The 42,034-nt window shown below is 63.2% G+C and carries 34 protein-coding genes and 1 pseudogene; 16 read left to right on the forward strand and 19 right to left on the reverse strand.

Translation table 11 applies throughout. The features are described 5' to 3' along the window. Positions 1–148: 148 nt before the first annotated feature. The 6 genes from EU811_RS07345 to EU811_RS07370 form a co-directional block, all read right to left on the reverse strand. Complete coding sequence (locus EU811_RS07345; protein WP_142937841.1) at positions 149–1,900, reverse strand: glycoside hydrolase family 35 protein; 1,752 nt, start codon at positions 1,898–1,900, stop codon at positions 149–151. A gap of 16 nt (positions 1,901–1,916) precedes the next feature. Next, on the reverse strand, positions 1,917–2,624 hold the full coding sequence (locus tag EU811_RS07350; RefSeq protein ID WP_223941007.1) for a hypothetical protein: 708 nt from the start codon (positions 2,622–2,624) through the stop codon (positions 1,917–1,919). Positions 2,625–2,629: 5 nt separating this feature from the next. Beyond that, a complete protein-coding gene (locus EU811_RS07355) occupies positions 2,630–3,571 on the reverse strand; it encodes a carbohydrate ABC transporter permease (protein WP_142937843.1) in 942 nt (313 codons plus the stop codon). Further along, entirely contained in the window at positions 3,571–4,497 is a 927-nt protein-coding gene (locus tag EU811_RS07360; RefSeq protein ID WP_142937844.1) for a carbohydrate ABC transporter permease, read from the reverse strand. Before EU811_RS07360 ends, EU811_RS07355 begins: the two co-directional genes overlap by 1 nt. 117 nt (positions 4,498–4,614) lie before the next feature. After that, on the reverse strand, positions 4,615–5,895 hold the full coding sequence (locus EU811_RS07365; protein WP_142937845.1) for an ABC transporter substrate-binding protein: 1,281 nt from the start codon (positions 5,893–5,895) through the stop codon (positions 4,615–4,617). 78 nt (positions 5,896–5,973) lie between these two features. Continuing rightward, positions 5,974–6,987 carry a hydroxyacid dehydrogenase gene (locus tag EU811_RS07370; protein ID WP_142937846.1) on the reverse strand — a complete coding sequence of 338 codons (1,014 nt, stop codon included), beginning with the start codon at positions 6,985–6,987 and terminating at the stop codon, positions 5,974–5,976. 163 nt (positions 6,988–7,150) lie between these two features. Here EU811_RS07370 and EU811_RS07375 point away from each other — a divergent pair, with 163 nt between their 5' ends. The 4 genes from EU811_RS07375 to EU811_RS07390 all read left to right on the forward strand — a co-directional run bounded on the left by EU811_RS07375 (position 7,151) and on the right by EU811_RS07390 (position 13,011). Next, positions 7,151–9,097 carry a heparinase II/III family protein gene (locus tag EU811_RS07375; protein ID WP_238703331.1) on the forward strand — a complete coding sequence of 649 codons (1,947 nt, stop codon included), beginning with the start codon at positions 7,151–7,153 and terminating at the stop codon, positions 9,095–9,097. Beyond that, complete coding sequence (locus tag EU811_RS07380; protein WP_142937847.1) at positions 9,094–10,245, forward strand: LacI family DNA-binding transcriptional regulator; 1,152 nt, start codon at positions 9,094–9,096, stop codon at positions 10,243–10,245. The genes EU811_RS07375 and EU811_RS07380 overlap by 4 nt, the downstream gene beginning before the upstream one ends. Then, the gene (locus EU811_RS07385; RefSeq protein ID WP_142937848.1) at positions 10,245–12,128 is read left to right on the forward strand and encodes a DUF2264 domain-containing protein; all 1,884 of its coding nucleotides are present in this window, start codon (positions 10,245–10,247) and stop codon (positions 12,126–12,128) included. The genes EU811_RS07380 and EU811_RS07385 overlap by 1 nt, the downstream gene beginning before the upstream one ends. An 82-nt stretch (positions 12,129–12,210) precedes the next feature. Continuing rightward, complete coding sequence (locus tag EU811_RS07390; RefSeq protein WP_142937849.1) at positions 12,211–13,011, forward strand: GNAT family N-acetyltransferase; 801 nt, start codon at positions 12,211–12,213, stop codon at positions 13,009–13,011. 4 nt (positions 13,012–13,015) lie between these two features. Here the strand turns inward: EU811_RS07390 and EU811_RS07395 are convergent, their stop codons facing one another. Then, positions 13,016–14,050: a Fic family protein gene (locus EU811_RS07395; RefSeq protein ID WP_238703332.1), complete on the reverse strand. Its 1,035-nt coding sequence runs from the start codon at positions 14,048–14,050 to the stop codon at positions 13,016–13,018. A 318-nt stretch (positions 14,051–14,368) separates the two neighbouring features. Continuing rightward, positions 14,369–17,884: an Ig-like domain-containing protein gene (locus EU811_RS07400; protein WP_142937851.1), complete on the reverse strand. Its 3,516-nt coding sequence runs from the start codon at positions 17,882–17,884 to the stop codon at positions 14,369–14,371. Positions 17,885–18,100: 216 nt separating this feature from the next. Between EU811_RS07400 and EU811_RS07405 the strand changes: the two genes are divergently transcribed. Continuing rightward, positions 18,101–18,766, forward strand: a complete 666-nt coding sequence (locus EU811_RS07405) for a GntR family transcriptional regulator (protein ID WP_142937852.1) — start codon at positions 18,101–18,103, stop codon at positions 18,764–18,766. 10 nt (positions 18,767–18,776) lie between these two features. After that, a complete protein-coding gene (locus tag EU811_RS07410) occupies positions 18,777–19,949 on the forward strand; it encodes an MFS transporter (protein WP_142937853.1) in 1,173 nt (390 codons plus the stop codon). Positions 19,950–20,022: 73 nt separating this feature from the next. Here the strand turns inward: EU811_RS07410 and EU811_RS07415 are convergent, their stop codons facing one another. Next, positions 20,023–23,478 carry a DEAD/DEAH box helicase gene (locus EU811_RS07415; protein WP_142937854.1) on the reverse strand — a complete coding sequence of 1,152 codons (3,456 nt, stop codon included), beginning with the start codon at positions 23,476–23,478 and terminating at the stop codon, positions 20,023–20,025. Between the two features lie 165 nt (positions 23,479–23,643). On the opposite strand from EU811_RS07415, the gene EU811_RS07420 reads away from it, so the two are divergent. Next, positions 23,644–24,492, forward strand: a complete 849-nt coding sequence (locus tag EU811_RS07420; protein WP_142937855.1) for a DMP19 family protein — start codon at positions 23,644–23,646, stop codon at positions 24,490–24,492. An 85-nt stretch (positions 24,493–24,577) separates the two neighbouring features. On the opposite strand, the gene EU811_RS07425 is transcribed toward EU811_RS07420, so the two are convergent. Further along, the gene (locus EU811_RS07425; protein ID WP_142937856.1) at positions 24,578–24,781 is read right to left on the reverse strand and encodes a hypothetical protein; all 204 of its coding nucleotides are present in this window, start codon (positions 24,779–24,781) and stop codon (positions 24,578–24,580) included. A gap of 195 nt (positions 24,782–24,976) precedes the next feature. On the opposite strand from EU811_RS07425, the pseudogene EU811_RS07430 reads away from it, so the two are divergent. The 3 genes and pseudogenes from EU811_RS07430 (at position 24,977) to EU811_RS07440 (ending at position 27,299) form a co-directional block, all read left to right on the forward strand. Next, positions 24,977–25,927, forward strand: a pseudogene (locus EU811_RS07430) (type IV toxin-antitoxin system AbiEi family antitoxin domain-containing protein). Between the two features lie 203 nt (positions 25,928–26,130). Next, entirely contained in the window at positions 26,131–26,628 is a 498-nt protein-coding gene (locus EU811_RS07435; protein ID WP_142937857.1) for a sigma-70 family RNA polymerase sigma factor, read from the forward strand. Beyond that, complete coding sequence (locus tag EU811_RS07440) at positions 26,625–27,299, forward strand: anti-sigma factor family protein (protein WP_142937858.1); 675 nt, start codon at positions 26,625–26,627, stop codon at positions 27,297–27,299. Before EU811_RS07435 ends, EU811_RS07440 begins: the two co-directional genes overlap by 4 nt. 3 nt (positions 27,300–27,302) lie before the next feature. Here the strand turns inward: EU811_RS07440 and EU811_RS07445 are convergent, their stop codons facing one another. Genes EU811_RS07445 through trmB form a run of 3 tightly spaced genes read right to left on the reverse strand, consistent with a single transcriptional unit; the run spans position 27,303 to position 29,117 of the window. Beyond that, the gene (locus EU811_RS07445; protein ID WP_142937859.1) at positions 27,303–27,797 is read right to left on the reverse strand and encodes a type II toxin-antitoxin system RatA family toxin; all 495 of its coding nucleotides are present in this window, start codon (positions 27,795–27,797) and stop codon (positions 27,303–27,305) included. After that, positions 27,798–28,190: a hypothetical protein gene (locus EU811_RS07450; RefSeq protein WP_142937860.1), complete on the reverse strand. Its 393-nt coding sequence runs from the start codon at positions 28,188–28,190 to the stop codon at positions 27,798–27,800. 21 nt (positions 28,191–28,211) lie between these two features. Further along, entirely contained in the window at positions 28,212–29,117 is a 906-nt protein-coding gene (trmB, locus tag EU811_RS07455) for a tRNA (guanosine(46)-N7)-methyltransferase TrmB (RefSeq protein ID WP_142937861.1), read from the reverse strand. 116 nt (positions 29,118–29,233) lie between these two features. On the opposite strand from trmB, the gene EU811_RS07460 reads away from it, so the two are divergent. The 3 genes from EU811_RS07460 to EU811_RS07470 all read left to right on the forward strand — a co-directional run bounded on the left by EU811_RS07460 (position 29,234) and on the right by EU811_RS07470 (position 31,379). Continuing rightward, a complete protein-coding gene (locus EU811_RS07460; RefSeq protein WP_142937862.1) occupies positions 29,234–29,473 on the forward strand; it encodes a DUF1272 domain-containing protein in 240 nt (79 codons plus the stop codon). Next, positions 29,470–30,030 (forward strand): pyridoxamine 5'-phosphate oxidase family protein, encoded by a 561-nt coding sequence (locus EU811_RS07465; protein WP_142937863.1) that lies wholly within the window; start codon positions 29,470–29,472, stop codon positions 30,028–30,030. Before EU811_RS07460 ends, EU811_RS07465 begins: the two co-directional genes overlap by 4 nt. Before the next feature lie 71 nt (positions 30,031–30,101). Continuing rightward, a complete protein-coding gene (locus tag EU811_RS07470; protein ID WP_142937864.1) occupies positions 30,102–31,379 on the forward strand; it encodes a CynX/NimT family MFS transporter in 1,278 nt (425 codons plus the stop codon). A gap of 76 nt (positions 31,380–31,455) precedes the next feature. On the opposite strand, the gene EU811_RS07475 is transcribed toward EU811_RS07470, so the two are convergent. Both EU811_RS07475 and EU811_RS07480 read right to left on the reverse strand, forming a co-directional pair. Next, on the reverse strand, positions 31,456–32,748 hold the full coding sequence (locus EU811_RS07475; RefSeq protein ID WP_142937865.1) for an MFS transporter: 1,293 nt from the start codon (positions 32,746–32,748) through the stop codon (positions 31,456–31,458). A 30-nt stretch (positions 32,749–32,778) separates the two neighbouring features. Next, positions 32,779–33,996: a M20 metallopeptidase family protein gene (locus EU811_RS07480; protein ID WP_142937866.1), complete on the reverse strand. Its 1,218-nt coding sequence runs from the start codon at positions 33,994–33,996 to the stop codon at positions 32,779–32,781. Between the two features lie 141 nt (positions 33,997–34,137). Between EU811_RS07480 and EU811_RS07485 the strand changes: the two genes are divergently transcribed. Beyond that, positions 34,138–35,169, forward strand: a complete 1,032-nt coding sequence (locus EU811_RS07485) for an Lrp/AsnC family transcriptional regulator (protein WP_142937867.1) — start codon at positions 34,138–34,140, stop codon at positions 35,167–35,169. A gap of 12 nt (positions 35,170–35,181) precedes the next feature. On the opposite strand, the gene EU811_RS07490 is transcribed toward EU811_RS07485, so the two are convergent. After that, positions 35,182–35,916 (reverse strand): SAM-dependent methyltransferase, encoded by a 735-nt coding sequence (locus tag EU811_RS07490; protein WP_446698043.1) that lies wholly within the window; start codon positions 35,914–35,916, stop codon positions 35,182–35,184. Positions 35,917–35,961: 45 nt separating this feature from the next. Continuing rightward, positions 35,962–36,417: a redox-sensitive transcriptional activator SoxR gene (gene soxR / locus EU811_RS07495; RefSeq protein WP_142937869.1), complete on the reverse strand. Its 456-nt coding sequence runs from the start codon at positions 36,415–36,417 to the stop codon at positions 35,962–35,964. Between the two features lie 66 nt (positions 36,418–36,483). Here soxR and EU811_RS07500 point away from each other — a divergent pair, with 66 nt between their 5' ends. Both EU811_RS07500 and EU811_RS07505 read left to right on the forward strand, forming a co-directional pair. Further along, positions 36,484–37,875, forward strand: coding sequence for an MFS transporter (locus EU811_RS07500; protein WP_142937870.1), 1,392 nt, complete (start codon positions 36,484–36,486; stop codon positions 37,873–37,875). Between the two features lie 497 nt (positions 37,876–38,372). Continuing rightward, positions 38,373–40,094: a DEAD/DEAH box helicase gene (locus EU811_RS07505; RefSeq protein WP_187697096.1), complete on the forward strand. Its 1,722-nt coding sequence runs from the start codon at positions 38,373–38,375 to the stop codon at positions 40,092–40,094. A 68-nt stretch (positions 40,095–40,162) separates the two neighbouring features. Here EU811_RS07505 and EU811_RS07510 read toward each other — a convergent pair whose 3' ends face one another. Together EU811_RS07510 and EU811_RS07515 are read right to left on the reverse strand one after the other, a co-directional pair. Further along, positions 40,163–40,813 (reverse strand): MBL fold metallo-hydrolase, encoded by a 651-nt coding sequence (locus tag EU811_RS07510; protein WP_142937872.1) that lies wholly within the window; start codon positions 40,811–40,813, stop codon positions 40,163–40,165. Positions 40,814–40,817: 4 nt separating this feature from the next. After that, positions 40,818–41,822, reverse strand: coding sequence for an aldo/keto reductase (locus EU811_RS07515; protein ID WP_142937873.1), 1,005 nt, complete (start codon positions 41,820–41,822; stop codon positions 40,818–40,820). Between the last annotated feature and the right edge of the window lie 212 nt (positions 41,823–42,034).

The raw sequence follows: 42,034 nt of genomic DNA on the forward strand, positions 1-42,034 counted from the left end.
AACTTGACGACCGCAAACCGTCTCTCACTTCGTAGCCGTTATGGCGCGACGCTCTATCACTCCTCTGAGAAGAGCGAGAGAGGGTTGCCGGGAAGGGCGTGGGATGTGAGAGACGGTTGGGTTCAAGCAGGTGGGATGTGAGAGAGGGTTACTTTTCGTCGGGGCCCAGGTCAGGCCCGACGGCGAAACTCACCTGGCGTGTGGCGCTTCCGTGGAGTTCCAGGATGGCGAGCTCGTTGGCACCTTCGCGGATCAGCGGACCGGGAACATAGAGCGTGCGCTGGGGCCCGCGGCTCCAGTACCGTCCGAGGTTGAAGCCATTGATGAAGGCGTTGCCCTTGGTCCAGCCGTCCAGGCGGAGGAAACGGTCGCCGGGGCCGTCGGCGTCGAAGGTCGCGAACGAAACAGATGGCCCAGCCACCCCGGCAGATGCGGAACCGCGGGGAAGAGTAACCGCTGCGGACCGGTAGGCCTCCAGCGAGTTCACATCAACAGCGCCCACTTCCCAGTCGATAATCTCCACACCGTTCAGCATCGCGGGACCGATCAAGCCCTTGGCCTCGCCGATCCGTTGGCCGTAGTTCACCCGGCCCTGGTCCTCCAGAAGAACCTGCAGACGGCCGCCGCCCGGGATGACAACAGCGCGTTCGCCCAAATCCCGGCTCAGGACGCCCACGGGCACGCCATCCAGGAAGAACTGTGCCCGGTCCCGTATTTCCGAGAAGGACAGCACTCCGCCGGAAGGCAGCGTGGCCTGGTAGAGGTAGAAGCCCCGGTAGGACCCGGTCACTTCCACCGGCGGTACCGGCCCGGGAACCGGCTGCGCGGCCACCGGAACGTCGAGCAAGGACACTGTGTGAGAGACCTTGAGCGAAGACTCCGGAACAGGCGTCCGGCGATGCGGCACCTCGGAAGGAACCGGGAAGTGCTTGGCAATGACGTCCCGGAACGCGAAGTACTTGGCCGTGGGTTGTCCGTCCTCGGAGAGCGGAGCGTCGTAATCGTACGAGGTGATGGTGGGCTCGTAAATACCCTTGTCGTTTGCCCCGTTGCTGAACCCGAAGTTGGTTCCGCCGTGGAACATGTAGATGTTCACCGAAGCCCCGGCGGTCAGCAGTGCATCCAGGTCGGCGGCGGAAGCAGCGGCGTCGGTGGTGTGGTGGTGGGTGCCCCAGTTGTCGAACCAGCCGTTCCAGAACTCTGCGCACATCAGAGGGCCGGTAGGCTGACGCTCCCGCAGGAACGCCAGCCGCTCATCCGCGCGTGATCCAAACGTTCCTGTCTTGTGGAGTTCGGGCAGTGAGCCGTCCTCGATCATGGTCCCGAATGGTTGGTCGCAGGTGAACAGCGGAACATCAACACCCAACCGTTTGGACAGGTCAACCAAGTGCTGCAGGTAGGCCTTGTCGCTGCCGTAAGCGCCGTACTCGTTCTCGATCTGGAACATGATCACGGGCCCGCCTTGGGTGATTTGCCGCGGCACCACAATCTCCAGCACGGACTCCATGTAGGAGGAGACGGCGGCGAGGTAGCCAGCTTCGCTGCTGCGCACTCCCACGCTGGGATCGGTGAAGAGCCAGGCAGGGAGTCCGCCGTTGTCCCATTCGGCGCAGATATACGGCCCGGGCCGCACGATGGCCTGCATCCCGGCGTCAGCCACCAGGTCCAGGAACCGGCTAAGATCCAGGCCGCCGTCGCACACAAAAGCGCCGGGAACGGGGGAATGCTCATTCCAGGGCACATAGGTTTCGATGGTGTTCAGACCCATCAGCCGGGCCTTCTCAATCCGGTCCGCCCACTGGTCCGGATGGACCCGGAAGTAGTGGATGGCTCCGGAGAGGATGCGGAAGGGCTGATCGTTCAGGAGGAAATCCTGGCGGCCGATTGCGAAGGTCTGCAACTAAAAATCCTAAAAATCAGGCCGAACGGAGAACGGCATGGAAAGCGAACGACGCATTGCTCCAGATCACGAACAGCAGCGGCGCCGGTGCCAGGGCAACGCCGAGAACGGGCTGCAGCACGGCAGCGGACACGATGATTCCCAGCAGGATCAGCATGGCGGCGCTGAGGTACCAGCGCTGCACCACCAGATACAGCGAGGCCTTCAGCACGCTCTTGAGCTTCGCATCGGGCAACAGCACGACGCCGGCAATCGCCGTGACGGTGAGGCTCACCGTCACGGCGGCTGCTACGACGATCAGAGGCACCAAAACTGCGGCGCCGGGGATGGCCTGGTTCTGGACGACGGCCAGGTCCACGCCGAGGAACATCAGGAGGCCCACCGCCCCGACGCCCAACAGCGCGGCCTTGCCGAAACTGCGTTTGTATCCCCGAAGGAAAGCGGCAACCGGCTTGACCGCACCGCCGTCGTCGTTCAAGGCCTTGAAGGCGGCGAAGATGCCGGCGAGCGACGGTGCGACGGTGACGGAGAGAGCCAGGAAGAAGGGCCAGGCCGCCGCCGGATCTGCAACCAGTGACAAGGAAAGTACCAACGGGGCATTGGCCACCGCCATCAGCACATTCCCGGCAAGGAAGGTGTAGATGAAACCGAAGATGCTGCCAAAAGCCTCGAACCCCGGGCTGGGGATTCGTCCTGCCAGGCCGCGCCGTTTTGTTCCACCCACAACACTCATCCTTTCATCCCGCTGGTGGCGATGCCCTGGATGAAGTAGCGCTGCCCGATCAGGAAGATGATGAGGATGGGGATTACGGAGATCACCGAGCCGGTCATGATCATGGCGTATTCGGCGTCGAACTGGCCCACGAAGGACCGCAGGCCCAACTGGACGGTCCAGAGACGGTTGGACGTGAGGTAGATGAACGGACCCATGTAATCGTTCCATGTGTTCACGAACGTCAGCAGCGCCAGGCTGGCCAGGGCCGGCTTGGACAGGGGCAGGATCACCCGCGCCCAGATGCCATACTCGCTCAGGCCATCGATCCGGGCGGCCTCGCAGAGCTCATCCGGGATGGTCATGTAGTACTGGCGCATCAGGAACACGCCGAACGCACCGAACGCCTGCAGGAGGATCAAGGCGTTGAAGCTGTTGGTGAGGCCCAGGTTCTGCATCATGATGTACTGCGGCACCATGTAGGCCTGCCACGGAACGGCAATGGTGCCGATGTAGGCGAGGAACAGGACATCACGGCCCGGGAATCGGACCTTGGAGAAACCATAGGCAGCCAACGAGCCCGTCAGGACCTGCAGACAGGTGATGATCACTGCCAGGTAGAGCGAGTTCTGCAGGTAGCCCATCATGGGGATACGGGTCCAGATGTCCGTGTAGTTGCTCCACACGAACTCCTGCGGAATCCATTGGATGGGAACGGTCAGGACCTGGTTGTTTTCCTTCAGCGAGGAGGACAGCATCCAGATGAACGGCACCATGAGTGCCACCACCAGGACCACCAGGACACCGTAAATAATGACGTTCGCGGTGCGCTTCTTTTGCTCCCGCGGGGACCGCTTGCGGTCAGTACGACGGCGGTCTTCCGCAGTGGGTGCGCCGTTCGGCAGCGGCGATGCGTCTGTCACATGAGTGGCTTTGAGGTCTTCGGCCATGTTGGTCATCAGCGTTCCCTCCGCTGTTGGATCTTGAACTGCAGGACGGTAACCGTCAGCACGATGATGAACAGGACCAGTGAAATGGCCGAGGAGTAGCCGAACTTACCTTCGCCGATGCCCTCCTGGTAGATCAGCTGGGACAGCACCGTGGTGGAGCGGCCCGGGCCACCGTTGGTCATGACCACAATGAGGTCGAACACCTTGAAGCTGGAGACCGTCAGCATGACCACCACAAAGAACGTGGTGGGACGCAGGGACGGAATGGTGACGTTCCAGAAACGCTGCCAAGCGCTGGCACCGTCAACCTCGGCAGCTTCGTACAGTTCGGTGGGGATCGCCTGCAGGCCGGCCAAGTACAGCACCATGTAGTAGCCCATATCCCGCCACACACTGGTGATGATCACAGCCGGCATGGCCCAGTCCGAACTGGAGGTCCATCCGGGAGGGTTGGCGATTCCTATGGCACCGAGGAACTGGTTGATGGGGCCGCTGTCCGGGCTGAACAACATGTTCCAGACCACGGCCACTGCCACCAGCGAGGTGATGTACGGGAAGAAGATGGCAACCCGGAAGAAGCCGATGCCCTTGAGCTTACGGTTCAGCAGCATGGCCAGTAGCAGTGCCAGGGCCATGGTCAGCGGGACGTGCCCCAAGGCGTAAACAACAGTGTTTCGCAGCGCGATCCAGAAGGAGTCGGAAGCGAACATGCGCTCAAAGTTGGCCAGGCCAATCCATTTTGGAGCGCTGAACGAGGTCCATTCCATGAAGGAGAGCGCGAATGCGGCCACGACTGGAATGAGGGTGAAGGCCAGGAAGCCAAGGAAGTTCGGAAGGATGAACGTCCAGCCGATCAGCGTGTTACGCCGGGCTTGCTTCCTGTTGCCGCGGCTCTGCACGGGGGCAGGTGCCTGGGTGATTGTTTCTGTAGTCATGATGACCGCTCCCGGGGCGGGGGCGTTCCTCCATTTCAGGATCCGGAGAGTTCAGATCCGGTGCCGGTGCTGCGCCTGACGGACGCAGCACCAGGACCGGGGGAGTGTTACTGGGAGCTACTTGCCCAGAACTTCGCTCGTGACGCGCTTGCCCATCTCGGCGATGCCATCAGTGACGGAGCGCTCGCCCACCATGATCAGATCATGTTCCTGGTTGAGGATCTTGTCCGTGGCGGCCGACTTGTCGCTGACAGGCATTTCCAGCTCGGTGGTGTCCGGCGTGAAGGCCTTCTTGGACAGCTCATCCGTGGGCATGCCATCGAGCTTGAAGTACTCAGCGGTGATGGAGTCGTTCTGCAGCGCCGGAACTACGCCGATCTTTGAGATCGCCTTGGCGCCTTCTTCGCCTGCTGCCCACTCGATGAACTTCTTGGCTTCATCGGAGTGCGTGGCGTTCTTGTTCACGGCGAAGGCCGTGGGCGAACCGAACGTGGTGACCTTGCCGTCGTCGTTCTTCTGCGGCATGGGAGCCAAGCCCCAGTTGACGTTGGTCTTGCCGTCCTTCTTGGCCTGCAGGATGCCGGCGATGTACCAGGTACCCATGGGCATCATGGCTGCCTGGCCTGACTCGAACATGGTGCGGTAGCTGGTCTTCTGGCTCTTGGCGGTGCCGAAGTCCAAGGTGGCGCCGGACTTCTGCAGGTCCAGAGCGGTGTTGTACTGGTCCTGCATGAAGCCGTAGTCGCCGCTGTTCTGGTCAGCGCCGTTCTGTGCTGCCGCGATGGCCTGGACCACCGAACGCCAGATGTGGTGGTAGGTGCCGTAGGTCTTCTTGCCGCCAGCCTCGGTGGAGAGCTTCTTGGCGATCTCCGTGTACTTCTCCCATGTCAGATCCTTGGGATCTTCAATTCCGGCAGCCTTGAACAGATCCTTGTTGTAGTACAGGAGCCAGAAGTCCTGGCGGTAGGGAGCTGCGTAGTACTTTCCGTCAATGTTGAAGGCATCCGTGCCGGCCAGGTTGTCCTTGCCCAGCTTGTCCACCACGCTGTTGATCTCCTGAAGCTGGCCGTTGTTGGCGTAGCGGGAGTAGTCAATGACGTTCTTCATGGTGAGGACGTCAGTGGTGTCGCCGCCGGCAAGCATGGTGGTGACTTTCTGGGGGTAGTCATCGGCCAGGATGTCCACGGGTTCAATGTCAACGTTGGGGTTGGCGGCCTCGTAGCTGTCAAAGAGGGCCTTGAACTCCGGGGTGCCCTCGTAGTTCCACACCGAGACGGTCAGCCGGGTCTTGCCTTCGGCCGCCTGCGGTTCGGCGGGACCGGCAGCGCCGGCACAGCCGGTGAGTCCGAGCCCTGCAGTCACCGCAAGGGCGATTGCGGCGAGGGTTGTGCGCTTCATTGCGTTCTCCTTTAGTACTGGTTCTTAAGTTTGCCGTAGGTGCGGCTTTGTTTTAGTGCCGAGGTGTTCTTGAGGAAGCTAGGCGCTGAGGCCGAGGTCCGCGTGGACCACTTGGGCCAGGAGGTCCTTGCCGGCGAGGTACCGTTCAAGGTCATCCAGTGCGGCATCGGACATCCGCCTGGTTTCGGTCCCAAGCGAACCTGCGATGTGCGGGGTGAGGATCACGTTGGGGAGACTGTACAGGGTGGAATTTGCGGGCAGTGGCTCGGGTTCCGTGACATCCAACAGGGCGGTGATACGTCCGGTGGCGCATTCTTTCTCGAGGGCTTCAGTGTCAACGAGCGAACCGCGGGCGGTGTTGATAAGCGTCGCATGGTCCTTCATGGACTGCAGCTCCGCGGTGCTGATCATGTTGCGGGTTTCCGGAAGTGCGGGCGCATGAATGGTGACGACATCGGACACCGGCAGGAGTTCCTGAAGGCTGACCAGCGTGCCGCCTGCTGCCGCAACTTCAAGCGGATCTGCATAAGGATCGCTCACCAGGCAGGTGACGTCCTGGAGCTGCTGGACAAGCTGGACTACCCGGCGGCCAATACGGGAGAACCCGATGACGCCGATGACCCGGCCGATGTTCCCCAGCTCCCCGCGGTCGCCGATGTAGCTCCAGTCGTCCCGGTACATGCGGGCGTCGTTGGCCAACACATGGGCCTTCTTGCCGGCCAGGACTATTGAAGCGAACGTGAACTCGGCTACGGGGATTGCATTGGCGTCGGCACCGTTGGTGACGGTGATGCCACGATCCCAGAGTTCCTCGCTGACGAAGCTGCGCACTGTTCCTGCACAGTGGAAAACTGCCCGGAGTTTGGGCATGCGCTCCAAACGCTCGGCGTTGAGCTGCGGAACTCCCCAGCTGGTGAGGAGAATTTCCACCTCTTCCAAACGGCCCGTCAGCTCCGGGGCGTCCAAGGAATCCGTCCACGGCTGATCACCGAGATCCACCATTCCCGCCAGCCGCTCCAGTCGCGTGGAATCGAACTGATCAGCAAAGGTTCCGCTATTCATGACCAGCAGTGCCTGGGGCTTGAGCGACATTGAGGGGATCCTCCTTTCGAAACTAACAGCGGTCTGTTCGACCGTGATTTATGTGTTGCATCACATCTAATAATCAGTACATACTCATAAACAAGACAGTTCATTCAACTCAATCGAGCTTGATCTAAAACGTTCAAACTCGAACAAATGGGAGAGAATTCCTATGGCAACCGGCACCGCCGCCGTTCAAGCGCCACCCCTCCTGAGTGCATGGGGTTCCAGTGCCAATGCCTCCGCCTTGATGGAGTCACTCCGCGGCGCCCGTGATCGCCTTACCGTTCGTCCAGCGTCCGACGGCGGATGGCAGCTCGCTGCTGACAACTCCCTGTCCGAGCTCCGCACCCAAGCGGATGCCGAGAAGGGTAGCCCATGGCCGCAACCGCTGGTCTCGCACTACGCCCGCTACTTCCGCGATGGAAACCGCACTGCCTATGAGGGGCTTGTGGCGAGCCGACAGCAGCGGCTCACACGCGCCGTCGTGATGGCCTTGGTCGATGACGGACCCGGCGGCGACTGGCTCGACGAAGTGATCGACGGCGCCTACCTCCTCTGCGAACAGAGCTCATGGAGCTGGGCTGCCCACGATGACGTGTTTACGCGCAACGGCGACGTTGTTCCGGACCGTTCCCGCCCGTACCTGGACCTGGGTGCAGGGGAAGTGGTGGCGCAGCTGGCGTGGCTTGACCATGTCCTGGGTGCTCAGCTTGATGAACGGGCACCCGGGTTGCGGAAACGTCTTCGCGAGGAGGCTAACGAGCGAGTCATACGCCCGTTTCTGGACCGGCTCGACTGGCACTGGCTTGGGTTGAACGGCGATGTCCACAACTGGAACCCGTGGATCCACTCGAACATCGTCGTGGCAGCGCTGGTGCTGGTGGACGATCCGCAGTTGCAGGCGAGGGTCGTTGCCCGCTGCATCGAGGGGTTGGATCGCTTCCTCGCCTCCATCCCGGCAGACGGCGCCATAGACGAAGGGTTCGCCTACTGGTGGAACGGTGCAGGCCGTGCACTTGAGGGCCTTGCAGTGTTGGAGGAGGCCAGCAACGGTGTCCTGAACCCGGACCTGCCCGTGATCAGTGCACTGGTTGCTTTCCCGCACCGGATGCACTTGGGACACCGCTGGTTCCTTAACGTCGCCGACGGACCTGCCCGGGCACACGATGGGCTCCCGTGGGGGATGCTGCACCGTTGGGCTGTGAGGCTTGGGGATTCCGAGGCCGCCGCGCATGCCGCAACCTTTGCCGCCGTCGAGCCTGAACCTCAAGCAGCCGCCGGCCTGGGCCGCGTCCTCACCCAACTAAGTAGCAGCACAGCGCGTTTTGAGCCCCCAAAACGCGCTCAGCTGCGACCTGGCTGGGGGACGTACCTGCCGTCAGTCCAGATCATGGTGGCGCGGCAAACCCCGGGCTCCTCCGCCGGGCTGACCCTCGCGGCCAAGGGCGGGCACAACGGCGAACACCACAACCACCGGGATGTTGGCTCCGTGGTGGTCGCCGTGGACGGCGTGCCCTTGTTGGTGGACGCCGGCCAGCCCACGTACACCGCCCAAACGTTCGGACCTGATCGGTATCAGATTCGGGCCATGCAGAGCGCCTGGCATTGCGTGCCCGCGCCGTTCGGGCTGGAGCAGGGGACAGGGCCCTCGTTTGCGGCAACCGTTGTGCAGGAGCCCACCCCGGAGGAACCGACCCTCGCCCTTGGTCTCGGAGCTGCTTACGGCCTGGAACACGCCGAACAGTGGATTCGCACCTCGCTGATGAACCGCGAGTTGGGCAACGTGGTCATTGATGACCGCTGGAACCTCGCAGCGACTCCGCCCGAAGGAACGCCCGACGTCGACATCACCTATCTGGTTGCCGGCGCCGTCCGCGTTGGTACAGACGCGACCGCGACCATCACCTCTGTCGGAATTCCGACAGTCAGTAGCCCCGTGGGATTGCGCTTGCGATGGAAGCCGGCCACCGCCGTCGTACTGGTGGATGAATGGCTCCTGGACGATCCGCTCCTCAGCGATATCTGGGGCGCAAAACTGACCCGGCTCCGTTTTCGCATGCCGGCCGAAAACCGCGCTTCCGGCGCATTCACCCTCACCGTGGAGGCAACATCTTGAGTTCCGAACAGACCCCCGAAGTGGGCGGAAAGTCGCTTTTTTCGCTGCAACGTCGTGAGCGGCTCATGGAGGAGCTGCGTGCCCACGGGGCCATCACAGTGCGCGACATCGCCGCGAAGCTGGGCGTCAGCGAGCTGACCATCCGGCGCGACGTGAACACGCTCGCCGACGAAGGCCTGGTGTCACGTGTTCACGGCGGTGCCACGCTGCCCAGCCCGTTGGATCGATCGGCGGCCGTGGGGCGGCCATCGGCGCACAGTTACTCCATTGGCATGGTGGTCCCGTCATTGGACTACTACTGGCCGCAGGTGATTTCGGGGGCACGCGGGGAGGCCGAGGTGCAAAATCTCCGTATCCTGGTGCGCGGCTCGGCTTACGATGCCGCAGATAACCGCCGCCAGGTCCAGGCGCTCCTTGATACGCAGAACATTGACGGCTTGATCGTGGCCCCGGATATGGGTGGTGAACATGGCAAGGAGCTGCTCCGCTGGCTGAACGCCCTGCCCATCCCGGTGATCATGGCTGAGCGTCGGGCGCCATCGGAGATTCCCTCACACCGCCTCGAGTGGGTCGCGACGGATCACTCCTTCGGTGCGGGCATGGCCGTGCGGCACCTGTGGCAGGAGGGGCACCGGATGATCGGCTGCCTCACTGATTCCACGAGCCCCACCAGTCCTCACGTGGTCCGCGGGTGGAAGCAGGCCTTGGCTGCCCTGAAGATTCCGCTGGAAAAGTCCATCCATGAGGACTCGGCCAAGCTGGACAACGGTGACCGGGCCAAGCACTTTGATCGGGTCTTGGAGCTCTGCCGATCCACGGGAACAACGGCCATGCTGGTGCACTCGGATACCCAGGCCGTGGCGTTCGTGCAGCACTGCGTGGACCGCGGCGTGGATGTGCCCGGCAGCATGGCGATCGTGGGATACGACGACGAAGTTGCCTACCTTGCCGAGCCCGCGATCTCCGCGGTTCGGCCACCCAAGAGCTACGTGGGCAAGGTGGCTGTGCAGTTGATGGCCGCACGCCTGGCCGAAGGAAGGATGCGCCCTGTGCACCGGATCGACCTGAACCCTGAGTTGATAGTCCGCGATTCGTCATTGGGGGCGCCGCGGGGGCTCGCCGGAGTTGTGCTGGAGGATTCGCTCTGATGCTTTTGCCCCCTCTTGACCACAAGCTTTCCCCTCTCACCGGCCTGACCCGCGAGCACTGGTGCGCGTATGCGGATTACCTCCTCCGTTCCGCCCACCGTTTTGGGACCGAGGACCACGCCAATATCCACCTTCCCGGGGCCAACAGCCGGTACGGCCCACGGAGTGATTCGTTGGAAGCCTTCGCCCGGACGTTCCTTTTGGCCTCGTTCCGGATTGCCGGGGACCCGGGCAACACGGGCTGGATCGCCGAGTGGTATGCCTCCGGCCTCGACGCCGGGACCAACCCAGCGAACCCTGACCGCTGGCCGACGCCAGGTGAGCTGGGGCAGGCGAAGGTTGAGGCGGCGTCGTTGGCTGTTGGCCTGGCGTTGACCCGCGATGTGCTGTGGGACAAGCTGCCGGAGCGCGTCCAGGAGCAGCTCATTGCCTGGTTCGAGACGGTGATCGGCGAGGAGTACCCGCCCATCAACTGGGTGTGGTTCCAAATTGTGGTGGAGACGTTCCTGGCTTCGGTTGGTGGCCGGTATTCCGACGAGGACATCGATGCCGGGCTCGCCATCCACGATTCGCTGTACCGGGGCGGTGGCTGGTTCGCGGACGGGCCAGAGCGTGCCTACGACCATTACGTCGGCTGGGCGTTCCAGGTGTATCCGCAGCTCTGGGCGCTGATGGCGCCTTCTGATCCCCGGGTTACCGCGCGGAAAACGCTCGACGGCGATCGGCTGGCTGACTTCCTGGACGACGCCGCGTTCCTCGTCGGCGCGAACGGAGCTCCGCTGATCCAAGGCCGGAGCTTGATCTACCGGTTCGCGGCCGCGGCACCATTCTGGGTGGGGGAGTTGTCCGGGCACACGCGTTTGGCGCCTGGTCTTTCCCGGCGCGCGGCGTCCGGGATGCTCCACTACTTTGCCCGGCATGGATCGATCACCGAGGACGGGCTCCTGTCCATTGGTTGGCACGGAGAATTTGCAGGCATGAAGCAGGCCTACTCCGGATTTGGCTCGCCGTATTGGGCAGCGAAGGGGATGCTCGGATTGGCAATGCCCGCCGATCACCGGGTGTGGACTTCCGTTGAAGAGCCCTTGCCCGTTGAAGTTGCCGACACTCAGCGGCTGATCGCGGCTCCGGGCTGGCAGGTTGATGGAACTCGTGCCGACGGTGTGGTCCGGATCCGGAACCATGCCACGGATCACGCTGTTGTTGGAGCCGTGGTGGCTGATTCGCCCCTCTACGCACGGCTTGGCTATTCGACGCACACGTTCCCTGACTTGGTACCGGAGTCCGTGGACAATGCGGTGGCGTTTGTTGATTCCTCTGGCCGGCTGACGCATCGGACGGGTTTTGAGCACCTCGGCTCGTTCTCCGAGGACGGCTTCCAGGTGGGGGCGTCCCGGTTCACGGCTCATTGGATTGAACCCGATCCCGACGCCGGCCCGGATCACGGCAGCGGCGTCGCCGGCACTGCGACTCCTGGGCCGTCGGTGACGGTGGTTTCGGTGACGCGCGGGGCCGTTGAGCTTCGCCTGGTACGTGTTTCCGGTGCTGGGGATTCGGGTGGCTCCCTCCGGATAGGCGGCTGGCCGGTGGATGTTGCTTCGTCCGTGGTCAGCTCGGTGCTTCCCGTTCCGGGATACGGGGTGGGCCTGGACTCGTCAGGCACGTTCGTCCGCCCCGGCACCCACCCCATGGGCTCGGAACTCACTATTCCATGGGTATGCACGGCGGGCACCGCGCACGACGGCGACTACGCCGCCGTCGTGATCCTCGCCGGCGAAGGAGGTGCTTCGCCGGATGCAGGTGTTACGTATGCCGATGGACTCTTCGAATTCCCGGACGGCACGCGCCTCGCCGGTGATCTGCTTGCCCGATTCGATGCCTAGCTGCCGAACGTGCCGTGCGCACGGCACAGTGCGCAGGGAGCCCTCGAATTGGGTTCCTCCCGGGCTGCAGTAGGCTCGCGGGATGACGGATTCCGACACCAAAGCACGGCTTCTCGCAGCCTACGATCAACAACTGCGCACCGATGCCGAGACTCCGAGTGCCCTAGCGGTCAAAGAACTTGGCCCGCTCCGCTTGGTGAAGTTCCTGGGCGGCCGTGGTTTCATCACCTACCAGGACCTGGCCGGCGCGGATGAGCAGGGTATCCGCGGCCTTGTGGAAGCGGCGGTTTCCCACTTCGAGGGCCAGCCGGCCATCACCAAGGTCGAGTGGAAGACCCGCGGGCATGACCACGCACCCGGCCTCCACGAAGCCCTCATCGCCAACGGCTTCACGGAGGATGACCCGGAATCCATCATGATCGGCGAGGCCCGGGCTTTGAGCACAGCTGTGGCACTTCCCCACGGTGTGGCCCTCCGGGAGGTGACGGATGAAGCCGACGTTCGGGCCATGAGCGCCATGCAGGACGAGGTCTTCGGCGAGCCGGTCTCAGACGAGATGGCGGATGCCCTGCTGCACCGGCTCTCGCTGGATGACGGGATGCAGTTGTGGGTGGCGGAGGCTGACGATCAGATCGTCAGCGCAGGACGCTTGGAGCCAGTGCCCGGCACAGCCTTCGCCGGGATCTGGGGTGGTGCCACCAGAGCAGAGTGGCGCGGCAAGGGGATCTACCGGGCATTGACGGCCCGCCGCGCGCAGGCCGCACTGGAGATGGAAAAGACCCTCATCCACAGCGACTCCACGGAATTCTCTCGACCAATCCTCGAGCGTTCGGGACTGCTCAAGGTCTCGACGACGACGCCGTACCGCTGGGCGCGGAGCTGAAAGCTTAGACGGCTTTGGCGGCCAACCGCCTGTTCAGTCGATCTACCTCATCCAAGACTTCCATCGCTGCCCAAGCGCGATTCCGCTGCGATTGCGAGACGAGGGACAGTACACCGGCTTCGGTCATTCGGTTCAGGGTTTTGTATATGGACGTTTCCTCAACACCAGCGATGTATGCTGCCCGGTGCGCTTCGAAAACGGGCTGTTCCAGCAGCCAAGGGATGAGCTTTGCTTCCGCAGAGTTTTTCCTGGGGCGGAGCAAGTCGGTCCACAATGCCGGGAGCTCATCGAGAGCCGCGACCGATTCACTGGCGGCTTGGGAAGCACGCATCGCTGACTTTGCCAGATAGAGGACGAATGGATCCACGTCACCGTTGCGGTAATTGTTTAGTAAGGAAAAGTAGGTCTCCACGTCCGCTACCATCGCAGAGGCTATGGGAGTGACCGTGTTCTTGGTCAGTCTTCTACGACGTGAAATTGAACCGATCAGAGCACGTCCTATGCGGCCATTACCGTCGGTAAAAGGGTGGATGGACTCGAAGTGGGCATGGGCAATGGCCGCCTGCGCCACGATGGGGATGTCCTTCCGGGCACAGAATGCCATGAGGTCGTCCATGAGTTCGGGTACCAGCGCCGGGGGAGGGGGAACGTGGATGGCTCCTCGAGGTGAATAGTCACTTCCGCCGATCCAATTTTGCACATCCCGGAATGAACCAGCGTTGTGCCCGTCCATTGGGTCATCTTTCATCAGGGCCTTGTGGGCCTTAAGCAGAGCCTCCACACGGACCTCGCCAGTGTCCCCCGCATCGCTGATCATGCTCTGCACGGCCTCCGCTGCTGCGACCATGGATCTCGCTTGATCGGTGGCCTTCAGCCCGATCATGGCACGGGCGTAGTCGTTTCGATTGGCGTCGACGTGTTCGATCTTTGAAGAGGAGACCGCTTCGCTTCGCAGCAGAAAGCCGCTGATGGCAGCCATGCGAGAATCCGCCGACACGTCCAACGATGCGACGGCAACAGCGGCCTCTTCGAGTGCCACGATCGTTTCCCGGCTGGGTTCGAACCAAAGCCCCGCAATTTTGGGGGGAAGTGAAACTTCGACTTCGGTGAACAAGCGGTCCTCCCGTGGGGGACGACCTGACGATTTCCAGGGCATGACCTTGTTTCCATGCGCCGGCCAAGCTGCCAAGAGGTGCTCCAAAGCCTAGTAGGGTGTCCTTTACTGTTATTTTAGCCTTTAAATAACAGTAAAGGACACGTAGCTGTTCATTTGCCCGTCTGCATCCCACTTGTGTGAAGGCACAGTGAGGCCCCTCAGGATCAGAATCCCAAGGGGCCTCACTAGCTCAGAATTTTCTTATTTCCCTGCCGCGAAGCTGCTCACGCACTGCCCCTGATTGGCGAACACGGGCTGAGGGCTCGTCTTCCAGCCGTCGCTCTTGCACGCGTCCTTCCCCGTGGAGACCGTCACGCGGTAGACCTTCGTGGTGCCGTCCGGCGCCGTCACGGTGACTACCGCCGTCGGGTTCTCAGCGGTGGGCTGCTGGACCGTCACCTTGGCGTTCGTGTCCAGCGGGTAGCCGACGACGGCGGGAGTCGCCGTCGCGGTCAGTGCCCGGTAGTCGGTGGTCGCCGGGGCGAAGCCGACAACCGAGGATTGGTTGACGAGGAGCCTGCCAAGATCGGCAAGCCCTGCGTCGGCCAGGCGGGAACCGGCGATGGCCACGTCAGCGATCTTCGTGTAGGACGCCGTGGTCACGAACGAAACGCGGATCCCACGGGTGGTGACGGGGTCAAAGCGGACGGTGGCCGGTGATGAGAGCGAGAGTCCCGTGATGGTTCCCGCGGAGGTGTCCTTCCACGCTCCGGAAGCATCCTGGTACTGGACCTTGAGGCTCTGCGCTGCCTTCTCCGCGGAGGTAACGGTCACCGAGGAGACGGTGTAATCGCGGGTAAAGGTGTAGCTCAGGTTGTCGCCGGCCCGGCCGCCGCTCACCCAGTTGGACCAGCGCGTGGAGGCGTTGGCGTCGCAGGTGTTCTTCGCGATGTAGGAGCCCTCGGTGTAGCTTGCGGTGGCCGTGGTGGTGGGGTCGTCCTTGCAGATGTTGGCGACGGGCACACGGTCAACCACGATCACGGTCAGTGTTGCCGGGAGTCCGTTGGCGTTTCCCTGCACCGTAACGGTTCCCGGAGTTTGCAATGAGGAATCGGAGACTGAGGACCAGTCCCAGATCACCGCGAGTGGGTTCCGGGCGGGACCATCGGCGATCTGTCCGGGAACGCTGGCCGGAGCCAAGGCCTGTATGGAAGCCACCGATGATCCAACCCCAACGGTCACTGAAGTCGGATCCGTGACGATGTAGGAGCCGACCGTGACGGTCAAAACGGCCTCGAACGTTTGGCCGTAGGGGTCCACTCCGGAGCCGTACACGGTGACTTTGCCGGCCTTTTGCCAGGAGGCGGGATCCACGGGTGTCCACGTAACAGCCAGTGGTTTGCCGGGACCGGCCTCGTAAACGGGGGTGACAGTTGCGGGCAGGGCAGGTGCCGTACCCACGGGTGTGCTCATTTCAACGGGCGAGACACCCAGGAGCTTCAAATCCGCGATGTCCGTGAAAGCCCACGCCTGATGAGGGTTGGCCGATGCGGTGGCTGTGGTTCCGGTGGATGATGCCAGTGCCACGGATGCCCCTGCGGCAGTCTGGTTGCCGGAAACCTGCAGGGCAATCGCCGCCCCGGCGTTCACCAGGGACCACTGCTTGCCGTTCTCCGTGGTCACAATCCACTGTGCAGAAGGAGTGGCCTTGGCTTGCTCAAGAGTTATGGAAGCCAGGGAAGCAGCACCGCTTTGGCTGCCATTCAGCACTCCACCGTTGCCTGTAAGGACCCGTCCGTCTGCGCTGGAAACAACCCAGCGGCGATCGTTGGCGAAGTCATTCCCGCCAACGGCGTTGAACGTCCACATCTGCGGTGCCACGCCGGCAGCGTCCATACCCAGCTCCTCGATCGACGCCGTGCCGTTAGCTCGCGCCGTCAGGTACTTGCCGCTCGCCTCACCGCTGAGGTGGTAGCTGTGGCCGTCCTGCACGGGTGCGGCGTCCTCTGAAACTCCGCTGACGCCGTCGACGACGAACGTCACCACTGATGCAGCCGGAACCTCGAGCGTCGCGGACTTAGCCGCGGTGTCCACGGCCACGGGCGTACCCTTCACCAGGGCGTTCTTCTCGATGTCATCCAGCGGCGACTTGGTGGTGACCACGGGAGTGACCTTTGCACCGGGTGCGATTGCACCGAAGCGGCTGAGATCGATGGTGACCTTTTCCGGCGTCGGGGTGTCATTGAAGTGGACCAGTGTGGCGCCGTTGCCGTCGGCGCGGAGGGCGCTGGCGGTCTTGGCGTTGTCATTTTGGATGAGGAAGTCGCCGGGCAGGATGTAGTGCGTGAAGTTCCGGGTGGTGTTGTACTTCTGGTTGGTCAATACCTTGCATTTGGCGTTGTCCAGGGTGGCGCCATCGTTGATGCGGCGGTTGGAGAATCCTTCGCGGCCCTCGTAGTTGCAGTCGAAGTCCACGTAGATAGAGCCCCAGCCTTTGTCGGCCTTCTCTTGCTTGTACGTGTCCTCCACGGGCTGCCAGAACACCCAGGCGTCGGGCTCAAGTTCGCGGAGGTCGTTGACCATGCGGCCTGCGATGCCCAATCCGTTGGTGATGTTGGAGCGGTCCCAGCCGCTGGTGGAGTCGCCGAGCGCTGGGTTGCCCGTCCAGAAGCCCCCAACCTCACTCATCCACAGTGGCTTGTCCGTGGAGCTGGCGAGGTCCCGGACCCGGCGGCGATCATTGGTGCCGTAGGTGTGGACGTTGAGCTGCGCAACGGCGTCCTTGGCCTCCTGGCTGTAACCGTTCCAGTTGGTCATGAACTTGCTGGGATCCGTCTCGTCCATCGCGGAGATCACGGCGTCCGTGGTGCCTTTTTCGAGCTCGGCTGCCAGCAGTTTGGTCACGCGGTCCTGGGCAGCAGGGTAGATCAGCGCCCCCTCCTGCTTTTGCGTGTAGGTGGTGGGCGGCTTGCCGGTGGCAGCGTTGATGTCCGTGCCCCAGTAGCCGGAGTTTGGCTCATTGAATGGATCGATGGTGTCCACGGTGATGCCGCTGCCTTTTTCGAGGAGCTCGACGGCGTTCCTCATGTAGGCGGCGAACTTGGCCTCCGCTTCGGGCAGCAGATTCTCGCCCTTGGCGGTGTTCACCTGGCCGGACACGTAGCCGCTCTTGGTCATGAACCAGGGCGGGGAGTTGCTGAAGGCTTCCCAGTGCGTGATCTGCTGGTCCTCGGCCAGCCGTTCCACCCACCAGCGCTGGTTCTTGTCCGCGTCCGGGTTGTAGGAGGCGGGATCGTCCGGGTTCCAGGCCTTGAGGAACGCAAGCTTGTTGGCCTGCGTTGCGTCCACGCTGCCGTCAGGTTTGTAGAGGTTCGACGCCGGCTGGCCGGGTTGCGCTTGGGTCACCGGCTTCCACCATCCCTCCACAGCGCTGCCGTCATTGAGGTAGTTGGCAACGTCCGAGGCGTTGCCACCGCCCACGTTGTAACGGGCGATGTTGAGGTTCAGCCCGTTCTCGCCGAAGACCTTCTGGTACAGCTCCTCGCGCAGCTCGGGGGAGTAGCCCGCCGTCGCATTCGCGAACCAGACCAAGCTTGTGCCCCAACCTTCGAATGCCTCGCTACGGCTTGCCGGGTTGGGAGTGATGGTGACGGCGGTTGCGTCGGCTGCGTGTGCTTGCGGTGCAGTTGCCGGGCTGAGCGCAAGGCCGGCCGCTGCAGTAACGGCTGCCGCCAGCACTGCCACAGGCCTTCGGATTCTTCGAGCGGTAAACGCCATGGGTGGACCTCATCTTTGGGGTTTCAACGGGTGCTGCCCGGTTTGCGGGAAGCCCGGGCAAGCCGAGACTATGAGGCTCTTGGGGCCACAACAAGGCATTCGAACAGGCTCGTTCGTGGTCAGTCAGAAGTGGTCGCAGGTGTAACCCTTTGCGTGGTCCTCCAAGCTGGGTGTATAGATGTATACAAGTACACTTCCGAGCCGAGGTAGCGATATATGGCGGATCCACAACCACGAAACACAGGGGCACACGTCGTCTACGGCGAGCTGAAACGCCAGATCCTCAGTTTGGAACTCAAACCTGGTGCGCGAATCTACGAGCCCGCCATGGCCGCGGCCCTCCAAGTCAGCCGAACGCCACTGCGGGAAGCCATCCGGCGGCTTATTTCTGAGAGCCTGCTCGAGCAGCAGGCCACCGGGGGAGTTGTTGTTCCGACGCTGGAAAGGAGGGCGATTTCCGAGCTGTACGACGTCCGTGCCGCCCTGGAGTCGCTGATGGCTCGGGAAGCGTGCGCCAACGCCAGTGCCGCGGACCTTGAAGAGCTTCGGGGAATCGTGGCCCGCAATGCCGCGATGGTGGAGTTCGCCGATGAAGCCATGAAGTACGGGGTGGCCCTCCACGCAGCCATCGCCAGGATCGCCGGTAACTCCTGGGCCCAGCGCTTCCATGGGCAGATCAGCAGTCAGGTTGAACGCTACAGATACTTCACCAACAACGCTCCCGAACGCCGCGATGAGGCTCTCGCCAATCACCGGCTCCTGGTCGAGGCCATTGCATCCAAGGATCCGGAAAGGGCCGCAAAGATTGCCTTCGATCACGTGATCGGCGCACGTGATGAGACCTTGCGCGTCATCTCAAGCACCGGCCTGGTGGTCGAATGATCGGCGTCGAATGATCGGCGAACTTGGACGGCGTTCCTCCACCGCACTCCTGATTCACTCGGCACTCATCCAGGCCGTCACGTTCCTGGTCCGGCCCGCCACCACGTACCGCGCGCTTGAATTGGACGTTCCAGGGTTCGCTTTGGGTCTTCTTGCCGCGAGCTACGCGGTGTTCCCCCTGCTGCTTGCCTTGCCCATCGGCGGACTGGTGGACCGCCTCGGTGAGCGCAGGCTCATGGCCATCGGGGCCGCCGTCGTGCTGGGCTGTTCTGCGTTTCTGTTGTTCTGGGGGTCCTCGGTTCCGGCGCTCGTGGCCGGGACAGCGCTTCTGGGTGCGGGGCAACTGGCCTGCGTGGTGGGGCAGCAAGCGGTGGTGGCGAACAATGCTGCGTCCTCGCGCCTGGACTCTGCCTTCGGATATCTGACCTTCGCCGCATCGCTGGGCCAGGCATTGGGGCCGTTGGCCATTTCCGTGGTGGGCGGCGCGTCCGTTCGGCCGAATACGCAGGCCATCTTCGTGCTCGCCACGGCCATGAGCTTGGTGCTGTTCCTGACTACGTTCGTGATTTCGTCAAACGTCAGCAAAGGGAGGCGCACCGCCAAGGGCGGACCAAAGGGCAGTGCGGTCGCACTTCTCAGGACTCCCGGCGTCGTCCGTGCTCTGGCAACCAGCGCCACTGTCCTGGCAGTAGTGGATCTGACCGTTGTCTATCTGCCGGCACTCGGTGCTGAACGGGGCCTGACCGCAGCAACCGTGGGCCTCATGCTGACTGTTCGCGCCCTGTTTTCCATGGTTTCCCGGCTGGGTCTGGGCAGCATGTCCCGCAAACTGGGCCGGATGAAGCTGCTGGTCCTGAGCCTGGCCATCTCCACCGTTGCCCTGGGTGTCGCAGCCATTCCGATGCCGGAGTGGTTGCTGTTCATCGTCATGGCATTCCTCGGCTTAGGGCTCGGAATCGGTCAGCCACTGACCATGTCCTGGCTCTCGGCCCAAGCGCCCGAAGGCCAACGCGGGCGGGCGCTAGCCCTGCGGTTGGCTGGAAACAGGATTGGACAAGTGGTGCTGCCCAGCGCAATCGGCGTGGTGGCGGTAGGCCTCGGTGCGGCGGGCGTGTTCCTGGCATCCGCCGTTGCCGTGGGCGGAACCATGCTCCTGCTGCGGGGTGTGAGGCTGGACGACTGAACCCCTGCTGAGTTTTTGTACAGATAACGCGCTTATGGGGTGGCCTTAGGGGCATCAACTGTACAAAAACCAACTACTCCGCGAACAGCGCCGCGAGGTCGTCCGCCGTCAACGAGCCACCGGCCAAGGCATCGCCTTCCATCACGTCCGCGAACAGTTGTGATTTCTTGGCCTTCAGCGCCATGACCTTCTCCTCGATGGTGTCCTTCGCCACCAGCCGGTAGACCATTACGTTCCTGGCCTGCCCAATGCGGTGGGTGCGGTCCACGGCTTGGGCTTCGGACGCCGGGTTCCACCAGGGGTCCAGCAGGAACACGTAGTCTGCCTCGGTCAGGTTGAGCCCGAATCCACCGGCCTTCAGCGATATCAGGAACACCGGAGCGGCACCGTTCTTGAACTCGCTGACAACATCACCACGGTTGCGGGTGGAGCCGTCGAGGTAGCAGTACTCCACGCCTTCGGCATCCAAGCGCTCCCGGACCTTGCCCAGGAACCCGGTGAACTGGCTGAAAATCAGGGCGCGGTGACCCTCGGAAATGAGGTCTTCCAGCTGCTCGAACAGCACGTCCAGTTTGGAGGAGCGAACACCGGACAACGAGGAATCCACCAACGAGGCATCCAGACTGAGCTGACGCAGCAACGTCAACGACTGGAAGATAGTGAACCGGTTCTTGTTGACGTCGTCGATCAAGCCCAGGATCTTCTGCCGTTCGCGCTGCAGGTGCGTCTGATAAACCTTCTGGTGCCGCGGGTTCAGCACCACTTCAAGGATCTGCTCCTGCTTGGGCGGCAGGTCCTTGATGACCTGCTCTTTGGTGCGGCGCATCATGAGCGGACGCACACGACGCCGGAGCTTGCCCAGTTGCGCCGAGTCGCCGTTCTTTTCCACCGGCTTTTGGTAGTTCTCCGCGAACCGTTTGGGGCTCGGAAACAGTCCCGGAGCAACGATCGAGGTCAGCGCCCAGAACTCCATGAGGTTGTTCTCCAGGGGCGTGCCTGTGATCGCCAGCTTGAACCGCGCCGGCAGTTTGCGCGCGCACTGGTAGGCCTTGGACTGGTGATTCTTCACGAACTGCGCCTCATCGAGCATCAGCCCCGCCCATTGGAAGGAGGCGTAGGCATCGTAGTCAATGCGGAACAGGGCATAGGAAGTAATAACGACGTCGGCACCCGCCAACGCTTCGGCCGGCGACAACCCGCTCTTGGCGAAGGTTTCACCGACGGTACGCACTACCAATCCCGGGGCAAAACGCTGTGCTTCAGCCGCCCAGTTACTCACCACGCTGGTGGGCGCAACCACTAGGAAAGGAGCCCGCGGGGTTACCTCGGAAGAGTCGCCCTGAGCGGCGGCGGCAGTCTCCACGGCCAAGTCCTTCGCCGCGCAGATCAGAGCAATGGCCTGCACGGTCTTACCCAGGCCCATGTCGTCAGCCAGCACGCCGCCCAGGCTGTGCTTGTACAGGAAGCTGAGCCAATTGAATCCTTCGAGCTGATACGGACGCAGCTCAGCGTTAAGGCCAGCCGGGAGCGGAAGCCCGGTCACGCCGTCGTCGAGCAGCCCGCCAACGGCCTCGCGCCACGCGGCGGCCTGTTCGTCCACGATTCCCAACTGCGCCAGCTCGTCCCAGAGGCCTGCCTGGAAGCGGCTGATCTGCAGTGTGCCGTCCTTGTTGTCCGGGTTGTCCTGCAAGGACCGTGCTTCGTCAATCAGCGCCCGGAGTTGGTGCAACTCGGGAAGATCCAGTGAGAAGTAGGCACCGCTGGGCAGCAGCATGCGGCTCATTCCGGCGGCGAGCGCGGAGAAGACTGCGGCGAAAGAGACGGGTTCGCCTTCCAGCGTGATCACGATCCCGAGGTCGAACCAGTCGCCGCTTGCCGTTTCCTTCGTGGAAATGGACACCACGGGCGCTTCGGCGGCCTCACGGTAGTCGGCGATGTCGCCGGAGGTTTCCACCACGACGTCCGGCAGGTCCTTGAGCGCTGGCAGCACCTCTTCGGTGAACGCCAGTGTGTCCAGGCCACTGAGCTCAGCGGAGGCAGCTATTCGGGGCGCACCCCAGCCGCCCGTCGCCGATTCGGCCAGTGCGGGCACCACGTCCCACGGCCTCCCCAGCGACTCCAGAATCCGGGCTTCTTCAAGGTCATCGCGGTAGCCGCGATCGTCGGGGTGCCGCCACAACGGCTGGGCGGTGACGAGGGTGCCTGATTTGTAGTGCCATTCCCAGTGCAGCCGGACCTTGTGGTCCGTGCCGTAGTTGGCCAGCAGGGACAGGGTGGGCACAGCCAGCGTGGGCAGCTCCACCGATTCGTCCGCAGCCTGCACGGGCGTTGACTGCCGCAGCTTCGGGTAGAACGAGGTCAGGAACCGGCTCTCGTCCTCGGCCGGGATCTGCAGCGTTTGGCCATCCATGACGAATTCCAGCAACTCATCGCTGATGCCACCCTCGATGGGCGCAAGGGTGATGAGGTTCTTCTGCTGGGGCACGCCGGGCAGGGTTTCCCCGGAGTGCGTGAAGAAGATTCCGTTGGCCGGCTTGCCGAGGAAACCCACGGATCCGGGATCCACGGCTTCCCCGCCCAGGGTGACTGACGGCGCAAGCTGCAGGCCGCCGTCGGGCGCTTCGTGCTTTGCGGTGTCCGAATCGGTGGCCAGGCGCGCCAAACTGAGGCCGACGACGGCGGGTTGCGTCTCGACGCGAACGGGCTCGCTACCAGCGGAATGGATGAGTGGGATGCCGGCTTTGGTTGCCTCGGCGAGGAGGGTCCAGAGGTTTTTGGCGGCAAAATCGTTCAGGCTCAGCCACATGGCGCCGGAGGGTTGCTGCCGGCCGTTGCTTGAACCGTGCGCAGCCAGGAAAGTCTGAAGCCATTCGACGTGGACCTCGTTGAATTCGCGCCGGAAGCTAACGTAGCTGAGGTTGTTCCAGGAGACGTCGCCGCGGATCCATTTGCCCTTGGCACCCATCATGACCGGGCGCGCTTTGAGCTGGCGGACACTGCGCATGGGATCGCGTCGGCCCGTGTAGGAGAAGTGGGCCGCCGGCTCCTCAATCTCGAACTGAAGTGCCAACTGGATACCCGCCGCGCTGGGCGCTGTGCCGGGCTTGGTGATCAGCCTGTTGAGGGCTTGTTCCCAAGCAGGACGTGCCGAGCCGCCCTGCTGGCCCGAGCCAACCCGTGAGGTTTGAATGCCGGGGGCCTGGGAGAGAAGCTGGGCGCGGATGGTGGGGTGGTCCTCCGCCGTGAAGAGCAATGCGGCCACATGCTTGCAGTCCTTACGGACCGGGCAGCTGCAAATACCCACAGTGCAGCTCCAGCCGCTGGGCTTGCGAACCAGTTTTGCCGACGTCGAATACGGCTGCGGACCGGTACCGCGAACCTTGCCCATCAGGAGGCCTGTGGCCGCGTCGAAAGAAATCCCGTTCACGCGGCTGCCCATGGCATAGGCCAGTCCGGCCGCGAGCGAGCGGTCCGTGATGGCAGGAGTCTGAATGGCCAGTTCCCAGTTTTCGTCTGTGTGGGACGGCATGCGCAGGGCTACTTTCGGCAGGAGGATATCTGTTCAATCTTAGTCAGCAGAAAACGGCTCCCAAACTTCGCCCTCCGTTAACCTCATCCTCGATTGCCGCGCCGCTCCCGCGCGTACGTTGAAAGTGTCCGGAGCACCATCAGCTTTCAGCAGTGAGGATTTCCCTTGACTACCAACGAGTACCCCGTTGTCCTGAACAAGACCAGCTTCGAAGCCGGCAACGCGGATGTGGTGGATTCCAATGTCAACGTGGTGAACCACATGTACCAAGAGCTCCTCAACAGCGACGAAATTGCCACCGCTGCGCTCAACAGCTACTTTGTGGATTTCTACCTCACCCAGGCGTTGGCCGGCGGCTTCGCCCAATACGTCTTCACAGCACCGGAGCGTGAAGAAGTGGACGCTTTTGTGCGGTCAGGGCTTGAGGAAATGGGCGCCGTCCGCCACCTTGAGTTGTTCAACCGGACCGCGGCTGCCTTTGACGCACTGACCGAGGACGAAGCCGAGGCCTACCTCGACGGCGAATTGGACGAGTCCGAAACTCCGCCAGCTTCCGTGGTTGCCTTGGACGAGCTCGACGGCGAGTTTGAAGCGCTGTTGGAAGAAGAGGACATCATCGAACTCAGTGCCGCATACCTGCGCGATCAATCCGCCCTGCTGGTGCTCTCCGACGAAGAAATCGAAGAGCACATCGCCCAGCGCGTGGCCCTGATCCCGGACCTCGCAGAGCGCCAAGCCGAAGCAGACGAAGAGGCCCTCGCCAACGCCCCCGAGTTCGAGGTCATCATCCGCGAACTGTGTGACGTTGCCGGCTACGCCCTGGAAAAGATCACCATGGGCGACCCCAACTACGAGCACGACGGCGTCAAGACCCTCGCCTGGCACTTCGCCACCGACCACGGCGACTACCTCATGATCGAGGACGACGACGAGGCCTTCATGATCCACCCGGAGACCAAGGAAATCATCGCGGCCGTAGAGTTCGAAGAGTCCGAGGAATTCGCCGACGCCTAAGCCTTCTCTGCCGAGATCGCCGGAACGCTGCGGAATCGCCGTAGCGTTCCGGCGGTCTCGACGCGTTTCCGGCGAATTCGGCGCTCTAGCGTGGTCTGGCTTGGCGGAACTTAAGGAAGCCCCACACAATGGATGCCTGCCAGCAGACCAACAGGCCCACCCAGATCCAGTCCAGGCCACGCTCAGTGGCATTGATGATCATGGCCACGAGCCCCAAAGTCCACGCGAGTTCCTGCACCCCCAGGAACGTCAAGGTTGGCGTCTTTTTGCTGCTGATGTCCTGTGTCATGTCCTCTCCCCACTGAGTAGCCTGCAGTCTAGCGGACCCATTTGTGGGCATGGACCTCCGAGTTCGCGGGAAGCTCGCGTCTTCGTGCGGAGGCCTCCAGCGAATTCACCGCATTCCCGGAGTTTCGGCGCGGCGCTTTCCACATAGCCGGAAATGCCCGTTCCGGCCACGGTCCGCGGTGGCCAAGCTGAACCGATGAACACACCTTCAACGCGCAAAGGCGACACCCCGGCGGCCTCGGCACTACCTTCGCGGGGCCACATGTGGAGAACAGACGAGTTACTCCGTTTCGGTCTCAACAGTCGAAATATCAAGGCCTTGGTGGACTCCGGCGAACTGCTTCGCTTGAGATATGGCTGCTACATCCTGAGTGACACATGGAAAGCCTTGGGCCCCAGGCGGCAGGCTTTGGAGCGCATCCTGGCACATGCTCATGGAACGCTGACGTCGTCAACAGGTGGTTTCGTCTATAGCCATTTGTCGGCGGCACGACTCCACGGCCTGTTCGTATGGGGTGTTGATGACAAGGTTCATATCCTTCACTCCGCCAGGCCTTCCTCTGACCGTTCGGGGAAGGACGTTAGAGGACACACGCAAAGCTTTACCGAAGACCATGTTGTGGTGGTTCAGGGTTTGCGGGTGACTACGCTTGAGCGCACGATGTCTGACTGCGCCAGGATGCTGAGTTATCCGAAAGCGCTGGTGATCATGGACCATGGATTGCGTGTGGGCGCAGACCGCAGGGTACTTTCCCAGCTGGCGGCAGTTTCGGCCGGAAAACGAGGTATCCGCACGCTGCGCAAGGCTTTGGACAACGCGGATCCGCGCTCCGAGTCAGCCGGCGAGACGCTGACCCGAGAGCTGATGTAGAGGCTCAGCATCAAGCCCCCACAGCCACAATTCGAGGTCCAGTCCCGCCTGGGCCGTCACCGCATGGACTTCGCTTGGGAAGAGGAAAAACTGGCGCTGGAGTTCGACGGGCGCACCAAATACTTCGATTACAGACCAACGGATGAGGTCATCTTCCAAGAGCGGCGTCGGGAAAAGGCGCTCGTCGAGGAGGGGTGGCGGTTTATCCGGGTCGAGTGGAAGGACTTGTTTCAAGAGCGTGCTTTCAAAGATCGCATCCTTCGTGCACTCGGGTGATGGGCCGTACCCCCAGTTCGCGGGAATCCTGCGTGTTCACACGGAACCTTCCGGTGACGTGGCAGGCTTCCCGCGACCTCGCGTCCCACGGTAGCCCTGGCCGGTTACGACGCCGGTGGGGGAAGAATGGTTCATGAAGCTGAACCTTTTCCTTGCATGCATCGTCGTATAAGCGAAGGGGCAGCGGAGAGAAGGAGGTGGCTATGCCGTTGGACGAGGATGTGGTGGCTGCGATCTACCGCGAGCACGGCACCGCCCTCAAACGCTTCGTACTGAGTTGCACCTCGGACACCCACCAGGCCGATGACGTCGTGCAGGAAACCATCCTCAAGGTGTGGCAGCACGCTCCGCAGATCACGGGGAGTTTGCGCAGCTACCTGTTCCGGACGGCGCGCAACGTGATCATCGACAACTACAGGAAGGCTCAGCGCCGGCCCTCCGAGGCCGGCGAACAAGACCTCCCGGACCATCCTGCGACGGAACGCGTTGATGAACTCCTGAACCGGGTCCTCATGGAGGAGGCGCTGATCCGGCTCAGCCACGAACACCGCCAGGTTTTGGTGGCCCTGCACTACCAGCGGTTCACCGTCACCGAGGCAGCATTGCAGCTGAACATCCCGGCGGGAACCGTGAAATCCCGGGCTTTCTACGCCGTGAAAGCTCTCCGAACAATCCTTGATGAAATGGGGGTGGAACGATGAACGGCAACTCCGTCCACCACTTGCTGGGTGCCTACCTGCTGGGTGGCCTCGAGCCACAGGAAGCGCGCTTGTTTGAAGACCACCTCGCCGCATGCGCTCAATGCCGCCAAGAGTTGGAGCAACTGGAGAGCGTGCCCGCATTGCTTGACGCCGTTCCCGCAGGCGACGCTGTGGCCCTGACTGTCGCCGGTGGCGCGAACGTACTCTCGCCATTGGATCCGAAACCCGAGGTGCTTCCAGAGAAGGTTTTGGTTGACTTGTCGGTTCGCAGGCGGAAATCACGACGCCGGTGGGCGGCTCTGGTGGGTGCCGTTGCCGCTGCCTGCCTTGCGGTTGGTTTTCTCGCCGGGCCGCTGCTGAATCAGCCGCCGAAACCGGACGCCAGCTACTCGGTACAGTCAGACGACGGGCTGCAGTTGACCGTGGGCATGGTGAAGAAGAACTGGGGCACGGAGCTCGAGGTGGAGGGACGCAGCATGCCGCTGGAGGGCACTCTCTACCTGTGGGTGAAGGGCCGGGACGGTGCCGAGGAACGTACCTGCGGATGGACGGCCACGGCCAGTGGCCGGATCAAGATCACAGGTGCCACACCGGTGCAGTTGGCTGGCATCGCCGGTGTTGAGCTTCGCGACGAAGCCCAGAAAACGGTGGCCTCGATTTCGGTGCCGTGAGGCTTACCGGTCCGTAACCTCGTTGGCCTGGGTGCGGAGCTCGGCCACCAAAGTTTGGTCTTCGCAGGCCCGGGCGAATGCCTCGATCCGACGCTCAATTTCCCGGCCGAGCACCCAGCTGCCGATCCCCTCGGCTACGGGCTTCAGGAATGCGGGGCGGCAGGAAAAAGTGTACTTCCAGACTGCCCGTGTGCCGTCGCCGTCCGGGGTGAACCGCCAACCGCCTCCGAAGTTCTCAAAGAACCAAGGCCCGGAAACCATGGTCATACCAACATTCCGTGGAGGTGTGTAAGAGACGTATTCGCTGACCATTTTCAGGCCCATGCGCGAGACGGTCCGCGTCCGGACGCCTTTACCGGCTGCCGTGGCTCCGTCCAGAAAAGCCTGGGCTGAGATGAACGGATCCCATTTGAGCCTGAACTCACCGGTGGTCTGGGACAGTGCGAAGGCCATTTCCGGATCCAACCGAATGAACCGCTCGGCGCGTACCTGCGGCATTTAGAACCCCTGACCTGAGCCGAGCACCAGGAACACCATGAGGACAATGCCAAAGATGTTGACCGCCATGATGGCCAATCCGATGATGCCCGTGATGCGTCCTGCGTTCATGCGGCCGGCACGAAAGACGGCGATCAGCCCGGTCACCACAGCAACCAGGGCCAGTAGGACCGCGACACCCGCCAGGATGAGCGCACCAAACCACCAAGCGTCGTTGCCTTGGTTGTATCGGCTAATTGATGAAGCAATGGCTGCAATGCCCAACGGAATGCTGACTACTGCCGCGATCGGCGAGAGCACGGCTGCGACGATGCTCGTGATCCCGGCGCCCAGCCCCCGGTTCCCGGAACGTTGCGGTTGCTGGTAGTACTCGATCGGTGGCTGATAGCTCATGATTCCCCCAAAGTCCTGCGGTTAGATTTTGCGGTAGGTGAGATCAAAGATCATGCGCCCGGCCTCGTGGGCTTTGTTCTCGAAGCTTGTCCGGATCCGGCCATCGAACCGGGGAGCCCAACCGCCTTCTTCATCCACGCCTTCGTTCGGTCCTGTGTGCTCGGTGCTTACTGGCGCGCGGCCTTCCCTGACGGGCGCACCGCCAACAACAGACTCGACGCCGGATTGCCACACCTGCGTCAACGGGCTCTCTTCGCCGCTGCGCTCGCCTTCGTGCATATTCTCGAACTCTGTGGACCCTGCCAGCACTTCGCGGACGTGGACTGCATAGTTGGACCAGTCGGTTGCGATGCGCCAGTAACCGCCCGTGACCAGTGCCTTGGCAGCTACGGAAGCGAAGGCAGGCTGGATGAGCCGGCGCTTGTGGTGGCGGGCCTTGTGCCAAGGGTCCGGGAAGAACACCCAAAGCTCGCTGACCGAACCCTCCGGGAGCATCGACTCAAGGACCTCGGGAGCGTTGGCTTCCACCACGCGCACGTTGGTCAGCCCGCGGCTGTTGATCTTGATGATGGTGTTGGCCAGCCCCGGCGTGTAGACCTCTACGGCAAGGAAGTCCTTGTCCGGGTTCTGCTCGGCCGCATGAACCACGGCGTCACCCAGGCCGGACCCGATCTCCACGATCAGGGGTGCCTTACGCCCAAAGACTGCCTCGGCGTCGAAGGTGTAATCAGGGTGGACGGACGTATTGGCTACGTGGCGCGGCACCTGGATGGCCCAGCGCTCGGCGTGCTCTTCCCACGCGGCCTGCCTGCGGCCCTGCAAACGGGTGCCACGGCGCACGAAGCTGACCGGGCGGCCACCGTAGGTTCCGAAGGAGGCCTGGGTGCCGGGCGTGACGGGTCGCGGGGAATCTGGGGTTTCACTCATCACTTCCAGAATACTTGGGTTCGGATGCGAGGATCCTCTGCGTTCCGGATCAAACGATCAGCGCCGGTGCACGGCCGTGGCAGGGAGAGTTGTGACCCTGTGGGTAGAGTTGCCTGATGCTTGAGATCCGCCCGAACTGTGAATGCTGCAACCGTGACATCCCGCCCTCTGGAGAGGCCTACATTTGTACGTTTGAGTGCACGTGGTGCCCGGACTGTGTTGACCGGTTCCCTCATCGGTCTTGCCCGAACTGCGGTGGAAACCTTCAGCTACGCCCTGTCCGGCCCGCTGCCGCCTTGGTCAACAATCCTGCCAGCACCACGCGGGTTGTTTCTCCCGGCTGTCTCGGGCAATGAATACAAGCGAGGAGACGCTGGAGCGGGTTCTGGGATCTCTGGTGGCGGCCACCAAAGGGCGCACCCCTTTTACGCTCGGTTTCCTGGGCACCACGGGAACGGACGGAGGAGCGCGGGTCCGTGCGGTCATCATCCGGGAGGTGGACCGCGCCGCTTACCGGGTCAAGGTGGCCACCAACTCCTTGTCCCGTAAGGTCTCGGAGATTGGCCACCAGCCACGGGTGGCACTGACCTTGTACGACGACGAGCGCGGGGTTCAGCTGCGCATCAGAGGTGACGCTGCGGTGGTCGACGATGAGAAGGAACGACGCCGGGCATGGGAGCGGTTCAGCCCGAACAGCCGGCACCTTTATGCGTCCCGGCTGGTTCCGGGGACTCCCTGCCCGGATGAGCGTGTTGATGGCCCGGGTGATGTTGAGACGGCCATGGAGCGTTTTGCCTGGATCAGAATCGACATGACGGATCTGGACTGGTTGGACCTGTCGGGCGATGCCCACATCCGCTGGCAGTTCACCCGCGACGACGACGGCTGGCACGGACAGGAAATTGTTGCCTGAGATCCGGTCACATCCCGGGCAATGGCTGCCAGCTGGGGGCTTAGGAATCACTGGCTGACAGAATAGGGCGGGTGACCTCCTCCAAGACCCCCGGCTACCCAGAGAAGTCTGTCCTCCCTGAGATCGCGGTGGACGCGGAGATCGACGAAGAGCCGGCACCCGATCCCACCCAGCTCCGAGGCAAGAGGGGCCTGGTTTACCTGGGCATCTGCCTGGTCCTGATCGGTCTGAACCTGCGGACGGTCTTCTCCAGCTTCTCCGCCGTCCTGCCGGAAATAACCTCCGACGCCGGTCTGCCGGGCTGGTCGCTGGTGGTCCTCACCACCGTGCCGGTGACGTTGCTGGGCGTCTTCGCCCCGCTCGCCCCCATTCTGGCCCGCAGGTTCGGCGCAGAACGGGTGCTCCTCGGGGCCATGGCTGTGCTTACCGCGGGGCTGGTGATCAGGCCCCTGGAGATCCCCGGCGCCGGACACCTCCCCGCACTCCTCGCCGGAACCGCCGCCTGCGGTGCTGCAATCGCCTTGTGCAATGTCCTTCTTCCCGGCGTGGTCAAACGGGACTTTCCGCACCGCCTGGGTCTGATGGGAGGCCTCTACACCACTGCGATCTGTGCGTCGGCTGCCCTTGGCGCGGGCTTCACGTATCCGGTCTTTACGGCAACCGGCCACTGGACTTCGGCGCTGTGGTTCTGGGCGGTGCCTGCCGCCGTCGTACTTTTGCTCTTTCTGCCGCTGGCAGTCCGCCAGCCGTCGGTAAAGCACCAGGTGACCCACGGTGGCGTGAACGTGTGGCGGTCAGCCGTGGCCTGGCAGGTGACGCTGTTCATGGTGCTGCAGGCCATGATGTCGTTCAGCGTATTTGCGTGGATGGCGCCCATACTCCGCGACCGGGGGATCGACGGGGGAACGGCGGGGCTGATCGTGTCGGTGTCGATTGTGCTTCAGATGCTGGGCTCACTGTTTGCCCCTGCGCTGGCTACGCGTTTCAAGGACCAGCGGATCATCAACATGGTGGTGGCTCTGATGACAGGTGGCGGTTTTGCGCTCACGATCTTTGGCCCCACGGAACTCATCTGGATCTGGACCGGGCTCAACGGCCTGGGCCAGGGGTCGTTGACCGCCGTGGCCCTCACTATGATCATGGTCCGCACCCGCGACGCCCACACTGCCGCGCACCTGTCCGGAATGATGCAGGGCGTCGGCTACGGAGTGGGTTCCCTTGGCACGTTGATGGTGGGCCAGCTGCACCAAGCCACAGGAGGGTTCGCGGCCGCCGGAATCCTGTTCCTGGTGGTCGGTTCCCTGGCGGCCTTCTTCGGATACCGGGCCGGCCGCGACCGCTTCGTTTAACGTTGTGAGGCCCACTCTGCATCCCAGAAGCCCTGGGAAGAGCGCAGGGCGGGCCTCGCAACGAAAGCCGGAGCAGCTAGACGGTGAGGTCCTTGCCTTTGGTCTCCGGGATGGAGAAGGCAAACGCGATGCCCACCAGAAGCAGGAGCACGGCGTACACGTTGAACAGTTGAGCTTGCCCGATGGTGCCGAGCCACGTCTGCAGGTACGGAGCCGTGCCACCGAACACGGCAACGCAGATGGAGTACGGGACGCCGACGCCGATGGTGCGGATGTGCGTGGGGAAGAGCTCTGCGTAGACGGCCGGGACGATCGCAGCGCTGCCGGCGATGAAGAACAGCATCACGGACATGGACACTGCCAGCTGCCACGGTGAGTCTTTGAGGAGCCACGTCATGGGGAAGTGCATGAGCGCGGCACCTGCGGAGGAAGCGATGATCACCGGTTTACGGCCGATGCGATCGGACAGTTTGCCCCAGAACGGCAGGGCGGCAATGAACACCACGTTGGCGATCACACCTGCCCAGAGCGCCTCTCCGCGGTCCATCTTCAGGGAGGTTGCTGCGTAGCTCGGTGCCACCACGCCCCAGATGTAGTACACAACGGTCAGGCCAACAGTGAGGCCGATGACCTGCATCGCCTGCTTGCGGTACTTCACGATCTGCGGCCAGATGGGCAAGCGCTTCTCGTTGGGAGTCTCAGCCTCAAAAGCCTCGGTTTCCTTCATCTTGGCCCGCATGAACAGGGCGTAGATGCCCAGTGCGCCACCGATCAGGAACGGGATACGCCAACCCCAGGCGCTCATATCGTCCTTGCTGAGGGTCGCGGTGAGGATAGCGCCCAGCAGCGTGCCGGCCAGGATCCCGGCGGTACCGGAGGTGTAGATGAGCGTGGCCCAGAAGCCGCGGTGTTCCTTGGGTGCCATCTCGGACAAGTACGTTTGCGACGACGGCAGCTCGCCACCGTGGGCGAGGCCCTGGATGAGCCGGGCCACCAGAAGCGTCACCGAAGCGAAGGCTCCAACAGCAGCGAACGTTGGGGCGATGCCGATGAGGAGGCTGCCCACCGCGCCCAGTGCCACAGCCACCGTCATGGAGGTCTTGCGGCCAATCCTGTCGCCGATCCAGCCGAACACGAACCCACCGAACGGACGGGCAACGAACCCGACGGCGAAGATCGCCAAGGTGGACAGCACGGCTGAGGTGGGGTCGGCTTGGCTGAAGAGAGCACTCGCGATGAACGGCGAGAACGTGGCGTAGATTGCCCAGTCGTACCATTCAACGGCGTTGCCGATGCCGGTGCCAACCAGCGTGCGCATGTGGGATTTGTGGACCTTGACGTCGGGGGACGTTCCTACGGTGGTGCTCATGTGGTTCTCCAAGATCAGGCGGGCAGGGAGTTAGTTGCCGGCGAGGGCAGCGATGCGGGATACGGCAAGTTCGGCATACAGCGCCGCGCCGTCGGTGAGGACGCCGTCGTCGAACAGTGCGTATGGCGAGTGGTTGAACGGCGACGTCGTGTGGTCGGCGCCGGGGGCAACGGCGCTGAGCCCCACAAAGGTGCCGGGAACTTCGGCGAGGACGCGGGAGAAGTCCTCGGAACCGCTCAGGGGAGTTGCCATGCGGGTGTGGCGGGATTCGCCGAACATTCCGGCGATGACCTTCTCCGCGGTGGTGGTTTGGTCCTCGTCGTTGATGGTGAGGGGGTATTCCTCTTGGTAGTGCACGTCTGCCTCCAAACCGTGGGCTGCCGCGATGCCATGCAGAAGCCTGGGTACTGCTTCCATCATCTTGCGGCGGGACTCTTCGGAGAAGGTCCTGATGGTGGCTTCGATGCGGGCGGTCTCGGGGATGACGTTGCGCTTGGTTCCTGCATGCAGGACGCCGACGGTCAGGACTACGGGATCGAACATGTTGAACTGGCGCGTGACCATGACCTGGAGTGCGGTGACCATCTCGGCAGCGGCGGTGACGGGGTCCTTGGCGGAGTGGGGGGCGGAGCCGTGGCCGCCCGCGCCAAGCACAGTGACAACGAGTCCGTCGGAGGAACTGAGCATGACGCCGGGCTTGGTGACGAACTGGCCATGCGGTTCGAGCGCGGAGAACACGTGCATTCCGTAGGCGGTGTCGGCGCGACGACCGGCAGCATCCAAAACGCCTTCCTTGATCATGTAGCTCGCACCGTCAAAGCCTTCTTCGCCGGGCTGGAACATGAGGATGACATCGCCGGCCAGCTGATCGCGATGCTCCGCGAGGAGGGTGGCCGCGCCAGCGAGCATGGAGGTGTGGAGGTCATGGCCGCAAGCGTGCATCGCGTTGTCCACACGGGAGGTGTAGTCCACGCCGGTCCTCTCCTGCACAGGGAGTCCATCCATGTCTGCGCGCAACAGCACCACCGGCTTCTCGGCTGAAGCGTGAGCTGCACCGCCGCGCAGAACCGCAGTGACCGACGTCGTCTCCTTGCCGAGGGTGATCTCATACGGAAGTCCGTCCAGCGCCTTGAGTACCTTCTCCTGCGTGTGGGGGAGCTGCAGCCCAATCTCCGGTTCGCGGTGGAGGTCGTGGCGGAGGCGGACGATGTCGTCCCGCAGTTCCTTGGCTTCGGAAGCAATGGTCATGAGTTCTCCTGGTCTTTCCCGGTGACTGGTTCCTTATGCCATTCTGAGGTGATGTGATTCACAAGTTCCCAAACAACTGTAAATATGCACCTGCAGCCATCATTTGACAGGAAACATGCATGGTTCTGAGAAAATGTACTCATGGAACTCAGTGAGGAAGACCTGCGCCTGGTCAACGCCCTACAGATCTCACCTAGGATCAGTTGGTCCGACGCCGGCGACGTCCTCGGCGTCCACGCCACCACCCTTGCGTCCCGGTGGGAGCGCATGCGGGCGTCAGGCGCAGCTTGGACCACCGCGCACCTGATGGGCGATCCAAAAGATATGTGTCTGGCCATGGTGGACATCGACTGCGAAATGCACCTCAGGCCGGACGTTACCTCGGCCGTCGCTCAGCTTCCCGAGGTGATCACCGTGGAAGAAGCTGCCAGCAACCGTGACCTCATGCTGACGGTGATCACCCAGGACCTGGGGCAATTCAGCACTCAGGTAGTGCCCAGGCTCAAGGAAATTCGAGGACTCACCAAGTACCACACAGCTCTCTGTACGCGGATTCATACCAGCGGCTACGCGTGGCGGCTCAACGTCCTCAGCAAAGCGGAACAACAAGCGCTCAAGGCGCTCGCCGGACCCGAATCAGCAAACCCGTACGACGCCACGGTGGCCCCACTCCCGGACACCCACTTGGCTCTCATCCCGTTCCTGGCTCGCGACGGACGGGCCACGGCAGCAGAAATCGCCCGTGCCCTGAACAGAAACCCCGCCACCGTCCAGCGGCAACTGGGCAGGGTCCTGAGCAGCCGGATGCTGTCCTTCCGCTGCGAAATTGCTCAGCAGTTCTCCGGCTTCCCCATCACGGTCCAGTGGTTCGCGAACGTGCCCGCAGGCGAGCACGAGGCCGCCGCCACGGAACTCAGGGCCATCCGGAACATCCGCTTCTCCGCGTCCACCACGGGCCGCACCAACTTCACCATGATCATGTGGCTGCGATCCCTGGCTGACGTCATGGAAATGGAGCTCACCATCCAGCAACGGATCCCGGGCATCGAACTGGTGGAGAGTGTGGTCATGCTGAACACGGCCAAGCGCGTCGGCTGGATGCTGAACCCGGACTCCACCGCCACCGGAACAGTGGTGCCACCCTACGGTGAGCTACTTCCGTCCGGTATTTAGACGCGCCGGTGTTTAGGCGTGCTTCCTTGCTCTCAGGACTGTGTCCAACGTGGTGCCGGACTCACCGTTAGGTCCTTCAATAGTCCGCGCCCTGTCCGTGAGGACCTCAACAAACCACGGCTCGCGATCCAGCCGCAGGGCACCCGCCAACTGCTCCGGCGTGAAGAACATGCCGGACTCGTGATGGTGACTCCACGGAGGGAGCCCGTGCGGGTGATGCCCCACGATCAACAACGTCCCGCCGGGTGCGACGGCGGCCGCCGCTTTTGACGCCGAGTCCCGCCACGGCAACAGCGGGGAGTGGAGGAACTGTGCCGAGACCAAATCAAACACCGGCTCCGGCTCCCACTCGGTGAGGTCCTGCTGCTGCCACGTGATCCGGTCCGCATGATCGGTCTCCGCTGCATGGGCTGCTGCCCGTTCAAGCGCGACGGCGGACACGTCCAACGCGGTGACAGTCCAGCCCTGCTGTGCCAACCAGATAGCGTCGCCGCCTTCCCCGGAGCCCAGATCCAGCGCCTTCCCCGGCTTCAGTCCGGTAACCTCGGCAACCAGCTGCGGGTTGGGGTTCCCGCTCCAAATCTTGGCGCGCTCCCGGTACATGCCGTCCCACATGTCCGCGGCATTGTCAGCGTCCTCGTGGAGGTTCAGGCCGCCCTGCTGAGAGCCATCATGGGTGTGCTGCGCCCCTTCATGGGTGTGCTGACCGTGGTGGTGAGTGCCGGCGTCGTGCGTTTGTTCAGTCATAACCCAAGCGTGCCGCGACGCTGCGCTCAAAGGCAATGCCTGTTGCTATTCCGGCAAAGTCCAACGCTGCGCGCCCGCACCGGAGGCTCCGAGCTCGTCCGACGGATTCTGCAGCGTGCACGACTTCAGGCTCAAGCAGCCGCAGCCGATGCACCCGTCCAGGTCATTGCGAAGGTGCTGGAGGGCTGCGATGCGCTGGTCCAGTTCCTCGCGCCACCGCTGGGAGAGCCTGGCCCAGTCGCGTTTGGTGGGTGTCCGGCCGTCAGGCAGGGAATCCAGCGCCTCGCGGATGTCCTTCAGGGGCAGGCCCACCCGTTGGGAGGTCTTGATGAACGCGACCCGCCGCAGCGTTTCGCGGCGGTAGCGCCGTTGGTTGCCGGCCGTCCGGTCTGCTTCGATGAGCCCGTTCCGCTCGTAAAAATGAAGGGCCGACGCCGACACTCCACTTCGCTCGGACAACTCACCGATAGTGAGGGGCCGGTGCGTTGTGGCTTGTTGCATGGTTTCGCTTTCTTGGCGGGGCGGTGGATTGACCTCAACATTAGTTGAGGTTCTAGGCTGGCGTCCATGACCTCTGACACCTCAACGGCCGGGATACTGCGCCGCCCATACCTGCTGGCCACCGTGGGGGCGTGCGCACTCGTGTTCCTGAGCGCGTTCGAGTCCCTCGCGGTGACCACCATCATGCCGCTCGTCAGCCGCGACCTGGACGGAGCCAGCCTCTACGCGCTGGCCTTCGCCGGCCCGCTTGCTACGGGCGTGATGGGCATGGTGGCCGCGGGTAACTGGTCGGATCGTCGTGGTCCCGCGGCGCCGCTGTACACCTCCGTAGCATTGTTCGTGGCTGGCCTGTTGATCGCCGGAATGGCCGGAACCATGGAAATGCTGGTGCTCGGACGCTTGGTCCAGGGACTTGGTGGCGGCGCAATGACCGTGGCCCTCTACGTCCTGGTGGCCCGCGTATACCAGCCTGTACTGCACCCTAAGATCTTTGCCGCCTTCGCCGCATCCTGGGTGGTGCCGTCCCTGATTGGTCCCTTTGCTGCGGGTGTGGTGGCCCAGCTCAGCAGTTGGCACTGGGTGTTCCTCGGGGTTGTGGGCCTGGTCATTCCTGCGCTGCTGATGGTGGTTCCGGCAGTGCGCGGGATGGATACGCGGCCTCCCGAGGAGCCTGTCCCCTGGGCCTTCGGCCGGATGGGGTGGGCGGCGCTCGCAGCCGCCGCCGTCCTCGGACTGAACCTGTCCGCAGAGGTTCCGGGCGTGGGTGGGGCGATTGCCGTCGTCGCTCTTGTCCTTGCTCTGGTGGCTGTCCGCCCGTTGGTTCCGCGGGGGACCCTCACTGCCCGGCGCGGCCTGCCCAGTGTGATCCTGGTGCGCGGTTTGGCATCGGCGGCGTTCTTCGGGGCCGAGGTGTATTTGCCGTATTTGCTGACTGAGCGCTACGCGTTCACCCCCACCTTCGCCGGGCTGACGCTGACTGGTGCCGCGCTGGCGTGGGCCGGGGCGTCGGCGATCCAGGGGAGGCTCGGTGCGCGGCTGGCGGACGATCTTGCCGTCAAGATCGGCGCTGCCTTGGTGCTTATTGCCGTGATCTCCACCCTGGTGACCGCGGCCTTCAGCCTGCCCGCGGCCGTGGCCATTGCCGGGTGGATCCTGGCCGGTGGCGGCATGGGGCTGATGTACCCGCGGCTCTCGGTGATGACGTTGGCACTGTCCACAGAGGAAAACCAGGGCTTCAACAGCGCAGCCATGTCCATCTCCGATTCCCTCGGCGGGGCCCTGTCCCTTGCGGCAACGGGGCTCGTGTTCGCAGCCTTTACTGCCAGCCCGTTCGCTGCTGTTTTCGCGCTGACGGCCGTGATCGCCGTCGTCGGGATAGTCATCGCACCCAGGGTTGCCGCCCGCTCCGCAGCACCCGTGCCTCGTGACGCCGAACCGGAGCTCACTCGCCACTCCTGACCCGTTGTGAGGCCTGCTCTGCATGGTTTGGGGGCCGTGAGCCATGCAAAGCGGGCCTCGCAACGGGAGGGCGTGTGTTGTGAGGCCTGCTCTGCGCACTATGCGAGCCGTGAAGGGTGCAAAGCGGGCCTCGCAACGCGGAGGGCGTGCGTTGTGAGGCCTACTCTGCATGGTTTGGGGGCCGTGAAGGGTGCAAAGCGGGCCTCGCAACGCGAGCCTGAACAGCCCCGATGCGGGTCCGCCGTGGAATCACTGCTAAGCTAGGAACACTTGATGTGCGGTGACGCCCTGAAGCAGGTGGCCGGAAAGGCTACGCGGCGGGGCATTTTTCATGTGAGAGGCACATCCTGCGTCGATGAACGCGTTCTATTTGGTCCCGGCCACCGCTGCTAAAGCGAATCGGTAGACCACCTGACTTTTCCTCGGCGAACCCCTGGCCCAACCGGCGTCGGGGGCCGATGTCCGCACCTGGACACCGCCCGAAAGACATGAAGTTTATGACTACTTTTGCTGCCCTTGGCACGCCCAAGCCCATTGCTGAATCCCTCGCCGCAGATGGCATCGAAGAGGCATTCCCCATCCAGGTCAAGACCCTCCCGGATACGCTCGCAGGCCGCGACGTCCTGGGCCGTGGCCGCACCGGTTCCGGTAAGACCATTGCCTTCGCCATCCCGCTCGTGGCCCGCTTGGCCGAGCGCGAAGCAAAGCACTTCCGCAAGCCCGGCCGCCCCATGGGCCTCGTCCTTGCACCGACCCGCGAACTGGCAACCCAGATCAACGCCACCATTGAGCCGCTGGCCAAGGCCATGGGCCTGAACACCACGGTCATCTACGGCGGCATCTCCCAGGCACGCCAGGAAAAGGCGCTGCGCGCCGGCGTCGACATCGTCATCGCCTGCCCGGGCCGCCTCGAAGACCTGATCCGCCAGCGCATCCTGACCCTCGAAGCCGTTGAGGTCACCGTGCTGGACGAGGCAGACCACATGGCTGACCTCGGCTTCCTCCCGGTAGTCAAGAAGCTCATGGACATGACCCCCACCCAGGGTCAGCGCCTGCTCTTCTCCGCGACGTTGGACAACGGTGTTGACAAGCTGGTCAACCGTTACCTCTCCAACCCGCTGACGCACTCCGTGGACGATCCCCAGGCCGCTGTCACCACCATGGAACACCACGTCCTGGTGGTCAACGATCAGACCGTCAAGAAGCAGCTCATTGTTGAACTGGCCTCCGGCGCCGGCCGCCGCGTCCTCTTCATGCGGACCAAGCATCACGCCCGCAAGCTCGCGAAGACCCTCACGGATGCCGGCATCCCCGCCGTCGACCTTCACGGCAACCTGTCGCAGAACGCCCGCGACCGCAATCTTGCCGAGTTCTCCAACGGTGACGTCCGCGTCCTGGTGGCCACCGACGTCGCAGCCCGCGGCGTGCACGTTGACGACGTCGAACTCGTCATCCACGTGGACCCGCCCACAGAGCACAAGGCCTACCTGCACCGCTCCGGCCGTACGGCCCGCGCCGGTTCCGATGGCACCGTGGTTACTCTGACGCTCCCCGAGCAGCAGAGCGACGTCAAGAAGCTCATGAAGGCTGCCGGCGTTGACGTTTCCTTCGAGCGGGTCACGGCCAACTCACCGTTGGTTGCCGATCTGGTTGGCGACATCGCGGACAAGGTTGATCCCCGTACCCGTGCGGCTCTTCTCGCGGCTAAAACCCAGCAGGGTGGCGGCACGTCAACTGGCGCCAACGCCCAGCGCAAGCGCGCCCGCCGCTCCACGCAGGCTGCTCCCACCGCTGGTGGCCGCGGTGGTCGGAACGGTCGCGGCAAGGTTGGGGCTGAGCCGGTTCGTACGGACACCAACCGTGCAGATCGCCGCGCAGCAATGAACGACGACGTCGCACGCAGCCCGCGCGGTCGCGGCAAGGCCGGCGCTACTCACCGCAACGACGTTCCCGGCTCGCAGGGCCAGAACGGCCGCAGCGGCCGTCCGGCTACCGGCCAGCGTTCAGCTTCGGCTCCGCGCACGGCATCCACCACCTCGACGCGTACGGGCGGGAACAAGGCCGTATGGTCCTCCGCTACGGGCGCGACGTCCGGCGGATCCTACGGTTCAGGTGCTTCCGGCAACTCCGGTCGTGGTGGTTCCGGCGCAGGTCGTCCGGCACGCAGCGGCCCGCGTCGTGCATCAGCTCCCGCGTCCAACGAGCGTCGCGGCCGCTAAGTCTCGCGTTGTGAGGCCCCCTCTGCACGTTTTCCGGAGGGAATTGCATGCAGAGTAGGCCCCACAAGTTACCAGCCTCGGGCGCGCCACTCCTCAAGGTGTGGCCGCTCGGCACCCAGTGTCGTGGGCAATCCATGGCCCGGGTGAACCAGGGTTTCGTCCGGATAAGCGTCGAACAGTCGCTCCTGCACGTCGTTCAACAGAGAAGTGAAGCGTGCGGAATCGTTCTGTGTGTTGCCGACGCCACCCGGAAACAACGAGTCGCCACTGAAAATGTGGGCCGGCCCGTCCGGATCCTGGTACACGAAAGCGATCGAGCCCGGGGTGTGTCCACGCAGGTGGACCGCCGTGAGCTCAACATCGTCAAACCGCTCAACGTCGCCGTGACCAAGGCGGACATCCACCGGAACCGGCAACGCATCGGCGTCGTCTGCTCCAGCTGAGGTGCTTGCGCTGGTGACGGCGACCAACTCAGGCAGCGCACGGACGTGGTCCCAGTGCTGGTGGGTGGTGGCAATCCTGGCCAGTTTGGGCTGCGCGGCCGTGTCAGCGGCACTGTCCATCAGAAGCTGCTGAATGGCAGGGAGGTCGTCGGCGGCATCGATCAGCACCTGCGTACCCGTGGACTTGGAAGTCAACAGATACACGTTGTTGTTCATCTCGCTGACAGAAATGCTGCGGATAGTGACGTCACGCAGTGAGTGAATAAGTGAATCCATTCGTTCAGCCTACGTTCTTGGCTTCGCGGCCCTGTGACACCCAGTTGGGGTCGGCAGAGCGTGAACCCACGACGGCGGCTGCGGCTTGGTGGAGCTTCTCAAGTTGTGCTGTTCCCAGTTGCAGGGACAGCGCCCCCAGGTTCTCGTCGATCCGGTGCGTTTTGCGCGTGCCGGGGATGGGGACCACAGAAATCCCGAGGCGCTGACCTTGGGTGAACAGCCAAGCCAGGGCTACTTGGGCCGGAGTTGCATCCAGCCCACTGGCTACCTCGCGGACCGCCGCCACTACGGCCTGGTTCGCATCAAGTGCCTCGTCGCCAAAACGGGGGATCTTGTGGCGGAAGTCATTTTCCCCAAGGTCGCCCGCGCTGACGGTTCCCGTGAGGAACCCGCGGCCAAGCGGCGAATAAGGCACAAACCCGACGCCAAGTTCCTTGGCTGCAGGAACAACGTTGAGTTCAACATCCCTGCTCCAGATTGACCATTCACTCTGGACCGCGGCAATGGGATGGACGGCGTTGGCCTGCCTGAGCTCCTCGGCTGTCACTTCAGACAAACCGAGGTGCCGGACCTTGCCCTCACGGACCAGCTCCGCCATGGCCTCCACGGTTTCCACTATCGGAACGCGGAGGTCACGGCGGTGCATGTAGTAGAGGTCAATCACGTCAGTGCCCAGACGGCGGAGGCTCGCTTCCGCCGCTTGCCTGATGTAGGGCGCATCCCCGCGGACTCCCGTGTACCCGTCCGCGGGGTTGCCCTCAATTCCAAACTTTGTGGCTACTTGGACTTCGTCGCGCCGCTCCTTCAAGAGCCTGCCTACGAGTTCCTCGTTGCTGCCTGCGCCGTATACATCTGCGGTGTCGATGAACGTAATACCGGCGTCCACCGCGTGCCGCAGCGTTTTGAGCCCTTCATCAGGCTCGATTCCGCCATAGACCGGGGTCAGGGCCATTCCGCCGAAACCGAGCTGGCTTACAGTGAGGCCATCGCCGAGTTGAACTTCAGTCATGAACTTCTCCAATACGCGTAGGTGTTCCAGAGTGCCCTTTGATGGCGTGAACTCCACGGACGCTACGGGTATTCCTGCTGGGGTCCGACTCTTGCGCTTACCCGCGCGCTGCGCACCTCCCTGCCCTGCGCACCTCCTTGCCGGCCATTTCGGGGGTTCCCTGCTAGAAGTGCCGGGCGCACGGCACGTTTCGCAGGGAACCATCGAAATGG

This window comes from Arthrobacter sp. TS-15 (assembly GCF_006964045.1).
Taxonomy (GTDB): Bacteria; Actinomycetota; Actinomycetes; order Actinomycetales; family Micrococcaceae; genus Arthrobacter.

Excerpts from the sequence above, each read along its gene's own strand:
- EU811_RS07360 (WP_142937844.1), bottom strand. The coding sequence starts at position 4,497 with ATGACTACAGAAACAATCACCCAGGCACCTGCCCCCGTGCAGAGCCGC.
- EU811_RS07450 (WP_142937860.1), bottom strand. The coding sequence starts at position 28,190 with ATGAGCTATCAGCCACCGATCGAGTACTACCAGCAACCGCAACGTTCC.
- EU811_RS07445 (WP_142937859.1), bottom strand. The coding sequence starts at position 27,797 with ATGCCGCAGGTACGCGCCGAGCGGTTCATTCGGTTGGATCCGGAAATG.
- trmB (WP_142937861.1), bottom strand. The coding sequence starts at position 29,117 with ATGAGTGAAACCCCAGATTCCCCGCGACCCGTCACGCCCGGCACCCAG.
- EU811_RS07490 (WP_446698043.1), bottom strand. The coding sequence starts at position 35,916 with ATGACTGAACAAACGCACGACGCCGGCACTCACCACCACGGTCAGCAC.
- soxR (WP_142937869.1), bottom strand. The coding sequence starts at position 36,417 with ATGCAACAAGCCACAACGCACCGGCCCCTCACTATCGGTGAGTTGTCC.
- EU811_RS07435 (WP_142937857.1), top strand. The coding sequence starts at position 26,131 with ATGCCGTTGGACGAGGATGTGGTGGCTGCGATCTACCGCGAGCACGGC.
- EU811_RS07475 (WP_142937865.1), bottom strand. The coding sequence starts at position 32,748 with ATGAGCACCACCGTAGGAACGTCCCCCGACGTCAAGGTCCACAAATCC.
- EU811_RS07510 (WP_142937872.1), bottom strand. The coding sequence starts at position 40,813 with ATGGATTCACTTATTCACTCACTGCGTGACGTCACTATCCGCAGCATT.
- EU811_RS07370 (WP_142937846.1), bottom strand. The coding sequence starts at position 6,987 with ATGTCGCTCAAGCCCCAGGCACTGCTGGTCATGAATAGCGGAACCTTT.
- EU811_RS07415 (WP_142937854.1), bottom strand. The coding sequence starts at position 23,478 with ATGCCGTCCCACACAGACGAAAACTGGGAACTGGCCATTCAGACTCCT.
- EU811_RS07390 (WP_142937849.1), top strand. The coding sequence starts at position 12,211 with ATGACGGATTCCGACACCAAAGCACGGCTTCTCGCAGCCTACGATCAA.
- EU811_RS07400 (WP_142937851.1), bottom strand. The coding sequence starts at position 17,884 with ATGGCGTTTACCGCTCGAAGAATCCGAAGGCCTGTGGCAGTGCTGGCG.
- EU811_RS07480 (WP_142937866.1), bottom strand. The coding sequence starts at position 33,996 with ATGACCATTGCTTCCGAAGCCAAGGAACTGCGGGACGACATCGTCCGC.
- EU811_RS07365 (WP_142937845.1), bottom strand. The coding sequence starts at position 5,895 with ATGAAGCGCACAACCCTCGCCGCAATCGCCCTTGCGGTGACTGCAGGG.
- EU811_RS07410 (WP_142937853.1), top strand. The coding sequence starts at position 18,777 with ATGATCGGCGAACTTGGACGGCGTTCCTCCACCGCACTCCTGATTCAC.
- EU811_RS07460 (WP_142937862.1), top strand. The coding sequence starts at position 29,234 with ATGCTTGAGATCCGCCCGAACTGTGAATGCTGCAACCGTGACATCCCG.
- EU811_RS07440 (WP_142937858.1), top strand. The coding sequence starts at position 26,625 with ATGAACGGCAACTCCGTCCACCACTTGCTGGGTGCCTACCTGCTGGGT.
- EU811_RS07515 (WP_142937873.1), bottom strand. The coding sequence starts at position 41,822 with ATGACTGAAGTTCAACTCGGCGATGGCCTCACTGTAAGCCAGCTCGGT.
- EU811_RS07485 (WP_142937867.1), top strand. The coding sequence starts at position 34,138 with ATGGAACTCAGTGAGGAAGACCTGCGCCTGGTCAACGCCCTACAGATC.
- EU811_RS07505 (WP_187697096.1), top strand. The coding sequence starts at position 38,373 with ATGACTACTTTTGCTGCCCTTGGCACGCCCAAGCCCATTGCTGAATCC.
- EU811_RS07385 (WP_142937848.1), top strand. The coding sequence starts at position 10,245 with ATGCTTTTGCCCCCTCTTGACCACAAGCTTTCCCCTCTCACCGGCCTG.
- EU811_RS07405 (WP_142937852.1), top strand. The coding sequence starts at position 18,101 with ATGGCGGATCCACAACCACGAAACACAGGGGCACACGTCGTCTACGGC.
- EU811_RS07465 (WP_142937863.1), top strand. The coding sequence starts at position 29,470 with ATGAATACAAGCGAGGAGACGCTGGAGCGGGTTCTGGGATCTCTGGTG.
- EU811_RS07375 (WP_238703331.1), top strand. The coding sequence starts at position 7,151 with ATGGCAACCGGCACCGCCGCCGTTCAAGCGCCACCCCTCCTGAGTGCA.
- EU811_RS07500 (WP_142937870.1), top strand. The coding sequence starts at position 36,484 with ATGACCTCTGACACCTCAACGGCCGGGATACTGCGCCGCCCATACCTG.
- EU811_RS07425 (WP_142937856.1), bottom strand. The coding sequence starts at position 24,781 with ATGACACAGGACATCAGCAGCAAAAAGACGCCAACCTTGACGTTCCTG.
- EU811_RS07355 (WP_142937843.1), bottom strand. The coding sequence starts at position 3,571 with ATGACCAACATGGCCGAAGACCTCAAAGCCACTCATGTGACAGACGCA.